52 protein-coding genes and 2 pseudogenes (1 of these 54 running past the window's edge) are annotated in these 55,209 nt (G+C 68.1%); 21 read left to right on the plus strand and 33 right to left on the minus strand.

What is annotated here, in order from left to right; genetic code table 11:
* From ACCD11_RS03045 to ACCD11_RS03055, 3 genes are all read left to right on the plus strand, one after another.
* Positions 1-1,509 (plus strand): CoA-acylating methylmalonate-semialdehyde dehydrogenase, encoded by a 1,509-nt coding sequence (locus ACCD11_RS03045; RefSeq protein ID WP_413312292.1) that lies wholly within the window; start codon positions 1-3, stop codon positions 1,507-1,509.
* Positions 1,510-1,675: 166 nt separating this feature from the next.
* Positions 1,676-3,304 (plus strand): GMC family oxidoreductase, encoded by a 1,629-nt coding sequence (locus ACCD11_RS03050; protein WP_413312293.1) that lies wholly within the window; start codon positions 1,676-1,678, stop codon positions 3,302-3,304.
* 281 nt (positions 3,305-3,585) lie between these two features.
* Positions 3,586-4,416 (plus strand): alpha/beta fold hydrolase, encoded by an 831-nt coding sequence (locus ACCD11_RS03055; RefSeq protein ID WP_007833495.1) that lies wholly within the window; start codon positions 3,586-3,588, stop codon positions 4,414-4,416.
* Between the two features lie 42 nt (positions 4,417-4,458).
* On the opposite strand, the gene ACCD11_RS03060 is transcribed toward ACCD11_RS03055, so the two are convergent.
* From ACCD11_RS03060 to ACCD11_RS03090, 7 genes are all read right to left on the minus strand, one after another.
* Positions 4,459-5,502 (minus strand): ABC transporter substrate-binding protein, encoded by a 1,044-nt coding sequence (locus ACCD11_RS03060; protein WP_413312295.1) that lies wholly within the window; start codon positions 5,500-5,502, stop codon positions 4,459-4,461.
* A gap of 20 nt (positions 5,503-5,522) precedes the next feature.
* Positions 5,523-6,677 carry an NAD(P)/FAD-dependent oxidoreductase gene (locus ACCD11_RS03065; protein WP_413312296.1) on the minus strand — a complete coding sequence of 385 codons (1,155 nt, stop codon included), beginning with the start codon at positions 6,675-6,677 and terminating at the stop codon, positions 5,523-5,525.
* A gap of 61 nt (positions 6,678-6,738) precedes the next feature.
* Entirely contained in the window at positions 6,739-8,142 is a 1,404-nt protein-coding gene (locus tag ACCD11_RS03070) for an FAD-dependent oxidoreductase (protein ID WP_413312297.1), read from the minus strand.
* Positions 8,139-8,444: a (2Fe-2S)-binding protein gene (locus ACCD11_RS03075; protein WP_007833505.1), complete on the minus strand. Its 306-nt coding sequence runs from the start codon at positions 8,442-8,444 to the stop codon at positions 8,139-8,141. Before ACCD11_RS03075 ends, ACCD11_RS03070 begins: the two co-directional genes overlap by 4 nt.
* On the minus strand, positions 8,445-9,239 hold the full coding sequence (locus tag ACCD11_RS03080) for an ABC transporter permease (RefSeq protein ID WP_413312299.1): 795 nt from the start codon (positions 9,237-9,239) through the stop codon (positions 8,445-8,447).
* Complete coding sequence (locus ACCD11_RS03085) at positions 9,236-10,096, minus strand: ABC transporter permease (RefSeq protein ID WP_413312301.1); 861 nt, start codon at positions 10,094-10,096, stop codon at positions 9,236-9,238. The genes ACCD11_RS03080 and ACCD11_RS03085 overlap by 4 nt, the downstream gene beginning before the upstream one ends.
* The gene (locus ACCD11_RS03090) at positions 10,093-11,172 is read right to left on the minus strand and encodes an ABC transporter ATP-binding protein (RefSeq protein WP_007833514.1); all 1,080 of its coding nucleotides are present in this window, start codon (positions 11,170-11,172) and stop codon (positions 10,093-10,095) included. The genes ACCD11_RS03085 and ACCD11_RS03090 overlap by 4 nt, the downstream gene beginning before the upstream one ends.
* 205 nt (positions 11,173-11,377) lie before the next feature.
* Here ACCD11_RS03090 and ACCD11_RS03095 point away from each other — a divergent pair, with 205 nt between their 5' ends.
* Positions 11,378-12,229, plus strand: coding sequence for an IclR family transcriptional regulator (locus ACCD11_RS03095; protein ID WP_007833523.1), 852 nt, complete (start codon positions 11,378-11,380; stop codon positions 12,227-12,229).
* 2 nt (positions 12,230-12,231) lie between these two features.
* Here ACCD11_RS03095 and ACCD11_RS03100 read toward each other — a convergent pair whose 3' ends face one another.
* Both ACCD11_RS03100 and ACCD11_RS03105 read right to left on the minus strand, forming a co-directional pair.
* Entirely contained in the window at positions 12,232-12,543 is a 312-nt protein-coding gene (locus ACCD11_RS03100) for a hypothetical protein (protein ID WP_413312304.1), read from the minus strand.
* A gap of 94 nt (positions 12,544-12,637) precedes the next feature.
* The gene (locus ACCD11_RS03105) at positions 12,638-12,838 is read right to left on the minus strand and encodes a hypothetical protein (protein WP_413312306.1); all 201 of its coding nucleotides are present in this window, start codon (positions 12,836-12,838) and stop codon (positions 12,638-12,640) included.
* A gap of 280 nt (positions 12,839-13,118) precedes the next feature.
* Here ACCD11_RS03105 and ACCD11_RS03110 point away from each other — a divergent pair.
* Positions 13,119-13,277, plus strand: a pseudogene (locus tag ACCD11_RS03110) (MAPEG family protein); the annotation flags it as partial.
* On the opposite strand, the gene ACCD11_RS03115 reads toward ACCD11_RS03110, so the two are convergent.
* Positions 13,259-13,393: a hypothetical protein gene (locus tag ACCD11_RS03115; RefSeq protein WP_413312307.1), complete on the minus strand. Its 135-nt coding sequence runs from the start codon at positions 13,391-13,393 to the stop codon at positions 13,259-13,261. The pseudogene ACCD11_RS03110 and the gene ACCD11_RS03115 overlap by 19 nt on opposite strands.
* An 89-nt stretch (positions 13,394-13,482) precedes the next feature.
* Between ACCD11_RS03115 and ACCD11_RS03120 the strand changes: the two genes are divergently transcribed.
* The 4 genes from ACCD11_RS03120 (at position 13,483) to ACCD11_RS03135 (ending at position 19,095) form a co-directional block, all read left to right on the plus strand.
* Positions 13,483-15,021, plus strand: coding sequence for an aldehyde dehydrogenase family protein (locus tag ACCD11_RS03120; protein ID WP_413312309.1), 1,539 nt, complete (start codon positions 13,483-13,485; stop codon positions 15,019-15,021).
* Between the two features lie 129 nt (positions 15,022-15,150).
* A complete protein-coding gene (locus ACCD11_RS03125) occupies positions 15,151-16,047 on the plus strand; it encodes an amino acid ABC transporter substrate-binding protein (protein WP_007833528.1) in 897 nt (298 codons plus the stop codon).
* Positions 16,044-17,264: a pyridoxal phosphate-dependent aminotransferase gene (locus ACCD11_RS03130; protein WP_413312311.1), complete on the plus strand. Its 1,221-nt coding sequence runs from the start codon at positions 16,044-16,046 to the stop codon at positions 17,262-17,264. The genes ACCD11_RS03125 and ACCD11_RS03130 overlap by 4 nt, the downstream gene beginning before the upstream one ends.
* Before the next feature lie 157 nt (positions 17,265-17,421).
* Entirely contained in the window at positions 17,422-19,095 is a 1,674-nt protein-coding gene (locus ACCD11_RS03135) for a thiamine pyrophosphate-binding protein (RefSeq protein ID WP_413312312.1), read from the plus strand.
* 22 nt (positions 19,096-19,117) lie between these two features.
* On the opposite strand, the gene ACCD11_RS03140 is transcribed toward ACCD11_RS03135, so the two are convergent.
* The gene (locus ACCD11_RS03140) at positions 19,118-19,417 is read right to left on the minus strand and encodes a hypothetical protein (RefSeq protein WP_413312313.1); all 300 of its coding nucleotides are present in this window, start codon (positions 19,415-19,417) and stop codon (positions 19,118-19,120) included.
* A 444-nt stretch (positions 19,418-19,861) separates the two neighbouring features.
* Here ACCD11_RS03140 and ACCD11_RS03145 point away from each other — a divergent pair, with 444 nt between their 5' ends.
* Positions 19,862-20,620 (plus strand): TSUP family transporter, encoded by a 759-nt coding sequence (locus ACCD11_RS03145; RefSeq protein ID WP_056587939.1) that lies wholly within the window; start codon positions 19,862-19,864, stop codon positions 20,618-20,620.
* A gap of 20 nt (positions 20,621-20,640) precedes the next feature.
* Positions 20,641-22,005, plus strand: coding sequence for a chromate efflux transporter (gene chrA, locus ACCD11_RS03150; RefSeq protein ID WP_007833544.1), 1,365 nt, complete (start codon positions 20,641-20,643; stop codon positions 22,003-22,005).
* Positions 22,006-22,111: 106 nt separating this feature from the next.
* On the opposite strand, the gene ACCD11_RS03155 is transcribed toward chrA, so the two are convergent.
* From ACCD11_RS03155 to ACCD11_RS03175, 5 genes and pseudogenes are all read right to left on the minus strand, one after another.
* A complete protein-coding gene (locus tag ACCD11_RS03155; RefSeq protein WP_413312315.1) occupies positions 22,112-23,623 on the minus strand; it encodes a tripartite tricarboxylate transporter permease in 1,512 nt (503 codons plus the stop codon).
* A 13-nt stretch (positions 23,624-23,636) separates the two neighbouring features.
* Positions 23,637-24,125, minus strand: coding sequence for a tripartite tricarboxylate transporter TctB family protein (locus tag ACCD11_RS03160; RefSeq protein ID WP_007835454.1), 489 nt, complete (start codon positions 24,123-24,125; stop codon positions 23,637-23,639).
* Between the two features lie 199 nt (positions 24,126-24,324).
* Positions 24,325-24,639, minus strand: a pseudogene (locus ACCD11_RS03165) (RNA recognition motif domain-containing protein); the annotation flags it as partial.
* Positions 24,640-24,820: 181 nt separating this feature from the next.
* Positions 24,821-25,057, minus strand: a complete 237-nt coding sequence (locus ACCD11_RS03170; RefSeq protein ID WP_007835452.1) for a DUF3820 family protein — start codon at positions 25,055-25,057, stop codon at positions 24,821-24,823.
* Between the two features lie 6 nt (positions 25,058-25,063).
* Positions 25,064-25,438, minus strand: coding sequence for a translation initiation factor Sui1 (locus tag ACCD11_RS03175; RefSeq protein ID WP_413312440.1), 375 nt, complete (start codon positions 25,436-25,438; stop codon positions 25,064-25,066).
* A 44-nt stretch (positions 25,439-25,482) separates the two neighbouring features.
* On the opposite strand from ACCD11_RS03175, the gene ACCD11_RS03180 reads away from it, so the two are divergent.
* Positions 25,483-26,760: a DEAD/DEAH box helicase gene (locus tag ACCD11_RS03180; protein WP_413312317.1), complete on the plus strand. Its 1,278-nt coding sequence runs from the start codon at positions 25,483-25,485 to the stop codon at positions 26,758-26,760.
* A 16-nt stretch (positions 26,761-26,776) separates the two neighbouring features.
* On the opposite strand, the gene ACCD11_RS03185 is transcribed toward ACCD11_RS03180, so the two are convergent.
* From ACCD11_RS03185 to argE, 10 genes are all read right to left on the minus strand, one after another.
* A complete protein-coding gene (locus tag ACCD11_RS03185) occupies positions 26,777-27,535 on the minus strand; it encodes a slipin family protein (RefSeq protein WP_413312318.1) in 759 nt (252 codons plus the stop codon).
* 71 nt (positions 27,536-27,606) lie between these two features.
* On the minus strand, positions 27,607-28,770 hold the full coding sequence (locus ACCD11_RS03190; RefSeq protein WP_413312319.1) for an acyl-CoA dehydrogenase family protein: 1,164 nt from the start codon (positions 28,768-28,770) through the stop codon (positions 27,607-27,609).
* Between the two features lie 7 nt (positions 28,771-28,777).
* The gene (locus tag ACCD11_RS03195; protein ID WP_007835443.1) at positions 28,778-29,938 is read right to left on the minus strand and encodes an acyl-CoA dehydrogenase family protein; all 1,161 of its coding nucleotides are present in this window, start codon (positions 29,936-29,938) and stop codon (positions 28,778-28,780) included.
* 15 nt (positions 29,939-29,953) lie between these two features.
* Positions 29,954-30,868: an SDR family oxidoreductase gene (locus ACCD11_RS03200; RefSeq protein WP_413312321.1), complete on the minus strand. Its 915-nt coding sequence runs from the start codon at positions 30,866-30,868 to the stop codon at positions 29,954-29,956.
* Between the two features lie 37 nt (positions 30,869-30,905).
* Complete coding sequence (locus tag ACCD11_RS03205; protein WP_413312323.1) at positions 30,906-32,855, minus strand: acetyl-CoA carboxylase biotin carboxylase subunit; 1,950 nt, start codon at positions 32,853-32,855, stop codon at positions 30,906-30,908.
* Positions 32,852-34,462 carry an acyl-CoA carboxylase subunit beta gene (locus tag ACCD11_RS03210; RefSeq protein WP_413312325.1) on the minus strand — a complete coding sequence of 537 codons (1,611 nt, stop codon included), beginning with the start codon at positions 34,460-34,462 and terminating at the stop codon, positions 32,852-32,854. The genes ACCD11_RS03205 and ACCD11_RS03210 overlap by 4 nt, the downstream gene beginning before the upstream one ends.
* Positions 34,463-34,556: 94 nt before the next feature.
* Positions 34,557-35,330: an MHYT domain-containing protein gene (locus ACCD11_RS03215; protein WP_007835438.1), complete on the minus strand. Its 774-nt coding sequence runs from the start codon at positions 35,328-35,330 to the stop codon at positions 34,557-34,559.
* A gap of 134 nt (positions 35,331-35,464) precedes the next feature.
* Positions 35,465-37,117: a hypothetical protein gene (locus ACCD11_RS03220; protein WP_413312327.1), complete on the minus strand. Its 1,653-nt coding sequence runs from the start codon at positions 37,115-37,117 to the stop codon at positions 35,465-35,467.
* 118 nt (positions 37,118-37,235) lie between these two features.
* Positions 37,236-38,459: a DUF445 domain-containing protein gene (locus ACCD11_RS03225; protein WP_413312328.1), complete on the minus strand. Its 1,224-nt coding sequence runs from the start codon at positions 38,457-38,459 to the stop codon at positions 37,236-37,238.
* A gap of 167 nt (positions 38,460-38,626) precedes the next feature.
* Positions 38,627-39,793, minus strand: a complete 1,167-nt coding sequence (gene argE, locus ACCD11_RS03230; protein WP_413312330.1) for an acetylornithine deacetylase — start codon at positions 39,791-39,793, stop codon at positions 38,627-38,629.
* Between the two features lie 105 nt (positions 39,794-39,898).
* On the opposite strand from argE, the gene ACCD11_RS03235 reads away from it, so the two are divergent.
* The 4 genes from ACCD11_RS03235 (at position 39,899) to ACCD11_RS03250 (ending at position 43,987) form a co-directional block, all read left to right on the plus strand.
* Entirely contained in the window at positions 39,899-41,089 is a 1,191-nt protein-coding gene (locus ACCD11_RS03235; protein ID WP_413312331.1) for a glycerophosphodiester phosphodiesterase, read from the plus strand.
* A 20-nt stretch (positions 41,090-41,109) separates the two neighbouring features.
* Positions 41,110-41,607, plus strand: a complete 498-nt coding sequence (locus ACCD11_RS03240) for a deaminase (protein ID WP_413312333.1) — start codon at positions 41,110-41,112, stop codon at positions 41,605-41,607.
* Between the two features lie 75 nt (positions 41,608-41,682).
* On the plus strand, positions 41,683-42,885 hold the full coding sequence (locus ACCD11_RS03245) for a M20 aminoacylase family protein (RefSeq protein WP_413312335.1): 1,203 nt from the start codon (positions 41,683-41,685) through the stop codon (positions 42,883-42,885).
* Positions 42,886-42,892: 7 nt separating this feature from the next.
* Complete coding sequence (locus ACCD11_RS03250) at positions 42,893-43,987, plus strand: M14 family metallopeptidase (protein WP_413312336.1); 1,095 nt, start codon at positions 42,893-42,895, stop codon at positions 43,985-43,987.
* 107 nt (positions 43,988-44,094) lie between these two features.
* Here the strand turns inward: ACCD11_RS03250 and ACCD11_RS03255 are convergent, their stop codons facing one another.
* Complete coding sequence (locus ACCD11_RS03255) at positions 44,095-45,222, minus strand: ABC transporter substrate-binding protein (RefSeq protein ID WP_413312337.1); 1,128 nt, start codon at positions 45,220-45,222, stop codon at positions 44,095-44,097.
* Positions 45,223-45,275: 53 nt separating this feature from the next.
* Between ACCD11_RS03255 and ACCD11_RS03260 the strand changes: the two genes are divergently transcribed.
* The 4 genes from ACCD11_RS03260 to ACCD11_RS03275 are packed head-to-tail and all read left to right on the plus strand — an operon-like array spanning position 45,276 to position 50,055.
* A complete protein-coding gene (locus ACCD11_RS03260) occupies positions 45,276-47,339 on the plus strand; it encodes a molybdopterin-dependent oxidoreductase (RefSeq protein ID WP_413312338.1) in 2,064 nt (687 codons plus the stop codon).
* Entirely contained in the window at positions 47,336-48,460 is a 1,125-nt protein-coding gene (locus ACCD11_RS03265) for an aminopeptidase (protein WP_413312339.1), read from the plus strand. The genes ACCD11_RS03260 and ACCD11_RS03265 overlap by 4 nt, the downstream gene beginning before the upstream one ends.
* Positions 48,453-48,767 carry a polyhydroxyalkanoic acid system family protein gene (locus ACCD11_RS03270; protein WP_413312341.1) on the plus strand — a complete coding sequence of 105 codons (315 nt, stop codon included), beginning with the start codon at positions 48,453-48,455 and terminating at the stop codon, positions 48,765-48,767. The genes ACCD11_RS03265 and ACCD11_RS03270 overlap by 8 nt, the downstream gene beginning before the upstream one ends.
* A 46-nt stretch (positions 48,768-48,813) precedes the next feature.
* Positions 48,814-50,055 (plus strand): CaiB/BaiF CoA transferase family protein, encoded by a 1,242-nt coding sequence (locus tag ACCD11_RS03275; protein ID WP_413312343.1) that lies wholly within the window; start codon positions 48,814-48,816, stop codon positions 50,053-50,055.
* Positions 50,056-50,064: 9 nt separating this feature from the next.
* Here ACCD11_RS03275 and ACCD11_RS03280 read toward each other — a convergent pair whose 3' ends face one another.
* From ACCD11_RS03280 to ACCD11_RS03305, 6 genes are all read right to left on the minus strand, one after another.
* Positions 50,065-50,322 carry an acyl-CoA-binding protein gene (locus tag ACCD11_RS03280; protein WP_007835415.1) on the minus strand — a complete coding sequence of 86 codons (258 nt, stop codon included), beginning with the start codon at positions 50,320-50,322 and terminating at the stop codon, positions 50,065-50,067.
* 64 nt (positions 50,323-50,386) lie between these two features.
* Positions 50,387-51,226 (minus strand): hypothetical protein, encoded by an 840-nt coding sequence (locus ACCD11_RS03285; protein WP_413312345.1) that lies wholly within the window; start codon positions 51,224-51,226, stop codon positions 50,387-50,389.
* Positions 51,227-51,232: 6 nt separating this feature from the next.
* On the minus strand, positions 51,233-51,952 hold the full coding sequence (locus ACCD11_RS03290; RefSeq protein ID WP_413312346.1) for a TetR/AcrR family transcriptional regulator: 720 nt from the start codon (positions 51,950-51,952) through the stop codon (positions 51,233-51,235).
* 142 nt (positions 51,953-52,094) lie between these two features.
* Positions 52,095-52,571: a phasin family protein gene (locus ACCD11_RS03295; RefSeq protein WP_413312348.1), complete on the minus strand. Its 477-nt coding sequence runs from the start codon at positions 52,569-52,571 to the stop codon at positions 52,095-52,097.
* 93 nt (positions 52,572-52,664) lie between these two features.
* Positions 52,665-53,114, minus strand: coding sequence for an acyl-CoA thioesterase (locus tag ACCD11_RS03300; protein ID WP_007835409.1), 450 nt, complete (start codon positions 53,112-53,114; stop codon positions 52,665-52,667).
* 99 nt (positions 53,115-53,213) lie between these two features.
* Complete coding sequence (locus ACCD11_RS03305) at positions 53,214-54,110, minus strand: LysR family transcriptional regulator (protein ID WP_007835407.1); 897 nt, start codon at positions 54,108-54,110, stop codon at positions 53,214-53,216.
* 122 nt (positions 54,111-54,232) lie between these two features.
* On the opposite strand from ACCD11_RS03305, the gene gtdA reads away from it, so the two are divergent.
* Positions 54,233-55,209, plus strand: partial view of a gentisate 1,2-dioxygenase gene (gene gtdA, locus ACCD11_RS03310; RefSeq protein WP_413312350.1) — the 5' portion only. Its footprint extends 85 nt past the window's final position; the window shows 977 of its 1,062 coding nt (coding positions 1-977); it begins with the start codon at positions 54,233-54,235; its stop codon lies off the right edge, out of view.

Here is a 55,209-nt window from a genome sequence, read left to right on the forward strand (position 1 = left end):
ATGCCCACCTCCATCGATCATTTCATCGGCGGCAAGCCCGCCGCCAACACCTCCGGCCGCAGCCAGGACGTGACCAACCCCGCCACCGGCGCCGTGACCGGCAAGGTCGGCCTGGCCGACGCCGCGCAGGTCTCGGCTGCCGTGGCCGCCGCGCAGGCCGCCTTCCCGGCCTGGGCCGACACGCCGCCGATCCGCCGCGCGCGCGTCATGTTCAAGTTCCTGCAACTGCTCAACGAGCACAAGGACGAGCTGGCCCACCTCATCACCGCCGAGCACGGCAAGGTGTTTACCGACGCGCAGGGCGAGGTCTCGCGCGGCATCGACATCGTCGAGTTCGCCTGCGGCATTCCGCAGCTGCTCAAGGGCGACTTCACCGACCAGGTGAGCACCGGCATCGACAACTGGACGCTGCGCCAGCCGCTGGGCGTGGTCGCCGGCATCACGCCCTTCAACTTCCCGGTGATGGTGCCGATGTGGATGTTCCCGGTGGCGATTGCCGCCGGCAACACCTTCGTGCTCAAGCCCAGCCCGACCGACCCGAGCGCATCGCTGCGCATGGCCGAGCTGCTGAAGGAAGCCGGCCTGCCCGACGGCGTGTTCAACGTCGTGCAGGGCGACAAGGCGGCGGTGGATGCGCTGCTCGAGCACCCCGACGTCAAGGCCATCAGCTTCGTGGGCTCCACGCCGATTGCCAACTACATCTACGAGACCGGCGCCCGCCACGGCAAGCGCGTGCAGGCCCTGGGCGGCGCGAAGAACCACATGGTGGTCATGCCCGACGCCGACATCGACCAGGCGGTGGACGCGCTGATCGGCGCGGGCTACGGCTCGGCCGGCGAGCGCTGCATGGCCATCTCGGTGGCGGTGCTGGTGGGCGACGTGGCGGACAAGCTGCTGCCCAAGCTGATCGAGCGCACGAAGACGCTGAAGGTGCTCGATGGCGAGAACCTCGCGGCCGAGATGGGCCCGATCGTCACGCGCGCCGCGCATGAGCGCATCACTGGCTACATCGATCTGGGCCAGAAGGAAGGCGCGAAGCTGCTGGTCGACGGCCGCGAGTTCGACGGCAACAAGGCAGGCGCAGGCTGCGGCGATGGCTTCTGGATGGGCGGCACGCTGTTCGACCACGTCACCCCCGAGATGCGCATCTACAAGGAAGAGATCTTCGGCCCGGTGCTCGGCTGCGTGCGCGTGGCCAACTTCAAGGACGCGGTCGACCTGATCAACGCGCACGAGTTCGGCAACGGTGTGAGCTGCTTCACCCGCGACGGCAACGTGGCGCGCGAGTTCGGCCGCCGCATCCAGGTGGGCATGGTGGGCATCAACGTGCCGATCCCGGTGCCGATGGCCTGGCACGGCTTCGGCGGCTGGAAGCGCTCGCTGTTCGGCGACATGCACGCCTATGGCGAAGAGGGCGTGCGCTTCTACACCAAGCAGAAGTCGATCATGCAGCGCTGGCCCGAGAGCATCGGCAAGGGCGCCGAGTTCGTGATGCCGACGGCAAAATAGGCTCACCCCCGACTCTCGCGCACTTCGTGTCGCTCGCATCCCCCCTCAAGGGGGCGCTCCCGGCGGCCCGGCGGAGCCGGTTCCGCGGGAGCACTGGTACTGGCAAATGGCAACGGCGCGGTGGGGCGCCGTGGGCAAATAAGAACGAGCAGAAGGAGACAACCAATTGAGCGACACCACCTTCGACTACATCATCATCGGCGCCGGCACTGCCGGCTCGCTCATGGCGAACCGGCTCAGTGCCGACAAGAGCAAGCGCGTGCTGCTCATCGAGGCCGGCCGCAAGGACGACTACCACTGGATCCACATTCCGGTCGGCTACCTCTACTGCATCGGCAACCCGCGCACCGACTGGCTCTACAGCACCGAGCCCGACGCCGGCCTCAACGGCCGCGTGCTGCGCTACCCGCGTGGCAAGACGCTGGGCGGCTGCTCCAGCATCAACGGCATGATCTACATGCGCGGCCAGTCGCGTGACTACGAGCATTGGGCCGACCTCACCGGCGACGACGGCTGGCGCTGGCAAAACGTGCTGCCGGCCTTCAGGAAGCACGAGGACTTCTACCTCGGCGCCGACGAGATGCACGGCGCGGGCGGCGAATGGCGGGTGGAGAAGCAGCGCCTGCGCTGGGACATCCTCGACGCCTTTGCCGAAGCTGCGGTGCAGGCCGGCGTGCCGCACTCCACCGATTTCAATCGCGGCAGCAACGAGGGCGTGGGCTACTTCCAGGTCAACCAGAAGAACGGCTGGCGCTGGAACACCGCCAAGGCCTTCCTGCGCCCGACCTGCTACGGCCGGCCCAACTTCGAACTCTGGACCGGCGCGCAGGTCTCGCGCCTGCTGTTCGAGACGCTGCCCGACGGCACGCGTCGCTGCACGGGCGCGGAAGTGTGGAACGGCAGCGAGATGACCACCGCGACCGCGTCGCGCGAGGTTGTGTTGAGCGCAGGCTCCATCGGCTCGCCGCAGATCCTGCAGCTCTCGGGCGTCGGCCCGGCCGAGCTGCTGCGCCAGCACGGCATCGACGTGGTGCTCGATGCCCCTGGCGTCGGCGCCAATCTGCAGGATCACCTGCAGATCCGCGCGGTCTACAAGATCGCCGGCGCGCCCACGCTCAACGTGATGGCCTCGTCGATGGTCGGCAAGGCAAAGATCGGCCTCGAATACCTGCTCAAGCGCAGCGGCCCGATGAGCATGGCGCCCTCGCAGCTGGGCGCCTTCACGCGCAGCTCGCCCGAGCACGAATGGCCCAACCTGCAGTACCACGTGCAGCCGCTGTCGCTCGATGCCTTCGGCGATCCGCTGCACAGCTTTCCGGCCTTCACCGCGAGCGTGTGCAACCTCAACCCCACGAGCCGGGGCTCGGTGCGCATCAAGAGCAAGCGCTTTGAAGATGCGCCGGCCATCGCGCCCAACTACCTGAGCACCGACGAAGACCGCAAGGTGGCAGCCGACTCGCTGCGCGTGACGCGCCGCATCGCCGAGCAGCCCGCACTGGCCAAGTACAACCCGCAGGAATGGAAGCCCGGCGTGCAGTACCAGAGCGACGAAGATCTCGCGCGGCTGGCCGGCGACATCGCCACCACCATCTTCCATCCGGTCGGCACCACGAAGATGGGCGCCGAGAGCGACCCGATGGCCGTGCTCGATTCGCGGCTGCGCGTGCGCGGCGTGCAGGGCCTGCGCGTGGTCGATGCCGGCGCGATGCCGACCATCACCAGCGGCAACACCAACAGCCCGACATTGATGATGGCCGAGAAGGCAGCAGGCTGGATCGTCGAAGACAACCGCTGAGGTCGCGCGCAGGGTCACAACGTGAAAGGCGCAGGCATTTTGTTCAAGATTTGCCGCGCCGTTTAGCCGACAGTGCGTTGTCCGGCGAGGCAATTCCGCTTTCGCTGCCCAACAACCCTGCCCTGGAAAGAAGCATGTCCGACATCAAGACGACCCCCGCGACAGGCGCCTCGCGGCGGCGTATTCTGGCCGGCGCGGCCGGCATCGCGACCGTGTCCGCCCTCGGTACTTCGAGCGCGGCTGCCGCGCAAAAGCACGCTGACCACACGAAAGAATCCCCCATGAGCTTTGTCACCACCAAGGACGGCACGAACATCTTCTACAAGGACTGGGGACCGCGCAACGCGCAGCCCATCGTCTTTCATCACGGCTGGCCCCTGAGCGCCGACGACTGGGACACGCAGATGCTGTTCTTCATCGGCAAGGGCTACCGCGTGATCGCGCACGACCGCCGCGGCCACGGCCGCTCCTCGCAGACCGCGGGCGGGCACGAGATGGACACCTACGCGTCGGACGTGGCGGCGCTGACCGACGCGCTGGACCTGAAGGACGCCGTGCACATCGGCCATTCGACGGGCGGCGGCGAGGTGGCGCGCTACGTGGCGCGCGCCAAACCGGGCCGCGTGGCCAAGGCCGTGCTGGTGGGCGCCGTGCCGCCCATCATGCTCAAGACAGCGGCCAACCCCGGCGGCCTGCCGATGGAGGTGTTCGACGGCTTCAGGGCCGCGCTCACGGCCAACCGCACGCAGTTTTTCATCGACATACCCACCGGCCCGTTCTACGGCTTCAACCGGCCGGGCGCGAAGGTCTCGCAGGGCCTCATCGACCGCTGGTGGCTGCAGGGCATGATGGGCGCGGCCAATGCGCACTACGAGTGCATCAAGGCCTTCTCCGAGACCGACTTCACCGAAGACCTGAAGAAGATCGACGTGCCGGTGCTCGTGATGCACGGCACCGACGATCAGGTCGTGCCCTATGCGAATTCGGGGCCGCTCGCGGCCAAGCTGCTCAAGCGCGGCACGCTGAAGAGCTACGAGGGCTACCCCCACGGCATGCTGTCCACGCATGCGGACGTGATCAACCCCGACCTGCTGGCATTCGTGAAGAGCTGAGGCCGGGCGCGCCGCGGTGTACGAACGCCGCGGCGTGTCGCATCAACGCTCGATGGTCTTGTTCCAGCGCGCGTTCCACGCCGGCCGGTTCGCGTTGATGCTTTCCCAGTCGATGGTGACGGCGGTCTTCATCCACTTGTTGATGTCCGCCACCTGCGCCGCGCCTTCGCCCACGGCCGGGGCCTTGGGGTTGGTCGGGATCTGCGCGCCGTACTGCAGCACGTTGGCCTGAGCCACGGGGCTCAGCAAAAACTCGGCGAGCTTCTGCGACAGCTCGGGCTCGCTGTTGTTGGCGATCACGCACTGGCCGACCATGAGCACCACGGCGCCTTCCTTGGGCGGTGCGTACTCGACCGGAATGCCCTTGGTCTTGAGCGCGGCCACGGCCGTGGGCGTGAGCGGGAAGATCGCCGCTTCGCCGGTCTGCACCATCTCCGAGAGCTTGGCCGAACTGGGGATGTACTCCAGCACGTTCGGCCCGATCGTGGTGGGCCAGGCCTTGAAGCCGGGCTCCACGTTCTTGTCGTTGCCGCCCTGGATGCGGTTGAACATCAGGAAGCCGTGCAGCCCGAAGGACGAGGACGACATCGACTGGAACACCACCTTGCCCTTGTACTTCGGGTCGGCCAGGTCCATCCACGAGGTGGGCGGCGCCCAGCCCTTTTCCTTGAACATCTTGGCGTTGTAGGCGAGGCCGGTCATGCCCAGGCTCACGCCGCTGGCCATGTCGTCCTTGAAGCGCGCGGCCGGGTAGATCTCGCTGAGGGACTGGCTGGGCTTCTGCTTCTGGCACAGGCCCATGCCGATGGCGCGCACCATGATGCCGTCGTCCAGGAACATCACGTGCATCTGCGGCTTGTCCTTGTTGGCCTGCGCCTTCGCGAGGATGTCGGAGGAGGTGCCGGGCACCACCACCACCTTCGCGCCGTAGGCCTTCTCGAAGGCGGGGAACACGTACTGCGTGTACGCCTTCTCCATGGTGCCGCCGTTCATGCCGATGTAGATGGTCTTGGTCTGCGCGCTGGCGATGCCCGCGGCTGCGAGCAGCGCGGCGAGGAGGAAGGGGGACTTGGCGGTGCGGGACATGGTGATGCTCTCCAATCAGTTCAGGTGGGGGAAGCGGCGAGGGATGGGGAAACGGGTTCTTCGTCGAAGCGCTCGATGGCGAAGGCGTCGATGGGCGTGTCGCTGCGGCCGTCGCGCGCCAGATCGGCCAGCACTTCGCCGGCGGCCGGGCCGATCTGGAAGCCCGCACCCGCGAAGCCGAAGCCGTGGAACAGCCCCGGTGTGGTGCGGCTCGGTCCGAGCACTGGTTCGCGGTCGGGCAGGTAGCCTTCGGTGCCGCCCCAGGTGCGGATGATGTGCGCGTGGCGCAGCGCGGGCAGCAGCTCGACGGCCTGCCGCGCGAGCACGGCGATGGCGTCGCTTTCGGCGCGAGCGCGTTCGGCATCGAGCGTGATGCCCGTGCCGCCGCCCATCACGAGGTTGCCGCGAGCCACCTGCCGGCAGTAGATGCCGCCGCCTTCCACGCCGAGGCTCCATTGCATGAAGTGCGGCACCGGCTCGGTCACTGCCATCATGGGGCTGCGCGAGAACATCGGCGGCTTCTCGCCGAACTGCGCCGCGATGGCGCCGGCCCATGCGCCCGCGCAGTTGAGCAGCAGGGGCGCCTGCACTTCGAGCGCGTTGCCGCTGCGCACCATGAACGTGGCGCCGTCGTGCGCGACCTCGTCGACCTTGTGCCGCTCGAAGACCAGCGCACCCGCGCGCTGCGCCGCCAGCGCGAAGGCCGGCGACACGAGACGCGGATTGGCCTGCCCGTCTTCCGCGCACAGCGAGCCGCCCACGGCGCGGGTGCCGAGCCAGGGGCATTGCTGCCGCAGGCGCGTGGCGGAGATCAGTTCGAGGCCCAGGTCGAAGTCGCTGCTCATCGCGCGATAGCGCTCCAGCGAGGCCATGTCGGCTTCGCTGCGCGCGATCTTGAAATGGCCCGAGCGGACGTATTCGCCGTCGGTGCCCAGCAGCTCGGGCAGCCGGCCCCAGATGCGGTGCGCGCGCTGCGTCAGCGGCAACTGGCTCAGGGAGCGGCCCTGCCGGCGCACGCCGCCGAAGTTCACGCCGCTGGAGCGCGAGCCGCAGAGGTCGCGCTCGAGAAGCACCACGCTGGCGCCCATGCGGCGCAAGGCCAGCGCGGCGGAGGAGCCGACGATGCCGCCACCGATGATGGCGACGTCGGTTTGCAACTTCTTGATCGAGCTCATTCAATAACCTCCGCGCTTCGCGCTGCGGTGCGCGCTTGCTTGGTGCGGCCCGGCGCGGCGCTCATGCGTCGGCCCCCTCGGCGGGCACGAGCCGGATCGGGATCGGCTTGATCGGCGCCTGCCCGCGCAGGCGGCCGACCTGCTGCAGCGGCTGCTGCGTCGCATGCGCGAGGATCTCGGCCGCGGCCACGCCGCACATGCGGCCCTGGCAGCGGCCCATGCCGACGCGCGACAGGGCCTTGAGCCGGTTCAGCTCGTCGGCACCGGCCGTGGCGACGGTCTGGCGCAAGGTGCCCGCCGTGACGTTTTCGCAGCGGCAGATCACGAGCTCGTCGGGCGCATGCGCGGCCCAGTCCTGCGGTACCGGGAAGGCGCGTTCGAGGCCCCGGCGGAAGCCAGCGAGCTTGTGCAGCCTGCGTTCGAGTTCGGCTGCGCGTGCCGTATCGACCGCCACGCCGTTGTCCGCCAGCAGCGCCAGCGCCGCTCGTTCGCCCGCCCACTCGGCCGCGTCCGCGCCCATGATGCCGGCGCCGTCGCCCGCGAGGTACACGCCCTCGACGCTGGAGCGCCCAGCCGCATCGCGCACCGGCAGGTGCGCGCGGTGCAGCGGCACGTAGTCGAAGCGGCAGCCCAGCAGGTCGGCCAGCTGTGTTTCGGAGCGCAGCGCGTAGCCGAAGCCGACGGCGTCGCAGGCCAGCGTGCGTTCTTCGGCACCGTCCTGCCAGGCCACGCCGGTCACGCGGCTTTGCTGTTCGTCGCCGAGCACGCGCAACGGACGCACGCCGCTGTGCAAGGCCACGCCGTGCGCGCGCAGCCAGCCGACGTAGTACACGCCCTTCGCGAACACCGCGGGCTGGGTCAGCATCGCGGGTGTGGCCGCGAGCTGGTCGGCAAGGCGCGCGGTGTCGAGCACCGCGGCCACCTTCACGCCGGCCTTCGCATATTGATAAGCCACGAGGTACAGCAATGGCCCCGTTCCCATGAACACCACGCGCTGCCCGATGGCGCAGCCCTGGAACTTGAGCGCCACTTGCGCGCCGCCCAGCGTGTAGACGCCGGGCAGCGTCCAGCCCGGCACCGGCAGCACGCGGTCGGTGGCGCCCGTCGCCGCGATCAGGTGGCTGTAGGGCACGCGGCGGTTGCTGCGCGTGGGGTTGTGCATCACGTCGAGCCGATGGTCCTGGGCGTTCCACACCAGGCTGTCGCCCAGATGCTCGATGCGGCCCTGCAGCGCGTCGAAGGCCGCGTGCACGGCATCGGCGCGCGTCGACTCGAAGCCATAGAGCGTTCGCGCCGTGCGCTGCGCGAGGCCGGCGGGCGGGCGGCGGTAGATCTGCCCGCCGGCGCGCGGCGCCTCGTCGATCACCACGGGCCGCAGGCCATGCGCCACCAGTGTCTGCGCGGCGCGCACACCGGCCGGGCCGGCGCCGACGATCACGGGGCGGATTGCGTCTGCCTTCGTCATGCGCCGTTCTTTCCGGTGACCAGCGCCATGCCCGGCGCGATGAAGGTCGAGCAGGCGCGCAGCCGCTCGCCTTCGTCCGTGGCAATCCAGCAGTCCTGGCAGGCGCCCATCATGCAGAAGCCCGCGCGCGGAAGGCCGCTGAATTCGTTGCGCCGCAGCTGGTCGCATTGCGTGAGCACGGCAGTCAGCACGGTGTCGCCGGCCAGCGCGCTCGCGGGCGCGCCATCGAGGGTGAAGGGCACGGCTTCGCGCCCGCTTTTCTCGGCCACGCGGTGAAGCAGGGCGTGTGCAGTCATGGTCATCTATCTGCGCCCCACCAGCACGCGGTCGAGTCCGTAGACACGGTCGAGCAGCACCATTGCGAAGGCCGTGACGGCCACCATCAGCGCTGACACCGCGGCCATCAGCGGATCGATCGACTCGGTCGCGTACATGTACATGCGCACCGGCAGCGTCACCGTGCTCGGTGCGGTCACGAAGATCGACATCGTCACTTCGTCAAAACTGTTGATGAACGACAGCATCCAGCCGCCCGTGACACCCGGCAGGATCATCGGCAGCGTGATGCGGCGGAACACCGTGGCCTGGCTCGCGCCCAGCGACAGCGCGGCCTGCTCGGCGCTGCGGTCGAAGCCCACCAGCGCCGCCACCACCAGCCGCAGCGTGTAGGGCGTGACGATGAGCGCATGCGCCATCACCAGCCAGCCGAAGCTGCCCGTGCCGCCGACCAGCGCGAACAGCCGCAGCAGCGCCACGCCCAGCACCAGGTGCGGCACGATCAGCGGCGAGAGGAACAGGCCGTTGAGGAAGTCGCGCCCCGGAAATGCGTAGCGCGTGATCGCCATGCCGGCCGGCACTGCGAGCAGCGTGGCGATGGTGGCCGAGCTCAGTGCGAGCCACAGGCTGTTCCAGAACGACTGCATGAAGTCGGGGTGCGCGAACACCGCCTTGAACCAGCGCAGCGAGAAGCTGGTGGTCGGAATGGTCAGCGTGTTCTCCGGCGTGAACGCCACGATGCACACGATCACCAGCGGCGCCAGCATGAAGGTGATGACGAGCGCGTTGAACGCGAGGGCGATGGGGCCGTTTCTTTTCATCCCAATGCCTTCTTGTAGCGGCCTTCGACCAGGCGGTTGTAGCTGAGCATGACCACGAGGTTGGCCACCAGCAGCACCAGCGCCACGGCCGCGCCCAGCGGCCAGTTGAGTTCGCTCAGGTATTCGTCGTAGACGATGGTCGCGACCATCTTCAGCCGGCGCCCGCCGAGCAAGCCGGGAATCGCGAACGAACTCGCGGCCAGGCCGAACACGATCAGGCTGCCCGAGAGAATGCCCGGCATCACCTGCGGCAGCACGATGCGCCGCAGCGTGGTGAGGGGCGTGGCATTGAGCGAGAGCGCCGCGTTCTCCACGCCGGGGTCGAGCTTTTGCAGCGAGGTCCACACCGGGATCACCATGAAGGGCAGCATCACGTGCACCAGCGCGATGATCACAGCCGTGTTGGTGTAGAGGATCTTCACGGGCCCGACGCCCAGCAATTGCAGCAGCGCGTTCACCGCGCCCTCGGGCCCGAGCAGCATGCTCCAGCCGAAGGCGCGCACCACCACCGACACGAGCAGCGGTGCGAGCACCACCAGCAGCAGCACCGAGCGCCACGGGTTGCGCATGCGGCTCAGCACGTAGGCCTCGGGCGCGCCGACGAGCACGCAGATCAGCGTGACCAGGCCCGAGATCCAGAAGGTGCGCCAGAAGATGCCGAGGTAGTACGAGTCGGAGAACACCAGCGCGTAGTGCGCCAGCGTGAACTCGCCGGACTTCGGGCCGGTGGCCGGGTCGTACACGTTGAACGACAGCACGGCCGTGAGTGCGAGCGGCACCAGCAGCAGCGCGCTGAACAGCAGTAGCGCGGGGCCGGAGAGCCACCAGGGCGTGGCCTTGTTCTGCAAGGTGCTCATGCCATCACGGCCTTCGCGGTGGCGTCCGCGGGCAGCAGCCGCATGCAGTGCGCCGGCCAGTCGATGCCGGTGCGGGCGCCTTCTTCGAGCGCATCGCGCCCATCGTTGGGGCTCAGCACCGTGAGGTCGCCGATGGGCGTGGCCACGCGGTAGAGCCACTGACTGCCGAGGAAGAAGCGTTCCTGCACCTCGCCGTCGAGCCGGCCCCGGCTCGTCGGCACGAGTTGCAGCTTCTCGGGCCGCACGCTCAGCAGCGCGGCCGTGTCGACGCCGAAGCCCGTGTCGTCCACGTCGAGCGAGAGCGCGCCGACTTCGACGCAGGTGCGCGCGGCGCCGCTGCCGGACACGCGGCAATCGAGCAGGTTGGCCTTGCCGACAAAGGTGGAGATGAAGCGCGTGCTCGGGTGTTCGTACACGCGCTGCGGATGGTCGATCTGCGTGGCGCAGCCGCCTTCCATCACCACCACGCGGTCGCTGATCGACATGGCCTCGCTCTGGTCGTGCGTGACCATCACCGTGGTGGTGCCGACCTTGCGCTGGATCTGCCGCAGCTCGAACTGCATCTCCTCGCGCAGCTTGGCGTCGAGGTTGGACAGCGGCTCGTCGAGCAGCAGCACCGGCGGCTCGATCACCAGCGCGCGCGACAGCGCCACGCGCTGCCGCTGGCCGCCCGAGAGTTCGCGCGGATAGCGCGTGGCATGCGCTTCGAGGTGCACCAGCGCCAGCGCCTGCTTCACGCGTTCGGCGCGCTCGGCCTTGGGCATCTTGCGCATCTCGAGGCCGAAGCTCACGTTGTCGGCCACCGTCATGTGCGGAAACAGGGCATAGGTCTGGAACACGATGCCCAGCCCGCGCGTGTTGGCCTTGGCATGCGTGATGTCCTTGCCCGCGAGCTCGATGCGGCCGCTGCTCACCGCCTCGAAGCCCGCAATCATCTGCAGCGTGGTGGTCTTGCCGCAGCCCGAAGGGCCGAGCAGCGAGACGAACTCGCCCTTTTCTACCGTGAGGTTCATGGCCGACACCGCGCGGGCGGAGCCATAGAACTTGGTCACGTCGGTGAGCCGGAGGAATGACATGGGAAAGCCTTTCTGTCGGTGGCAAAAGGGGCGTGCGACACCTTGGTGCGTGCCATGGACCACTTGCCGATTTCAATTCACTCTATTGCAATGAATGCGCCAGTTCGCTTCGGGTATTCCATTAATCAGAATCTTTATTCAATTTATTCCGTTCAATGGAATATGATTGTCTTAATAGATAGATTGAATTCCACAGGAGCAAGGTATGGAAACCCCATCGGCGGCCAGCGGCGGCGTGCCGCGCGTCTTCTCGGTGATCCGCGCGCTCGGCGCGGTGCAGGGCGAGGGCGGTCGCGTGACCCAGATCGCACGTTCCGTGGGCCTCACGCAGGCCACCACGCACCGTTTGCTGCAGTCGCTCATGGCCGAAGGCATGGTCGAGCAGGACGAGCGCAGCAAGCTCTATCGGTTGAGCATCGATTTCTTCGCGCTCGCAGCGAGCGCGGGCAACCCGGGCGACCTGCGCTCCATCTGCCGGCCCGTGCTGCTGCGCCTGTGCGCGAGCCTGGGCGACAGCATCTTCTTATTGGCGCGCAGCGGCTTCGACGCCATCTGCTTGGACCGCAGCGAAGGGCCGTTCCCGATCCGCTCGTTCACCGGCGACATCGGCGGGCGCATCGCGCTGGGTGTGGGGCAGGGCGCGCTGGCGATCCTGGCCTTCCTGCCCGAGGCCGAGCGCGAGGAAGTGATCCGCTTCAACCTGTCGCGCGTGCGCGAGTACGGCGTGTACGACGAGGTGTACCTGCGCACCGAGATCGAGCGCGTGCGCCAGGCGGGTTATGCCGGGCGCAACACCGGGCTGCTCGAAGGCATGGCGGGCGTGGCGGTGCCGATCCTCGACCGCGAAGGGCGCGCGGTGGCGGCATTGAGCGTGGGCACGATCGCCGACCGTCTCAATGCGGACCGGATGCCGACCGTGGTCGAGTTGCTCAAGCGAGAGGCAGCGGCCATCGGGCCGAAGATCAATCCGTTCGATGCGACGTTGAGGAGGCCGGCGCAGAGCCTGGCAAGCTCGCCAGCTGGGCAGCGCATCAGCCTGCCCGAGGCTCCGGCCTGAAGTCAGAGGCCGAAGAGCAAGACGACGACCATGACGGCCGCGCCCAGTGCGAAGTAGCCCACGACAAGCATCGTCGCCGCAAAAAGCGCAAGGTAGATCGCGCGCCGCAGCACGCTCGGTGTCGAAGGAACGCAGCGCCAATAAATGACGGCCGCCCACAGAACGAGCACCACCTCTATGGCGTGGGCCATGATCACTTCGGCTTCGCCCGAGCGGAACATCGTCTTGCCAAGCACCGAGCCGATGATCCCCAGGATCGGGATCGCCACGGTCCAGGCGGCAACATTCAGCCCGAGACGCCAGCCGGGCTTCATCGGATCGCCTCACCTTTGAAGAAGTGCAGCGGCATGGGCTCTTCCCAGCCGGGCGTCTGGTAGCCCGCGACTCTGAGCTCGGGAACGTAGCCCATCACGCTTTTGAGAAGCGCGGCGAGGGTTGCCCGTCAATGACGGTGATGCCGTTGTATGCGTCGTCAATGATGAGCGAAATGTGCAAGCTTGGATGCGGCTTGCCAACTTTGCCTATGGGTGCTGCGGCGATGCGCCCATAGAGCATGAAGGTCGGTGCCGAATGCTGGATTCGACCGACCGAGATTGCTTCTGTCGTCACTGTTACTCCCTTTTTTAGTTCTTGACGCTGAGGCGTCGCGGGCATCATATCGAGCGGAAATTTCAGCTTTCCTCGTGTCCGCGCGAGGAGTCCCATTCATGAACAACCCCTCGATCCTCTACCCCGTATTCGCCCTCGCCGGCCTCACTGGCCTGGTGCTGCTGCTCATCCCCATCGTGCGCATCGTGCCGTGCGGCGCCGCGAGGTCCGGGGCATCGATTTCAAGCTGGGCGAATCGGCGGCCGTGCCCGACGCCGTGCGCATCCCGAATCGCAACTACATGAACCTGCTGGAGCTGCCGGTGCTGTTCTATGTGGTGTGCCTGCTCTTCTATGTAGCGGTGCTGCCCACGCCCACGGCGATCTGGCTGGCTTGGGCGTACGTCGGCCTGCGCGCGCTGCACAGCGTGGTGCACCTGACCTACAACCACGTGATCCACCGGCTGGTGCTGTTCGCCGCGAGCAACGGCGTGCTGGTGGTGCTGTGGGTGATGGCGGCCGCCCGGTTGGTGCGCCAGCCGCACATGAACCGTGCGAGTTCATTCCTGAAACGCATCAGGTCCTTCCATATTTTCACTAGGCAAGCGCGCGGGATTCGCAGATATTGGCCGGGTCCTCCTTTCTCCTCCTTCCCGGAGCGCGTCCATGTCCGAAGCCAACACCTCCCCCTCCGTCGCCACCGAAGTCGAGCAGCTGCTGCAGCGCCTGGGCGTGCCCCCCGAGGCCCACACCGGGGGCACGCTGACGGTGCGCTCGCCGGTCAGCGGCGAGGTCATCGCACAGGTGCCACAGACCACGCCGGCCGAGGCCACCGCTGCCATCGGCCACGCGCACGAAGCCTTCAAGGCCTGGCGCAGCGTGCCGGCCCCGCGCCGCGGCGAGCTGGTGCGCCTGCTCGGCGAAGAGTTGCGCGCCGCCAAGGCCGACCTCGGCCGCCTCGTCACGCTCGAGGCCGGCAAGATTCCGTCCGAAGGTGCGGGCGAAGTGCAGGAAATGATCGACATCTGCGACTTCGCGGTCGGTCTCTCGCGCCAGCTCTACGGCCTCACGCTGGCCACCGAGCGCGCCGAGCACCGCATGATGGAAACCTGGCATCCGCTGGGCGTGTGCGGCGTGATCTCGGCCTTCAACTTCCCGGTGGCCGTGTGGTCGTGGAACGCGGCGCTGGCGCTGGTGTGCGGCGACTCGGTGGTGTGGAAGCCTTCCGAGAAGACGCCGCTGACCGCACTGGCCGTGCATGCCATCGCGCAGCGCGCCGTCGCGCGCTTCGGCGATGCGCCCGAGGGCCTGCTCGGCCTGCTGCTGGGCCAGCGTGACATCGGCGAGGTGCTGGTCGATGACCATCGCGTGCCGATCCTCTCGGCCACCGGCTCGACGGCAATGGGCCGCCAGGTGGGACCGAAGCTGGCCGCGCGCTTCGCCCGCGCGATTCTCGAACTCGGCGGCAACAACGCGGCCATCGTCACGCCCTCGGCCGACCTCGACCTCACGCTGCGCGGCATCGCGTTCGCTGCCATGGGCACGGCCGGCCAGCGCTGCACCACGCTGCGCCGCCTGTTCGTGCACGACAGCGTGTACGACGCGCTGGTGCCCAAGCTTGCGAAGGTTTATGGCAACGTGCAGGTGGGCGATCCGCGCGAGGCCGGCACGCTGGTCGGCCCGTTGATCGACCGCGCAGCCTTCGACGGCATGCAGAAGGCGCTCGGCGAAAGCCGTGAGGCCGGCGCCACGGTGCACGGCGGCCAGCGCGTCGAAGGCCTCGGCACCAAGGACGCGTACTACGTGCGCCCCGCGCTGGTCGAGCTGAAGACGCACGACGGCCCGGTGCTGCGCGAGACCTTCGCGCCCATCCTCTACGTGGTGCGCTACAGCTCGCTCGATGAGGCCATCGAATGGCACAACGCGGTGGGCGCGGGCCTGTCGTCGTCGATCTTCACGCTGAACGTGCGCGAGGCCGAGCGCTTCATGTCGAGCTCGGGCTCGGACTGCGGCATTGCCAACGTCAACATCGGCCCGAGCGGCGCGGAGATCGGCGGCGCCTTCGGTGGCGAGAAGGAAACCGGCGGCGGCCGCGAAGCCGGCTCCGACAGCTGGAAGGCGTACATGCGCCGTGCGACGAACACCATCAACTACTCGACGGCATTGCCCCTGGCGCAGGGCGTGACCTTCGACATCGGAGAGTAAGACTCACCCCAGGCTTCGCGCACTTCGTGTTGCTGCGCCAACCCCCTTTGGGGGGCGGCATCTGCGGCCCGGCGAAGCTGGTTCCGCGATGTCTCGCGAATCAAGAATAACCACCAGGAGACAGAAGACATGAGGACGAGATTCAAGACCATCGCCGCCGCAGCATCGCTCGCGTTCGCATTGGGCGCCGCCGCGCAAACCGCCGGCGGCACGCTCGACAAGATCAAGGCCAGCGGCAAGGTGGTGCTCGGCGTGCGCGAAGCCTCGCCGCCGATGGCCTACATGCTGGGCGCGGGCGAGAAGTACGTGGGCTACCACGTCGAGCTGTGCGAGCGCGTGCTGAAGGACATCGTGCCGCAGGCGAAGCTCGAATACATGGCCGTGACCGCGCAGAACACCATCCCCCTGGTGCAGAACGGCACGCTCGACATCGGCTGCGGCCCCACCACCAACAACACCGCGCGCCAGCAGCAGGTGGCGTTCGCGCTCACCACGTACGTGAGCGAAGTGCGCATGGCGACCAAGGTCGACTCGGGCATCGCCAACCTCGACCAGCTCGCGGGCCGCAACGTGTCGGCATCGACCGGCACCACCGCCGTGCAGCTGCTGCGCAAGCGCGAGCGCGCGCAGAATGTCTCGTACAACACGATGCTCGGCAAGGACCACCTCGAGAGCTTTCTGCTGATGGAGTCGGGCCGCGCCGACGCCTTCGTACTCGACGACAACCTGCTGGCCGGGATCATCGCGAACTCCAAGAACCCCGCGGCCTACCGCATCGTGGGCGAGCCGCTGGGCTCGGAGCCGATCGCGCTGCTGTTCCGCAAGGACGACCCGGCCTTCAAGGCCGCGGTGGACGATTCGCTGCGCCGCATGATGAAGAGCGGCGACCTGGAGAAGATCTACGCCAAGTGGTTCGTGGCGGCCATCCCGCCGAAGAACACGAGCCTGAACCTGCCGATGAGCACGGCGCTCAAGCAGCTGATGCTCGAACCCAACGACAAGCCACTGGAGGCCTACGCCAAGTGACCACGGACACTGTCGTCTTCTCGCCGGCGCAGCGCGTGCGCGCCATCGGCGTCTCGGAAATCCTGCGCATCACCGACCACGCCAACGCGCTCAAGCGCGCGGGCCGTCCGGTGATCGTGCTGGGCGCGGGCGAGCCCGACTTCGACACGCCGCAGAATGTGCGCGACGCGGCGGTGCGCGCCATCGGGCGGGGCGACACGCGCTACACGGTGCTCGACGGCAGCCCGGCGATGAAGGCGGCAGTGCAGCTGAAGTTCAAGCGCGACAACGCGCTCGACTTTGCACTCGACGAGATCAGCGTGAGCGCAGGCGCCAAGCAGGTGATCTTCAACGCGCTGATGGCCAGCCTGGACCCGGGCGATGAAGTCATCCTGCCCGCGCCGTACTGGACCTCGTACGCCGACATCGTGCAGATCTGCGGCGGTGTGCCGGTGCCGGTGGCGTGCACCGAGGCGAATGGCTTCCGGCTCGATGCCGCGCAGCTCGAGGCGGCGATCACGCCGCGCACGCGCTGGCTGTTCGTCAATTCGCCGTCGAACCCGAGCGGCGCGGCCTACAGCGCGGCGCAGCTGAAGCCGCTGTGCGAGGTGCTGCTGCGGCATCCGCAGGTGTGGGTGCTGGCCGACGACATCTACGAACACATCCTCTACGACGGGCTGGCCTTCGCGACGCCCGTGGCGGTAGAGCCGCGCCTGCGCGAACGCACGCTGACCGTCAACGGCGTATCGAAGGCCTATGCGATGACCGGCTGGCGCGTGGGCTACGGTGCGGGGCCGCGCGCGCTGGTCGCGGCGATGGCCGTGGTGCAGAGCCAGACGACCTCGTGCCCTTCGTCGATCAGCCAGGCCGCGGCCATCGAAGCGCTGACCGGGCCGCAGGAGATCGTGGCCGGGCGCTGCGCCGACTTCCAGGCGCGGCGCGACTTCGTGGTGGCCGCGCTGAACCGCGCGCCGGGGCTGCATTGCCGCGTGCCCGAAGGCGCGTTCTATACCTTCGCCAACTGCGCCGGCGTGCTCGGCAAGCGCACGCGCGGCGGCACGCTGCTGCAGACGGACAGCGACTTCTGCCGCTACCTGCTGCAGGACTTCGAGGTGGCGGTGGTGCCGGGCAGCGTGTTCGGGCTGGCGCCGTATTTCCGCATCTCGTATGCGACGTCGATGGCGCAGCTGGAAGAGGCATGCCAGCGCATCGCTGCTGCATGCGAAGCCCTCGAATGACCCCGCATTTCTCCCTCCCCCGCTGGGGGAGGGCTGGGATGGGGGCAGGCGGCATGTCAATTGCCGTCGGCTCATCCCACGCCGCTTGCCCCCATCCCAGCCTTCCCCCAGAGGGGGAAGGAGCAAGACCCAACACCTTCATTCCATTGGACACAGCATGACTTCCTCCCGCACCGGCGGCCAGATCCTGGTCGACCAGCTCATCACCCACGGCGTCAGGCAGCTGTTCTGCGTGCCCGGCGAAAGCTTTCTGGCCGTGCTCGACGCGCTGCATGACGCTTCGATCGACGTGACCGTGTGCCGCCAGGAAGGCGGCGCGGCGATGATGGCCGAGGCGCAGGGCAAGCTCACGGGCCAGCCCGGCATCTGCTTCGTCACGCGCGGCCCCGGCGCCACCAACGCGGCGGCCGGCGTGCACATCGCGCACCAGGACTCGACGCCGCTGCTGCTGTTCGTGGGCCAGGTCGCGCGCGACGCCATGGGCCGCGAGGCTTTCCAGGAGCTGGACTACGGCGCGGTGTTCGGCACCATGGCCAAGTGGGTGGTGCAGATCGACGATCCGGCGCGTGTGCCCGAGCTCGTGTCGCGTGCCTTCCATGTCGCCACCTCCGGCCGACCCGGGCCGGTGGTGATCGCGCTGCCCGAGGACATGCTGACCGAGGCCGCAGCGGTGGCCGACGCGCAGCCCTACGCGGTGACCGAAACCCATCCCGGCGCGGCGCAGCTCGCCGAGCTGCAGCAGCGGTTGTCGCAGGCGCAGCGCCCGGTGGTCATCCTCGGCGGCAGCCGCTGGTCGGAGCAGGCGGCGCTGCAGTTCGCTGATTTCGCGGCCGCGTTCTCGCTGCCCGTGTACTGCTCGTTCCGCCGCCAGATGCTGATGTCGGCCGAGCACCCCTGCTATGCGGGCGACCTGGGCCTGGGCGCCAACCCGCGCATGCTGGAGCGCATCCGCAATGCCGACCTCGTGCTGCTGGTCGGCGGGCGCCTGTCGGAAGTGCCGTCGCAAGGCTACGAACTGCTGGCGATCCCGCAACCGAAGCAGGCCCTGGTGCATGTGCACGCCGATGCCGACGAGCTCGGCAAGCTCTACCGCCCCGCGCAGGGCATTCACGCCACGCCGCGGGCGTTCGCCGAAGCGGTGTCCACGCTGCGCCCCGCGCAAGCGCCGGCCTGGCAGGCAGAGACAAAGACCGCACGCGAAGACTTCCTGCGCTGGAGCGACCCGGCCCCCATCCGCATTCCCGGCCCGCTGCAGATGGGCGAGGTCATGCGGCACCTGCGCGAAGTGCTGCCGGCCGACACCATCTTCTGCAACGGCGCGGGCAACTTCGCCACGTGGGTGCACCGCTTCTGGCCGTTCCGCGCCTTCGCGAGCCAGCTCGCGCCCACCAGCGGCTCGATGGGCTACGGCCTGCCGGCCGGCGTCGGCGCCAAGAGGCTGTGGCCGCAGCGCGAGGTGGTCGTGTTCGCGGGCGACGGCGACTTCATGATGCACGGCCAGGAGTTCGCCACCGCCGTGCAGTACGGCCTGCCGATCATCGTGGTGCTGCTGGACAACGCCATGTACGGCACGATCCGCATGCACCAGGAAAAACACTATCCCGGCCGCATCAGCGCCACGCAATTGAAGAACCCCGATTTCCGCGGCTATGCCGAAGTGTTCGGCGGCCACGGCGAACGCGTGACCAGCACCGAAGAGTTCGGCCCCGCGCTGGCCCGTGCGCGTGCGAGCGGCAAGCCGGCGATCCTGCACTGCCTGCTCGATCCGGAAGCGATCACGCCGGGCAGCACGCTGCAGTCGATCCGCAAGGCCGCGCTGGCCGCGTCCTGAACAGCGCCGCGGCAGGAAGGCGTCAGCCCAGTCCGTCCGCGTGGCGAGTGGGTGTGGGCAGGGCGCCGTCGGGCTGCCGCGCCGCCAGCCGCTTGGCCCGAGCCAAAGGTTCCATCGCCTGTTCGAGCCGCATCGCGAGCTGGTAGAGCTCCTCGTCCCTGGTGTCCGCGGCATGCGCGCGCGTCATGCGCACGATCTCGGCGGCGTATTCGGCGTTGGTGGCCATCCATTCGGTGTCGGTCACGCGCCCGTGCTTTCGCCGAAGCGCCACATGAAGGCGCGCGGCGAGGGCGATGCGTTCGCTTTCGGACATGGATGGCATGCTTCCTCCGTCGGGTGGGCGACTCCCGGGTTCTTCCTGATGTGCAAGATCGGGGCCTGACCGCGCGTGCATGAATTGTGCCGCGCCGTTAACCATCGGAAACACTTTGGTTTGCGAATCGGGCTTTCCGGGCCGGCAAAGCGGGTAATTCCCAATGCACTGAGGCGGTGCGCCCCCTAAAGTCTGCGCACTCGCGAACGGGCCCTGCTCGTGCTGCCGAGGGTCCGAGGAGACAAATCTCGAGCAACTATAAAAATGCTTCCAAGGCTCCGTACGAGATGCCGTGTTTGACTTTGAAGGGCGCCGCTGGTCGGCGCCTTTTTTATGCCCGCGCGCGCCGTGCCCGAAGGGTTTTTCCTCAGTGCCAAATTGACCTCCCACAAAGGCCACGCGTGCACATGAAGCTATATTTTCGATAGCGCCACGAGTGAGACAATCGCCGCCATGGAAATGCTGGTGGTGACGGGCGCTTCGCTGCTCGCGGGTTTTGTCGATTCGATCGTGGGCGGAGGCGGGTTGATCCTGGTGCCGGCGCTGTTTGCCGTGTTCCCGGGCGCGACGCCGGCAACGCTGCTGGGCACCAACAAGAGTGCGTCCATTTGGGGCACGGCAGCCGCCGCGGCCCAGTTCAGCCAGCGGGTGCAGATGCGCTGGGGCGCGCTTTGGCCTGCCGCGGTGCTCGGTTTCGCCGGCTCGATGCTGGGCGCCTGGGGCGTCACGCTATTCCCGGGCGACTTCCTGCGCCGGGCGCTGCCGGTCATCCTGCTGGGCGTGCTGCTCTATACGCTGGCGCGCAAGGACATGGGGCGGATGCATGCGCCGCGCTTCTCCGGCCGGGCCGAGACGCTGGCGGCCTGCACCATCGGCCTGTCGATCGGGTTCTACGACGGCTTCTTCGGGCCGGGCGCGGGGAGCTTCCTGGTGTTCCTGTTCGTGCGCTGGATGGGCTACGACTTCCTCAACGCCTCGGCCTCGGCCAAGATCATCAACACGCTGACCAACGCCGCGGCGCTGATCCTGCTGGCTGCCAAGGGCCATGTCTGGTGGCACTACGGGCTGGTGATGGCGGTGGCCAACGTGGCGGGCAGCCTGCTCGGCACGCGGGTTGCGCTGAAGCACGGGGCGGGCTTCGTGCGGGTGGTGTTCATCGTGGTGGTGAGCGCGCTGATCCTGAAGACCGCCTACGACGCGTTCCTGAAATAGCGAAACACGAAAGTCAGCCGATGTCCTCCTCCGAAGCGCCTGCCGAGCCGCCCGTCCCCGTCAGCTTCTGGCAGGCCTTCGGCTATTGGCTCAAGCTGGGCTTCATCAGCTTCGGCGGGCCTGCCGGGCAGATCGCGCTGATGCACCAGGAACTGGTGGAGCGCCGCCGCTGGATCTCGGAGAAGCGATTCCTCCATGCGCTGAATTACTGCATGGTGCTGCCCGGCCCCGAGGCGCAGCAGCTTGCGACCTACATCGGCTGGCTCATGCACCGCACCTGGGGCGGCATCGTGGCGGGAGGGCTGTTCGTGCTGCCGTCGCTGTTCATCCTGATCGCGTTGTCGTGGGTCTACATGGCGTATGGACAGGTGCCGGCGGTGGCGGGGCTGCTCTACGGCGTAAAGCCTGCGGTGACGGCCATCGTGCTGTTCGCGGCCTGGCGCATCGGCTCGCGGGTGCTGAAGAACGCCTGGCTCTGGGCGATCGCGGCGGCCGCCTTCGTGGCGATCTTTGCGCTTCGCGTGCCGTTTCCGCTGATCGTGCTCGTGGCGGGGGCCATCGGCTACCTTGGCAGCCGGGTGGCGCCAGAGCGCTTCGCGCCGGGCGGCGCTCACGCCGCGGCGGCCGCCTCGGTCGGTCCCGCACTGATCGACGACGACACGCCGACGCCCGCGCATGCGCGCTTCGGCTGGGGCCGCTTCTTGCGCGTGCTGGGCGTGTTCCTCGCGCTGTGGCTCGTCGCCATCGGCGCCCTCGCGGCACTGTTCGGCTGGCACGGCGCGCTCACGCAGATGGGCTGGTTCTTCACCAAGGCCGCGCTGCTGACCTTCGGCGGCGCCTATGCGGTGCTGCCCTACGTGTTCCAGGGCGCGGTCGACCACTACGGCTGGCTCAGCGCCACGCAGATGATCGACGGGCTCGCGCTGGGCGAAACCACGCCGGGGCCGCTGATCATGGTGGTGTCGTTCGTGGGCTTCGTGGGCGGCTGGAACCAGGCGTTGTTCGGTGGGCAGTCGCTGTTCCTGGCGGGCGCGGTGGCGGCGACGGTGGTGAGCTTCTTCACCTTCCTGCCATCGTTCCTGTTCATCCTGCTGGGCGGGCCGTTCATCGAATCGACGCACGGCAACCTGAAGCTCACCGCGCCGCTGACGGCCATCACGGCGGCCGTGGTGGGCGTGATCGTCAACCTCGCGGTGTTCTTCGCCTGGCACGTGCTGTGGCCGAAGGGCGCGGGCGGTGGCTTCGACGCGGCATCGGCGGCGATCGGGCTGATCGCCGCCGTGGCGCTGTTCCGCTTCAAGGCCGGGGTGATCCCGGTGGTGCTCGGCGCGGCCCTGCTCGGACTGGCCTGGCAACAGGCGCTGCTGCCGCTACTCCAGCGCTGACTATTCCAGGAACACCGCGGAACCGGCTCCGCCGGGCCGCAGGTGTTGCCCCCGGAAGGGGGTTGGCGCAGCGACACGAAGTGCGCGCAGCCTGGGGGCGAGCCAATTACTCCTCGACGAAGGCTTCTTCGCGCTTGGCCTTGATCGCCGGCAGCAGCACGATGCCAAGCAGCAGCGCCGCAGCCACCAGCAGTCCCGCCGACAGCGGCCGCGTGACGAACACGCTCCACGCACCGCGCGACAGCAGCAGCGCGCGCCGCAGGTTCTCTTCCATCATCGGGCCCAGGATGAAGCCCAGCAGCAGCGGGGCGGGCTCGGTGCGCAGCTTCAGGAACAGGTAGCCGATGAAGCCGAAAGCCGCCACCATCCAGATGTCGAAGGTGTTGTTGTTGGTCGAGTACACGCCGATCGCGCAGAACAGCACGATCGCCGGGAACAGGAATTTGTAGGGCACCGTCAGCAGCTTGATCCACATGCCGATCAGCGGCAGGTTCAGCACGATCAGCATCGCGTTGCCGATCCACATCGAGGCGATCAGGCCCCAGAACAGCTCGGGGTTGCTGGTCATCACCTGCGGGCCGGGCTGGATGTTGTGGATCGTCATCGCACCCACCATCAGCGCCATCACCGCGTTGGGCGGAATGCCCAGCGTCAGCAGCGGGATGAAGGAGGTCTGCGCGCCGGCGTTGTTGGCCGACTCGGGCGAAGCCACGCCGCGGATGTTGCCCTTGCCGAAGGGCACTTCGCCGGGGCGCATCTTGATCTTCTTTTCCAGCGCATAGGCCGCGAAGGCTGCCAGCAGCGCGCCGCCGCCGGGCAGGATGCCCAACGCCGAACCCAGTGCCGTGCCGCGCAGCACCGCGGGCGTCATGCGCTTGAAGTCTTCCTTGGTGGGCCACAGGCCCTTCACCTTGTGCGTGAACACCTCGCGCTCGTCGTCGGGCTGCGAGAGGTTGCCGATGATTTCGCCGTAGCCGAACACGCCCATGGCGATCACCACGAAGCCGATGCCGTCGGTGAGCTCCGGAATGTCGAAGCTGTAGCGCGCCACGCCCGAATTCACGTCGGTGCCGACGATGCCCAGCAGCAGGCCCAGCACGATCATCGCCACCGCCTTCAGCAGCGAGCCCGAGGCCAGCACCACCGCGCCGATCAGGCCCAGCACCATCAGCGAGAAATACTCCGCCGGGCCGAACTTGAAGGCCAGCTCGGTCAGCGGCGGTGCGAAGGCGGCCAGGATCAGCGTGCCCACGCAGCCCGCGAAGAACGAACCCAGGCCCGCCGCGGCGAGCGCCGGGCCTGCGCGGCCCTGCCTTGCCATCTGGTAGCCGTCGATACAGGTGACCACCGAGGACGACTCCCCGGGCAGGTTCACCAGGATGGCCGTGGTCGAGCCGCCGTACTGCGCGCCGTAGTAGATGCCGGCCAGCATGATCAGCGCCGACACGGGCGGCAGCGCGTACGTGGCGGGCAGCAGCATCGCGATGGTCGCGACCGGGCCGATGCCCGGGAGCACGCCGATCAGCGTGCCCAGGATGCAGCCGATCAGGCAGTACAGCAGGTTGGTGAAGGTGAACGCGACGCCGAAGCCGGTCGCGAGGTTGTGGAACAGTTCCATGGCGGTGCGCTCCTCAACCCGAAATGAAAGTAGGCCAGACCTGGATCTGGAGCTTCAGCGCCCAGATGAAGGCCACGTAGCTGCCGGCCGCCAGGATGGTGGAGAGGATCAGCACGTCGCGCAGCTTGAAGTGCTCGCCCGCCATGCTCGAGATGATCGTGAGCGCGTAGATCGCGATGATCATCCCCATCGCCGGCAGCCCGATGCTGGGCAGGCCGCCCAGCAGCACGCCGAAGGCGAGGTTGGCGCCGAGCACGAAGGCCAGCGGCTTCCAGGCCCATTTGCCGATCGGGTCGCCGGTGGGGGTTTCGACCACCAGCGCCTGGAACATGATGATGGCGCCGAGGACGGCCAGCAGGATGCCGAGCATCAGCGGGAAGTAACCCGGTCCCATGCGGGCACCGTTGCCGACGGTGTAGGTGGTGGCGCCTATCGCAAAGGCCCCTCCCACGGCAGTGAACATGACTCCTGAAAAGAAGTCCGCCTGACTCTTGATGCGCATGTCTCGCCCCTCTTATATGAAGGGTCGAGGGTCGTTCTGCGCGGCTGACTGTTGGCTGACCGCGGAGGTACGGACTATTGCTTACCGGGTTTTCATTAGGCCGAGCTGACCAAGGCGCTCGAGCCTGGCGCAGAAACGAAAAAAGCTCCCGAAGGAGCTTTTCATTCAGAAGCCCGAAGGCTCTGGAGGGAAGGGCTTAGTAGCCGCCGCGACCACCGCCGCCGCCACCGTAGCCGCCGCCACCACCGGTACGGGGGGGGCGGGCTTCCATCGGACGGGCTTCATTCACCGTCAGGGCGCGGCCCTGCAGCGAGTGGCCGTTCATGGCTTCGATGGCTGCCAGTGCTTCGGCATCCGAACCCATTTCGACAAAGCCGAAGCCCTTCGAACGGCCGGTGTCACGTTCCATCATGACCTTGGCGCTGACGATGGCGCCGAACTCGCCGAAGGCTTGTTCCAGATCGTTGTCACGCACGGAGTAGGCGAGGTTGCCTACGTAGAGTTTCTTGCCCATTGAGGGACTCCTAATTCAAACCAACAAGACAAAGCGATGGAGTCCCAGAATCACAACAAACAAAATGCGCTGTGGCGCGAAACTGACCGATCACCGAATTACGTGCACGGGAGACAAAGCTCACAGACACGTAAACCGGATTATCCGGCCCGATTTACAAAAAGCGTGGGGAAATCGTGTGTTATTGAGAAACATCTCGGCCCGATGGGCGGTTTCGCAACGGTTTCAGCAGGCCGGAGAGCCCGTTGTGGTCTATTTCATGCATCAGCGCGAGCAGCCGGCCAATTTCTCCTGAGGGAAAACCCTCGCGTGCAAACCAGGTCAGGTAATTTCCGGGCAGATCGGCAATCAGCGTGCCCTTGTGCTTGCCGAAAGGCATTTGGAGCGTCACCAGACGCTGCAGGTCTTCGGGTTGCATCGGTGCTCAGCCTCCCGCCCGCTTGACCGTGTGGCCCTGCTTCACGAGTGCGGCGATCACTGTTTCGCGGTGGTCGCCCTGGATCTCGATCACGCCGTCCTTCACCGTGCCGCCCGAGCCGCAGGCCGTTTTCAGCTGCTTGCCGAGCGCCGCCAGCGCCGCCGCATCGAGCGCCACGCCCTTGACGACGGTCACGCCCTTGCCCTTGCGTCCCTTGGTTTCGTGCGATACGCGGACAATGCCGTCCGTGGCCGGCAGGCGCGCCTTGAGCTCCTTGCAGCGGCACCGGGCCATGGGCTCGCCGCAGTCGGGGCACATGCGGCCGCCCGCTTCCGTGGAGTACACCAGGGCGCTGCCGGCCTGATTGCGCTGCTGTTTCATCGTCGACATCCGATCCGTCTTTCTTCTCTTCTGTGTCTGCTTACATGCCATTCGACTCACTGGGCCTGGCCCCCGCGCTCGTGCAGGCCGCCGCCGAAAGCGGCTATGCCGCGCCGACCGCCATCCAGGCCGCGGCCATCCCCGCGATTCTGCAAGGCCGCGACCTGCGGGGCTCGGCGCAGACCGGCTCCGGCAAGACCGCCGCATTTTCCCTGCCCCTGCTGCAGCGCCTGAGCGCCGAGCGCGCACAGGGCTCGCGCCGCGTGCGCGCGCTGGTGCTCGTGCCCACGCGCGAGCTCGCGGCCCAGGTGGGCGAGACCATGCGCAGCCTGGCGCAGCACCTGCCCGAGCGCCTGAAGATCGTCGTCGCCTTCGGCGGCGTGTCGATCAACCCGCAGATGATGAGCCTGCGCGGCGGCGCCGACATCGTCGTCGCCACGCCGGGCCGGCTGCTCGACCTCGTCGACCACAACGCGCTCAAGCTCGATGCCGTGTCGACGCTGGTGCTCGACGAGGCCGACCGCCTGTTCGACCTCGGCTTTGCCGAAGAGCTCGGCCGCATCCTCGCGCTCTTGCCGAAGCAGCGCCAGAACCTGCTGTTCTCCGCCACCTTCCCGAGCGCCATCCAGGCGCTGGCCGACGGCATGCTGCGCGATCCGGCCGTCGTCGACGTGCAGGGCGAGCCCGGCACCGAGCCGAACATCGTGCAGCGCGTGATCGAGGTCGACGCCATCCGCCGCACGCAGTTGCTGCGCCATCTGTTGAAGCAGCACGAAGGCGAATGGGATCGCGTGCTGGTCTTCGTCGCCACGCAGCATGCGGCGCAGACCGTGGCCGAGAAGCTCTACAAGAACGGCATCTACGCCGTGCCCTTCCACGGCGACATCGCGCAGGGCACGCGCACCGACATCCTTTCGCAGTTCAAGCAGAGCCGCTGGGACGTGGTGATCGCCACCGACCTCGCAGCGCGTGGCATCGACATCGCGCAGCTGCCCGTGGTCATCAACTACGACCTGCCGCGCTCGCCGATCGACTACATCCACCGCATCGGCCGCACCGGCCGCGCGGGCGAGAGCGGACTGGCGATCAGCTTCGTGAGCGCGGCCACCGAGGCGCACTTCCGGCTGATCGAGAAGCGACAGGGGCTGAGCCTGCCGCGCGAACGCGTCGAAGGCTTCGAGCCGACGGAGGTGGCAGTGCCCGTGGTCGATGCGTCGGGTACCGGCGGCGTCAAGGGCAAGCGGCCGAGCAAGAAGGACAAGCTGCGCGCGGCGGCCGCGCTTGCGGCTGCACGGGGCGAAACGCCCGAGAAGAACGACTGACCCAGTGCCGCGCAGGCTAGGAACGCTTGCCCAGGAAGCTCGTCAGCAGGTCCACCGGCAGCGGAAACACGATGGTCGTGTTCTTGTCCGCGCCGATCACCGTCAGCGTCTCCAGGTAGCGCAGCTGGATGGCCTGCGGCTCCTGCGCCAGCACGCGCGCGGCCTGGAACAGCTTTTCCGAGGCCTGCAGCTCGCCCTCGGCGTGGATCACCTTGGCGCGCCGTTCGCGTTCGGCCTCCGCCTGCCGCGCGATGGCGCGCACCATCGATTCGGTGAGGTCGATCTGCTTGATCTCCACGTTCGACACCTTGATGCCCCATGACGCCGTCTGCACGTCCAGCGACTCGCGCACGTCGAGGTTGAGCTTCTCGCGCTCGGCCAGCATGTCGTCGAGCTGGTGCTTGCCGAGCACCGAGCGCAGCGTGGTCTGGGCCAGCTGGCTGGTGGCGTTGAAGAAGTCCTTGACCTGGATGATGGCCTTCTCTGCGTCGACGATGCGGAAGTAGACGACCGCGCTGACCTTGACCGACACGTTGTCGCGCGAGATCACGTCCTGCGTCGGCACTTCGAGCACCACGGTGCGCAGGTCGACGCGCACCACCTGCTGGATGGCCGGTATCACGATCACCAGCCCAGGCCCAGAAACCTTGGAGAACCGTCCGAGTGTGAACACGATGCCGCGCTCGTATTCCCGGAAGATCCATATCGCGGAAAAGAGCAGCACCGCCAACAGGACAAGAATGACGGTGCCGATGCCGGAGGTGAGAGAGAGCATGTCGGGCTCCTGCGACCCAGCGAAAGCGCTGGCTCGTTGGACACCCGGCGCGCGGCGGCGTTCCCTGGCGCCTACCAGCCCATCTGCCTGGCCGCCAGTTCCTTCATGATCTCCTCGGCCCCGCCGCCGATCATCATCACCTTCACCTCGCGGTAGATGCGCTCGCTCACCGTGCCGCGCATGAAGCCCATGCCGCCGAGGATCTGCACCGCCTGGTCGGCGCAGAACTGCATGGTCTGCGTCGCATGGTTCTTCAGCATGCAGACCTGCGCGACCCATTCGGGTGCGTTGAAGCGCCCGGCCGCTTCGTGCGCGTCGCCTTCGGCCGAAACCGCCTCGATCCACGCCTCGGTGGAGGCGATGCGCATCTGCATGTCGACCAGCTTGTGGCGCACCGCCTGGTGCTCGATGAGCGCGGCACCGAATGTCCTGCGATCGCGCGCCCAGGCCAGCGCCTCGTCGAGGCAGGCTTGCGAGAAGCCGAGTGCGCCCGCCGCGAGCCCGATGCGCTCGCCGTTGAAGTTGCCCATGACCATGCGGAAGCCCGCGCCTTCGTTGCCGAGCAGGTAGCGCGCCGGCACGCGCACGTTGTCGAAGTGCAGCGTCGCGGTGTCGGAGCACAGCCAGCCCATCTTCGCGAGGCGCGTGCGCGAAAGGCCGGGCGCATCGCCGGGCACGAGGAGCATCGAGATGCCGCTCGCGCCGTGCCCTTCGCCGGTGCGCACGGCCACCGTGATCCAGTCGGCGCGCATGCCTGAGGTGATGAAGGTCTTCTCGCCGTTCACCACATAGTGATCGCCGTCGCGCCTTGCCATGGTGCGCAGCGCGGCCACGTCGGAGCCGCCGCCGGGCTCGGTGATGGCGAGCGCGGCAATCTTCTCGCCGCGCAGCACCGGCGGCACGACCTCGCGGCGCACCGCATCGCTCGCATGCAGCACCACGGGCGGCAATCCGATGTTGTGCGAGAACAGGCTTGCGAGCACACCGCCGCTCTTGCCGTGGCGCGCCAGTGCGATCCATGCGGGCAGCTTGAGCGAATACGAAGCGGGCGTACCGCCCAGGTCTTCGGGGTAGCCCAGTCCGAGCAATCCCAGTTCGGCGGCGCGTGCATAGAGCGCGCGCGGAAACTCGCCCGCGTCATCCCAGGCCTGCACGTTCGGCGCGATCTCGCTTTCGGCAAGGCGCCGCACCGTGTCGGCGAGCGCCGCGCGGTCGGCTTGCAGTTCGGCGTCCATGGGCGCCTCAGCCGCGCGGCGGCCGCTTCGCGATGCCCATCGTCTTTGCGAGGATGCCGAGCATGACCTCGTCCGCGCCACCGCCGATGGAGCCGAGCCGGCCGTCGCGGTACAGGCGCGAGACGCGGTTCTCGAGCGTGAAGCCCATGCCGCCCCAGAACTGCAGGCAGGTGTCGGCCACCTGCCGCGTGAGGCGGCCGGTTTTGAGCTTGGCCATCGACGCGAGCTCGAGCACGTCCTCGCCCTGCACATGCAGGTCGCAGGCACGGTAGGTCAGCGCGCGCAGCGCTTCCACCTCGGTCTTGAGTTCGGCCAGCTTGAACTGCACCCACTGCTGGTCGGCCAGCGTGGCGCCGAACATGTGGCGCTGCTGCGCCCACTCGATGGTCTGCGCGATGCAGTCTTCCATCGGCTCCAGCGAACTCGCGGCGGCCCACAGGCGCTCTTCCTGGAACTGCTGCATCTGGTAGACGAAGCCCTGGCCTTCCTCGCCGATGCGAAAGCGTTGCGGCACACGCACGTTGTCGAAGTAGATGAGCCCGGTGTCGCTCGAGTTCATGCCGATCTTGCGGATCTTCTTCGCCTTCTCGATGCCGGGGCTGTCCATCGGCACCATCACGAGCGACTTGTTGCGGTGAACCGGTCCGTCGCTGGTGTTGACCAGCATGCACATCCAGTCGGCCTGCAGGCTGTTGGTGATCCACATCTTCTGGCCGCTGATGAGGTAATCGTCGCCGTCCTTGCGCGCGTGGCTCTTGAGGCCCGCCACATCGCTGCCCGCGCCGGGCTCGCTCACGCCGATGCAGCCGACCGTGTCGCCGGCGATGGCGGGCACGAGGAATTCGTGGCGCAGTTCGTCGCTGCCGAAGCGCGCGAGCGCGGGCGTGCACATGTCAGTCTGCACGCCGATGGCCATCGGCACGCCGCCGCAACTCACGTGGCCGAGCGCCTCGGCCATCGCCATCGCATACGAGTAGTCGAGCCCCGCGCCGCCGAAGGCCTCGGGCTTGTTCAGCCCCAGCATGCCCAGGTTGCCGAGCTTCTTGAAGACCTCGTGCGCGGGGAAGATCTCTGCCTCTTCCCATTCGTCCACGTGCGGGTTGATCTCTTCGTCGATGAAGCGGCGCAGGGTCTTCTGGATCTCGAGGTGTTCGTGGGTGTACTGCATGTCGCTTGTCTCCAATCAGTCGTTGGGCTCGTCGTTCCGGAACACGCGCGGCGTCTGTGCGAGGTGAAAGCCGTCGAAAGGCCTCACCGCCGCGCGCTGCTGTGTCTGCGCATCGGGAATCTCCATTGGCCAGCCCATGCGCACCTGCGGCCGCGCGCCGTCCACGCGCAGCACGCTGCCGCTGATGAAGCTGGCAGCGGGGCTCAGCAGGAATGCGATGGCGGCGGAGGTCTCGGCCTCGTTGCCGAAACGGCCCGCTGGCACGGTGTTGCGCATGGCGCGCAACATGCCGCCGGCCTCGGGCGGGTAATGGTCCATGCCGCTGGACGCGATGTAGCCCGGCGCCACCGCGTTCACGCGCACGCCGCTCGCGGCCCATTCGAGCGCGGCGGTCTCGGTGAAGCTCACCATGCCGGCGCGCGCCGCGCCGCTGTGGCCCATGTTGGGCATCGAGCCCCAGATATCGGCCACGATGTTGACGATGGCGCCGCCGTTGGCCTGCATGCTTTGCACGTAGCACTCGCGCGCGACCAGGAAGCCGCCCGTGAGGTTGGTGTGGATCACCGCCTCCCAACCCTTGGCCGTGATCGCGGCGAGCGGCGTGATGTACTGGCCGCCCGCGTTGTTCACCAGGCCGTCGATGCGGCCGTGGGTGGAAATGACAGCGGCGATGGCCGCGCACACCGCTTCCTCCTGCCGGATGTCGAAGGCCTGCGTGGTTGCCTTGCCGCCGCTGGCTTCGATCTCGGCCTTCACCTGCTCGAGCTTCTCGGGCTTGCGGCCGACCAGCACCACCTGCGCGCCGAGCGCGGCAAGCTCGTGCGCGGTGCAGCGGCCGATGCCGGAGCCGCCGCCGGTGACAACGATGACCTGTCCGTCGAACAGGCCGGGCGCGAAGACGGAACGGTAGCGGGAGGAGGGGGCGTTCATGCGAATGACCTTCGGAAATTGGTAGGAGCCGTCGCCGTCATGCGTCCGCGACCTGCGCGACCACATGGCGCGCGGCCACCTGCGCGCCCACCGCGACATGCAGGGCGACGCGGCCGGCGCGCGGCGCGCAATGGACGTGCTCCATCTTCATCGCCTCGAGCGTGACCAGCGGCTGGCCCGCAGCGACCGCATCGCCTTCGGCCACGAGCAGCGCGATCACCCGGCCGTTCATGGAGGCGCGCAGCAGGCCGTCGCTGTCGGTGCCGTCGGTGCGCGCCACCGCGACGTGCGTGAGGTTCTCCAATCGGAACGACTGGCCGCGAAAGTGGAAATCCACGCGTTCGGCTTGCCGCGCGACGAACGCCTGCTCGGCCAGCCCGCCGCACGAGAAGCGCAGGCCGCCGTCGCCAGGCAGTGCGAGCAATGCGAGCTGCACGGGGGCTGCGCCGTCCAGTGCGATGTCGAATCGGCCGGCACCACGCGGTGTCACGCGGGCCGCACGCACCACGCCGTCGAGCGAGAAGCGCAGGGAATTGGGAAGCTTGTGCGCCAGCGGCGAGGGCCGGCCGCGCTCGCCCAGTTGCAGCAACAGCGCCGCCAGCAATGCAGCGCGGGTTTCGTTGACGGCATCCGCGGCAAGCAGCGATTCGAGGTGATCGCCGATGAAGGCGGTCGTTGCCGCGCCGCTCGCGAACACATCGTGCGACAGTGCACGCTGCAGCAGTTGCTGGTTGGTCGAGAGGCCGAGCGCCACCGTGTCCTGCAGGCCCGCGGCCAGCCGCTGCCGGGCTTCCTCGCGCGTGCGGCCGTGCGCCACGAGCTTGGCAATCATCGAGTCGTAGAAGGGCGGCACGGCGGCACCGTCGCGCAAGGCGTGTTCGGTGCGCAGCGCGGGCGAAGGCCGCCATGCCGCGAGCGCACCACTTTGCGGCAGGAAGCCCTGCCGTGGGTCTTCGGCGCACAGACGCACCTCGATGGCGTGGCCGGCGATGCGCACGTCCTGCTGCGTCAAGGGCAGGGGCTCACCGGCCGCGACGCGCAATTGCAGCTCGACCAGGTCGAGGCCCGTCACTGCTTCGGTCACCGGGTGCTCCACCTGCAGGCGCGTGTTCATTTCCATGAACCAGTACTGGCCCTCTGCATCGAGCAGAAATTCCAATGTGCCCGCGCCTTCGTAGGCGATGGCTTTCGCCGCCGCGACGGCGGTCGCGCCCATGCGTTCGCGCAGCGCGTCGGACACGGCCGGCGAGGGCGCTTCCTCGATCACCTTCTGGTGCCGCCGCTGCACCGAGCAGTCGCGTTCGCCGAGGTGGATGACGTTGCCGTGCCGGTCGGCGAACACCTGGATCTCGATGTGGCGCGGCGCGATGATGGCGCGCTCCAAGATCACGGTGGCATCGCCGAAGGCATTGAGCGCTTCGGATTGCGCGCTGTGCAACTGCTCGGCGAAGTTGGCCGCCGAGGTGACGAGCCGCATGCCGCGCCCGCCGCCGCCCGCGGTCGCCTTGATCATCACGGGCCAGCCGATGCGCGCCGCCTCGGCCGCGAGCTTTTCCGTGCGCTGGTCTTCGCCCTGGTAGCCCGGAATGCATGGCACGCCCGCCGCCTGCATCAGCCGCTTGGCGCCGGCCTTGTCGCCCATCGCGCGGATGGCTTCGGGCGATGGCCCGATGAAGACCAGCCCCGCATCGCCGCAGGCCTGTGCGAATGCCGCGTTCTCCGCGAGGAAGCCGTAGCCTGGGTGCACCGCATCGGCGCCGCTCGCATGCGCGGCCTCGACGATCGCGGCGATGTTCAGGTAGCTCTGCGCGGGCAGCGACTCGCCGATCCACACCGCCTCGTCGGCCTGCCGCACGTGTTCAGCATCCGCGTCGGCGCTCGAATACACGGCCACCGTGCGGCAGCCCATGGCGCGCGCGGTGCGCATCACGCGCGCCGCGATCTCGCCGCGGTTCGCGATCAGGATCTTGTGGAACGCGCTGCTCATGGCCGTGCCACCGAGAACTGCATGGCCTGCGGCACGCGCGCATCGGCATCGCGGCACACGGAAAGAACTTCGGCCAGCACTGCGCGCGTGTCGCGTGGATCGATCACGCCGTCGTCCAGCAGCAGCGCGCTGGTCGTGAACACGCTCATCTGGCTCTCGAAGCGCTCGACGACCTGCTGCTGCATCGCCTCGATCTTCGCGTGATCGACCGCGCCCTTTCTTGCCATGCCGGCCTCCATCACGATGGCCATGGTCTTCGCCGCCTGCTCTCCGCCCATCACCGCGGTGCGCGCGTTGGGCCACGAGAAGCAGAAGCGCGGCGCGAAGCCGCGGCCGCACATGCCGTAGTTGCCGGCGCCGTACGAGGCGCCGCAATGCAGCGTGATCTGCGGCACCGTCGCGCTGGTCACGGCCTGGATCATCTTCGCGCCATGCTTGATGATGCCGGCCTCCTCGTGCGCGCGGCCCACCATGTAGCCCGTGATGTTCTGCAGGTAGACGATGGGCGTGCGCGACTGGCAGCAGGCCTGGATGAAGTGCGTGGCCTTGGTCGCGCCGTCGGAGTCGATGGGGCCGTTGTTGGTGACGATGCCCACCGCATGCCCTTCGAGCCGGATGTGGCCGCAGACGGTGGCGCTGCCGTAGTGCTCGCTGAACGCCAGGAACTCGGAGCCGTCGGCGATGCGCGCGATGACCTCGCGCATGTCCACCGGCCGGCGGCCGTCGCTCGGCATGATGCCGAGCAGGTCTTCGGCGTCGTAGCGCGGCGGCGCGAACCGGCGCGGCTCTTCGTCGCGCGCCCAGTCGATGCCGCCGAGGATGGCGCGCGCGATGCGGATGGCGTCGCGGTCGTCTTCCGCCAGGTAGTCGCCCAGGCCCGAGATGTGGGTGTGCATCACGGCGCCGCCCAGCTCTTCTTCGCTCGCGATCTCGCCGGTGGCCGCCCTCAGCAGCGGCGGCCCCGCGAGAAAGGCCCGCGTGCGGTCGCGCACCATCACGATGTAGTCGGACAGCCCGGTCTGGTAGGCGCCGCCCGCGGTCGAGGAGCCGTGCGTCACCGTCACCACCGGCAGCCCCGCGGCCGACAGCCGCGCGAGGTTGCGGAAGATGTTGCCGCCGCGCACGAAGTCCTGCACGCGGTATTGCATGAGGTTGGCGCCGGCGCTTTCCACCAGCTGCACGTAGGGCAGCTTGTTCTCGAACGCGATCTCCTGCACGCGCAGCTGCTTGTCCAGGCCCATGGGCTGCAGCGCACCGGCATCGATGCCCGAGTCGGAGGCGCTGACCATGCAGCGCACGCCCGACACCTGGCCGATGCCGGAGATCAGGCCGCCGCCCGGCACGCTCCTGGCCAGATCGGGCTCGTCATGCCCCAGCCCCGCGAGCGAGGCCAGCGGCAGGAAGGGCGCGCCCGTGTCGAGCAGCAGCGCGATGCGTTCGCGCGGCAGCAGCTGCCCGCGCTTGGCAAAGCGCTCGGCCGAGGCGCCGGAGGCTGCGACGGCGCGGGCCTCGTGTGCGCGCACTTGGTCGAGCAGCGCGAGCATGTCGGTGCGGTTGGCCTGGAAGGTGTCGCTGGCCGCTTGCAGCCGGGATTCGATGACTGGCATGTGGAGTCTGTGCAGGTCGCTTGTTTTCGCTCTGCACCGACTCTAGGGGGCGGGCGCCGCCCCCGCTTGCGCTTACTGGCTGGCCGCAGGGAGGTCAGCTTGCGCGGGCGCGCCGCGCGGCCACCGGGGCGTCGAGGCTGCTGCCGGTGACCACCCAGTAGATGAAGATCAGCACCGCGCCGGCCGTGCCGAACACCGTGAGGCCCATGTAGCTGCCGCCGATGGCCAGCGCGTCAGTGGGCGCCGTGGCGATGCACACCATGCTGGCCGCGCTCATGCCCACGTAGTGCATGGTGCAGACCGCCACGCCCATCACCACGGCCGCCGCAACCTTGTGTGTGAACTTGCGCAGGTTGAACGCCAGCCACAGGGCCGCCCCGGCGGCGGTGACGGCGATCAGCACCGACAGCCCGACCCTCGTCAGGTCGAAGTCCATCGAGGCGCGCATGTTCATCGCGAACATGCCCATGTAGTGCATCACGCAGACACCGATGCCGGCCAGCAGGCTGCCGCCGAGCCACCCCGATTTGCTGAACTTGCGCCGTCCGCCGGCCATGTAGAGGGCAATGCCGGAGATCAGGATGGCCGCCACCAGCGACACCACCGTGAGCGGCATGTTGTACGAGATGGCCACCGGCAGGCGGTACGCCAGCATGCCGATGAAGTGCATCGACCAGATGCCGATGCCGCCCAGCGCCACTGCTGCGCAGGCCACGACGGCGAGGTTGGGTTTGCCGTCCGCCCCGACCATGCGGCCGGCGCAGATGAGGGCCACCAGCGAGCCCGCGAAAGAAATGACGAACGAAAGCGCGACCATGCCCAGTGCGTACTCGGGCGACAGAAGTTGGCCTGTGACGAGCGGTGTCATGCGATGTCCCTTTCAAGAAAAGAGCGCCTCGCGGACTCCCGACCACCGGATGCGATCGGGACGCTGCAAGACGTCCCGCGCAGTCTGTAATATTTGTTTTTAAAAGTAAATCAAAATCTAAACTTTTCGTTACGCTACCTTACGGGCCGAATTCGATATATCGCATTGTTGCGATCGGCAGCCATGTAGATCGTGCCGTCGCGGCCCACTGCAACGCCTGTCACCACATAGGGCGGGGGCAGTCCCGGCCCGGGCGCGAGGCCGATCGGCAGGTTCTCGGCGACCGTCCGGCGCGTGCCGTTCACGGGGTCGATTTCCACCAGCCGGCGCGCCGCGCTCTCTGCCACGATGAAGCTGCCCCACGGCGTTTGCGCCAGCCCCTCGGGCAGCGCCAGCCCGTCGGCCACGGTGCGCAGCGGCGCACTGGCGTCCAGCGGAATGCGCAAGAGCTTGCCGGCCGCCTCGGTCACGTAGAGCGCGCCGTCTCGGCCGACGACCATCTGCACCGGGCCGTTCAAGCCGCTAGCAAGCACTGACTTTTCGGAGAACTTCGGCCCACTCGCGCGGGTGATGCTGCCGGTGGCGATCTCGGCGTAGATCACGCTGCCGTCGGGCATGGGGATGGCGTCGAACGGCGCTTTCAGGCCGTGAATGGTTTCGACGGTCTTCAGCGTCTGGCGGTCGACCAGCTGCACCGTGCCCGTGAACCATGAGCTCAGCGCGAAGAGCCTGGCCGAAAGCCCGACCGCGAACGGATAGTCGAGGTCGGGGTCGCGCTGCATGCGGAACACGTCGCGCACCTCGCCGGTGCGCACGTCGACCTGGCGAAAGCCGAAGACGTCGGCCACCCAGAGGTCGTTGCCGTCGATCTTCATGCCGGCCGGCACGGCCAACTTGCCGCTGGTGAGCGTGCGCAGGTCACCGGTGGCGGGGTTGAAGGCCTGCACCTCGTTGTTCGCCATGTTGGAGACGTAGATGGTTCCGTCCGGCGCGATGGCGAGGTTGTCGAGCGAGGGCCGCAGCTGTTTCGCGACGGTCTTGCGGCCGGTGGCGAGGTCCACCCGCACCAGCTCGCCGCTGCGCGCATCGACCACCCAGAGGTTGCCCTTGCCGTCGAGGTTGGCGGCGGCCGGGATCTTGAAGCCATCGGCGATCACGGTCATGGCGCCGTTCGCCGGGTCGATCTTCACGACCTGGCCCTTGAACCAGAGCGGCCCGTAGAGCATGCCGTCGGACCCCACCTCGAAGCCGTTGAAGCCGCCCATGTCCTTCTTGATGAGCCGCGGCGGCTTCTGGCCTTCGCGGTCGATCTCCCACAGCGCGTCGCCCAGGAACACCTGCGAGGCGTAGAGCCTGCCGTTGCGGCGGTCGAAGTCGAGCGAGTTGAGGCCGGGCAGGTCCTTGGCGAGCACGCGCATGGGCGCGGCGTCGCTCTCGCGGTAGCGCAGCATGCCCATGAGGTAGTTGGTCCAGGCCAGCTCGCCCTTCGGGCCGACGGCGATGTCGTCGGCCTGGCCCTCGGGCGCGTCGATCAGCACCTTGGCTGCGCCGGTGCTGCGGTCGACCTCCCACAGCGTGTTGCCGAGCACCGAGCCGGCGAGCAGCCGGCCCTTGGCGTCGATGGCCAGCCCATGCACCCCCGCGAAGGACGACGGGGCGACCAGCGCCTCGGGCGGGCCCCAGGAAGCGGGCCGCGTGGCCGATGGCGGCGCGAGGCTGCCGCAGGCGCCCAGCAGGGCGAGGGTGGCGGTCAGCGCGAGGGCGCCGAGGCTGCTTCGACGGGGCATGGTGCGTGTCTCCTCTGGTTGATCGATGCGCGAAACAGTCTAGGAGGCGGGAGGGGCCGCGGGGTCTCTCCGGAGACAGGATGCGGACTTTCGTCCGCTGTGGATTACCCGGGGCCGCTCAGCCGCGCAGCAGCTGCGTGACCGTGTGGATCAGCAGTCCCACGAGCCCGCCCACCAGCGTGCCGTTGATGCGGATGAACTGCAGGTCGCGCCCGATGTGGCGCTCCAGCTCGAGCGTCATTTCCTGAGCGTTCCACTCGCCCACGCGTTCCTCGATGTAGCGGCGGATGTCTTCTCGGTAGCGCTCGATGGCCAGCGGCGCGGCCGCCTCGATCTGCTCGTTGATCCAGCGGCGGATGGCCTCGTCGCCCTGCAGCCGCGTGCCCAGCGCGGCGGCCATCGAGGCGATGCGCCGGCGGATGGTCGAGTCGCCGCGGCCCAGGTCGTCGTGCAGCCACGCCAGCAGCTCGCCCCACAGGCCATGCAGGTAGTCGCCCAGGGCCGGGTGCGCGACGAGCTCGGCGCGGATCTGCTCGCCGCGCTGCTGGAACTCGGGGTCGAGCTTCAGGCGCACCACGAAGTCGTCGACGAAGTGATCGAAGCGCCTGCGCATCGGATGGTCGGGCTCGGCCGCCAGCTCGCCGATGGTGCGCGCCACGGCTGCGACGATCTTGCGCGTGGCCAGCTTGGCGGCCACCTGGTCGAGGCCGACGTAGCGCAGCGTCTTGATCTCGCGCGCGATGGCCTCGGTGATGTGCGCCTGCACCTCGTCGCCTTCGAGCAGGCCGGCCACCTGCTGCAGCACGTCGTCGAGCAGGGCCTGGTGGCGCCCGCCGGCGGTGAGCGCGTCGAGCGCCTGGCCGGTGAGGCGCGAGAGATCGATCTTCTCGAGGCCCGCCGCGGCGGCGCGCCCCAGGAAGTCGCGCACCCGCTCGTCGTCGAAGGCCGAGAGCCCGTAGCGCGCGGCGGCCACGCCCCATTCGCCGAGCTTCTCGCCGCTCGCGGGCCGGGCCAGCCAGTCGGCGATGCGCCCGGCCGCATCGAATTCCCGCAGCTTGCCGAGCACCTGCCCGGTGCTCAGGAAGTTGTCGCAGATGAAGCCCGCGAGCTTGGCGCCGATGCGGTCCTTGTTGCTCGGGATGATGGCGGTGTGCGGAATCGGCAGGCTCAACGGATGGCGAAACAGCGCCACCACCGCGAACCAGTCGGCAATGGCGCCGACCATCGCGGCTTCGGAGAAGGCGGCGACGTAGCCCCACGCCGGGTGCTGCGCATGCAGTGCACTGGCCACTGCGTAGAGCACGGCGGCGCCGCACAGCAGGCCGAGGGCGACGCGCTTCATGCGCTGCAGTGGGGTGCTGCTTTCGGTCAATTCAAGCCCGTCAGTCTTTCGTCGCACAGCCGCGATGCTCCGGGGTGCGTGCACAGGGCACCGGGTACCCCCCTCCGCGAATGTCCCCCGTCGGCGTGAGCGCGCCCCGAACGACGCCCCGGAAAGCAATGCCCATCTCAGCCGATGGCAGAAGAAGAAGCCAGCCGCTCCATGAACAGCTCGCAGCGCGCCAGCTGCTCGAGGCTCACGTACTCGTCGGGCTGGTGCGCCTGCTCGATGCTGCCCGGACCGCACACCACCGTGGGGATGCCGGCGTTCTTGAACAGGCCCGCTTCGGTGCCGAAGGCCACCAGCGTGGTGCGATCCTCGCTTGCCAGGCGCTGCGCCAGCAGCGTGACGGGGTCGTTGGCAGAGCCCAGGAAGCTCGGGATCTCGCAGATGGTCTCGAAGCTGAAGCCCGCATCGGGCGCCACCTTCTTCATCGCGGGCTCGATGCTGCCCGCGTAGGCCACCACGTCGGCCTGCATGCGCTTCGCATCGGCGGTCGGCAGGTCGCGGAACTCGTAGCGGAACTCGGCGTCGCGCGGCACCACGTTGTCGGCGATGCCGCCGTGGAACTGGCCCACGCTCGCGGTACTGAATGGCACGTCGAAGCCCTCGTAGCGCGGCTCGCTGCGCTCGAAGCCTTCCGCCATGTCGCGCACCTTGCCGATCACGCGCGCCGCCATCTCGATGGCATTGACCGACTTCGGCGTGAGCGACGAATGCGCCTCCTTGCCGCGCACGCAGCACTTGTAGCGGTAGACGCCCTTGTGCGCGATGGCGGGCACCATGCTGGTGGGTTCGCCCACGATGCAGGCCAGCGGCTTGATGTTGGCTTCGCGCATGTCGGCGATGAGTTCCTTCACGCCGAAGCAGCCGATCTCTTCCTCGTAGCTGAATGCGAAGTGCACCGCGAAGGGCGAGTCGCTTCCCAAAAAGCGCTTCGCGTTCGACAGCGCGATGGCGATGAAGCTCTTCATGTCGGCCGAGCCGCGGCCGTACAGCCGCTCGTCGCGCACCACGGCGGAGAGCGGGTCGACGCTCCAGTCCTGCCCGTCCCACGGCACCGTGTCGGTGTGGCCCGAGACGATCACGCCGGCCGGCTTGCCTTCGCCCAGCGTGGCGAACAGGTTCGCCTTGGTGCGCTCGGCGTTGTAGGTGATGCGGCTCTTGACGCCCAGGGCCGCGAGGTGGCTCTGCGCGAAGTCGATCAGTTGGAGGTTGCTGTTGGCACTGACGGTGTTCATGCGCACCAGGGTCTGGGCCAGCAGCAGGCTTTGGGGGGAAAGCGTATGGAGCATGCAACACATTCTCCAGGAAGTCGGCGCCGCGCGAGCGTGGGTGCCGAAGCTGTCACGCGAAGCGGTTACCCTGCGCCTCTTCATTCGGACGGAGAAACCACGACCATGCGCACCCTTCAGATCGCCCTGACCGCCACAGCCGCCCTTTGCGTGGCAGCCTGCAGCAGCACCGGACCCTCCAGCAACAAGCTGCTGACGCTCGACGGCAACCCGCCGCTGGTCATCGCCCACCGCGGCGCATCGGGCTATCTGCCGGAAGAAACGCTCGAAGCCTATGCGCGCGCCATCGAACTCGGCGCCGACGTGATCGAGATGGACCTGGTCTCCACCAAGGACGGCGTGCTCATCGCCCGCCACGACCCCAACCTCGCCATCAGCACCGACGTGGCCAAGCACCCCCGCTTCGCTTCGCGCAAGAAGACCATCAAGGTCGACGGCGAGACCCAGACCGGCTGGTTCAGCAACGACTTCACGCTGGCCGAGATCAAGACCCTGGGGGGCATCTCCACCGATGCCGAGCGCCCGCAGGAGTTCAACGGCAAGTACAAGATCCCGACCTTCCAGGAGATCATCGATTTCGCCAAGGCGAAGTCGAAGGAAACCGGCCGCACCATCGCCATCTACCCCGAGACGAAGAACCCGACCTACTTCCGCGACCTGGGCCTGCCGCTGGAAGACAAGGTCATCGCGGCCATCAACGCCGCCGGCTGGAACAGCAAGACCGCGCCGATCTACGTGCAGTCGTTCGAGCCGGGCAGCCTGAAGTACATGAAGAGCAAGGGCCTGAACACGAAGATCGTTCAGCTGATCGACGGCGACAGCGTCGACCTGAAGACCGGCGCGGTGACCTTCGCCGTGCCCAGCGACCGCCCCTACGACTGGACCAAGGCCGGCGACAAGCGCAACTTCGACGCCATGGTCACGCCCGCGGGCCTGGCCGAGATCAAGACGTATGCCGACGGCATCGGCCCCTGGAAGCGCTACATCGTGAGCATCAAGGGCACCATCGGCGCCGACGGCAAGCCGGTGGACGTCAACAAGGACGGCAAGATCAACGACGCCGACGCCACCTCCACGGCGCCCACCTCGCTGATCGCCGACGCGCACAAGGCGGGCCTGTTCGTGCACCCCTTCACCTTCCGCAACGAGTCGCGCCGCCTGGCCTCCGACTACAACAAGGACGGCAAGAACGAATACGGCGTGTACTACAAGCTCGGCGTGGACGGTGTGTTCACCGACTTCACCGACACTGCGCTGGCCGCGCGCGCCGACTACCTGAAGAGCATCGGCCGCTGAACGCGGGGCGTCGTCCAGACATGAGCGCCGACCTGTCCCCGCGCGACCTCGAACTGCTTCGCATGGCCATCCGGCTGTCGGACGAATCGAAGGCGCGTGGGCGCCATCCCTTTGCCGCGCTGGTGGCGAACGAGCACGGCGAAGTCGTGGCCACCGCGGGCAACAACTCGATGCCGCCCGAGGGCGACCCCACGCAGCATGCCGAGCTGGCGGCAGCGGCGCAGGCCGCGCGCCTGCTTACGCCCGGGCAGCTGGAGCGCTGCACGCTGTACACCAGCGCCGAGCCCTGCTGCATGTGCGCGGGCGCCATCTACTGGACGAACATCGGGCGGGTGGTCTACGCGCTGTCCGAGCACGCGCTGCTCGGCCTGACCGGCGACCATCCCGAGAACCCGACCTTCTCGCTGCCCTGCCGCGAGGTCTTCGCGCGCGGGCAGCGGCGCGTCGAGGTGGTGGGGCCGCTGCTGGAGGAAGAAGCCTCCGCGCCGCACATCGGCTTCTGGACCGCCGGGCACTGAATACCGGATAACGAGGCTTTGCGGGTGCCTCGAAACGCCGGAGTGGATAGACTGGCGTTTTGAGACGACCACGCCATGAAACTCATCGACTCGCTCGTCACGCAGGCCGCCGGCATCGCCGCCGTCCGACGTGACCTCCACGCCCATCCCGAACTCTGCTTCGAAGAAGTCCGCACCGCCGACGTGGTGGCAGGCAAGCTCACCGAATGGGGCATTCCCATCCACCGCGGCCTGGGCACCACCGGGGTGGTGGGCATCGTGAAGAACGGCACCAGCAGCCGCGCCGTGGGCCTGCGCGCCGACATGGACGCGCTGCCCGTCACCGAGCTCAACACCTTCGCCCACGCCAGCAAGCACCACGGCAAGATGCACGCCTGCGGGCACGACGGCCACACCGCCATGCTGCTGGCGGCCGCGCAGCACCTGGCGAAGCACCGCAACTTCGACGGCACCGTGTACCTGATCTTCCAGCCGGCCGAAGAGGGCGGCGGCGGTGCCCGCGAAATGATCAAGGAAGGGCTGTTCGAGCAGTTCCCCATGGACGCCGTCTTCGGCATGCACAACTGGCCCGGCATGAAGGCCGGCCAGTTCGCCGTGAGCCCCGGTCCGGTGATGGCCTCGGGCAACAAGTTCTTCGTCAACGTGATCGGCAAGGGCGGCCACGCCGCGCTGCCGCAGACCGGCATCGACCCGGTGCCGATCGCCTGCGAGATCGTGCAGGCCTTCCAGACCATCCTCACGCGCAAGATGAAGCCGACCGATTCGGCCGTCATCTCCGTCACTACCATCCACGCCGGCGAAGCCAACAACGTGATTCCGGACAACTGCGAGCTGTCGGGCACGGTGCGCACCTTCTCGATCGAGGTGCTCGACATGATCGAGGCGCGCATGAAGCAGATCTGCGACCACATCTGCGCGGCGCACGACGCCACCTGCGACTTCCGTTTCGAGCGCTACTACCCGCCCACCGTCAACACCGAGGCCGAGGCCGACTTCGCGCGCCGCGTGATGGGCGGCATCGTCGGCCCCGAGAACGTGCTGAAGCAGGAGGCCGCCATGACCTCGGAAGACTTCGCCTTCATGCTCCAGGCCAAGCCGGGCGCGTACGCCTTCATCGGCAACGGCGACGGCACGCACCGCGACGTGCACCACGGCGAAGGCCCGTGCACCCTGCACAACGCGAGCTACGACTTCAACGACGATCTCATCCCGCTGGGTGCCACCTGCTGGGTGCAGATCGCCGAGCAGTTCCTCAAGCCCGGCGGCGCAAGCGCCTGATCGCCACATGATCGGAATCGCCGAAGCCTTCTCGCCGCGCTATGCCCAGGCGCGCCAGAAGTTCCTGCAGGGTTGCGTGAGTGCCGGCCTCTCGGTCGAGCCGCATGCGCATCCGCTCAAGGGGCGCGACGGCGAAGACCTGTCGATGGACGTCGCGCTCGACGGCGACGCGAACGCGCAGAACCTGCTGATCGTCACCAGCGCCTGCCACGGCGTCGAGGGCCACTGCGGCAGCGGCGTGCAGGTGTTCGCGCTGCACGACGCCGAATGGCGCGAGAAGGCGAAGGCGCAGGGCGTGGCGGTGCTGTATGTGCACGCGCTCAATCCGCACGGCTTTTCGCACGGCCGTCGCGTGACGCACGAGAACGTCGACCTGAACCGCAATTTCATCGATTTCTCGAAGCCGGTGCCGGTCAACGAGGCCTACGCCAAGCTGCACGAGCTGCTGCTGCCCGCCACCTGGCCGCCCACCCCCGAGAACCAGGCGGCGGTCGCCAAGTGGATCGAGAAGCACGGCGCCACTGCCTTCCAGGCGGCAGTGACCAGCGGGCAGTACCAGTTCGACGACGGCCTGTTCTTCGGCGGCAGGGCGCCGACCTGGAGCAACAAGACGATTCGCAGCGTGCTGAAGCGCCATGCGGGCAATGCTCGGCGCATCGCCTGGATCGACCTGCACACGGGGCTCGGCCCCAACGGGCTGGGCGAACGCATCTTCGCCGGCCGCGACGACAAGGCCGCCTATGCTCGCGCCAATGCATGGTGGGGCACGCCGGCCGCGCCCGTCACCTCGATCTACGACGGTTCTTCGACATCGGCGCTGCTGCGCGGGATGATGTGGGATTCGGCGTACGAGGAATGCCCGCAGGCCGAGTACACCGGCATCGCGCTCGAATACGGCACGCTGCCGATGCTCGAAGTGACCGGCGCCCTGCGCGCCGACCACTGGCTGCACAAGCATCCCGAGGCGCCGGCCGATCTGGCCGACGGCATCCGCGCGCGGATGCTCGAGGCGTTCTATACCGACACCGATGCCTGGCGCGGGCAGATCGTCAGCCAGGCTCGGCAGGCGATGTTCCAGGCTGTGGATGGCCTGACGGCCTGACCCACTCCCCGGGGCTTCGCGCACTTCGTGTCACTACGCCAACCCCCTCAAGGGGGCAATACCTGCGGCCCGGCAAAGCCGGTCCCGCGGTATTCCACGAAAGAAGTTCAGGTCCTGACGCGGCCGTCGCCCGTCAGCATCGACAGCTCGACGAACTTCGAGCCCACGTGGTTCTTGGCCGAGAACGACACCTCGAAGCCGCCGAACTGCTGGCGGTCGATGCTTTCGAGCCCTGCGATCAGGCTCTCGCGCGTGGGCTTGCCCGGCGCCTTGCGCAGGCCCTCGGTCAGCACCTTCGCGGCCAGGTAGCCTTCCATGCTCGAAAAATTGGCGCTCGCGCCGCCGCCGGCCTTGCGCACCGCGTCGGTGAACTCGCGCGCCAGCGCATTGGCCGCGTTGTAGGGCGAGGGCACCACCTGCGTCACCATCACGCCGGCCGCATCCTTGCCCAACTCGTCCGCCAGCGCCTGCGTGCCAACGAAAGACATGTTGAAGAAAGTGCCGCCGTAGCCCGCCTTGCGCGCCTCGCGGATGAAGGCCGCGCAAGCCTTGTACGCGCCAACCTGCACCACCGCGTCGGGCCGGGCCGCCACCAGGGTCTTCACTGCCTGCGCCACGTCGGCCGAGTTGCGCTCCACCGTGGCCAGCGCCACCGGCTTGAGCTGCTGTTCGCCGAGCGCGAGCGTCACGCCGTCGAGCCCGGCCTTGCCGTAGGCGTCGTTCTGGTAGAAGACCGCGATCTTCTTCAGGCCCAGGTGCGTGAGCTGCTTCACCATCAGCGCGGTCTCGTCGTTGTACGAGGCGCGCAGGTGGAACACGTTCTTCTGGAAAGGCTCGCGCAGCGACATCGCGCCGGTGAGCGGTGCGATGAACGGCACCTTGTCCTTCACCGCCAGCGGCAGCGCGGCCAGGCTGGTCGGCGTGCCGACGTAGCCGAAGAGGGCGAACACGTCCTCTTCGATCAGCTTCTGCGTGTTGGCGGCGCAGCGCTCGGGCTCGTAGCCGTCGTCGAGGTTCTTGATCACCACGTCGCGGCGGCCCGGCTGGGCGTTGTAGGCATCCAGGAACAGCTTGGCGCCCTGGTTGAACTGGATGCCCAGCTGCGCCGCCGGCCCGGTGAACGGCGCCGACTGGCCCAGCACCAGCGGCGTGTCGCCCTGCGCCCGCGCAATGCCGAAGCCACCCAGCGTGGCGGCCGCGCCAGCGGCCAGGGAAAAACGTCGTCGATTCATCATGTCCAAAACCCACTCCTGCGCTCTGTCTCGCGCACACAAATTAGACTCGCCCGATGGCCCACGCATCGGATACCTTGCTCGAAGAAGCACCTTCCCAACCCGCATCGACCGCCGTGCTGGGCGCCTGCCCTCACGATTGCCCGGACACATGCGCACTCGTCACCACCGTCAGGGACGGCGTGGCCGTGAAGCTGCAGGGCAACCCCGCCCATTCGCACACGGGCGGGGTGCTGTGCACCAAGGTGTCGCGCTACATCGAGCGCAACGACCATGCGGAACGGCTGATACAGCCCCTGAAGCGTGTCGGCCCCAAGGGAAGCGGCCAGTTCGAGCCGGTGAGCTGGGACGCCGCCCTGGACGACATCGCCGCGAATCTTCGAGCATTACAGGGAAAACCCGAAGCTATTGTCCCCTATAGCTATGCGGGCACCATGGGGCTGGTGCAGGGCGAGTCGATGGACCGGCGCTTCTTCCACAAACTGGGCGCCACCCTGCTGGACCGCACCATCTGCTCGATGGCCGGCGGCGAGGCCATGGTCCACACCCTGGGCGCCAAGGTCGGCATGCGCATCGAGTTCTTCGCCGAGGCGAAGCTGATCCTGATCTGGGGCAGCAACTCCATTGCCAGCAACCTGCATTTCTGGCGCCACGCCCAGGCCGCCAAGCGCGCCGGCGCGCGGCTGGTGTGCATCGACCCGCGCAGCACCGAAACCGCCGACAAGTGCGACGAGCACATCGCGCTGCTGCCCGGCACCGACGCCGCGCTGGCGCTGGCCCTGATGCACGAGCTGATCGTGCACGACTGGCTCGACCACGACTACATCGCCAACCACACGCTGGGTTGGGAGCAGCTGCGCGAGCGCGCGCTGCAATGGCCGCCGTCGCGCGCGGCCCAGGTCTGCGGCATTCCCGAAGAACAGATCGTATCGCTGGCCAGGGCTTACGGCACCACCAAGCCGGCCGCCATCCGCCTGAACTACGGCATGCAGCGCGTGCGCGGCGGCGGCAACGCGGCGCGCGCCGTCGCGTGCCTGCCGGCGCTGGTGGGGGCCTGGCGCGACCGCGCCGGCGGCCTGCTGCTGAGCAGCTCGGGCCACTACCCGGTCGACCGCGCCGCGCTGCAGCGCCCCGACCTGCTGGCCGGGCGCAAGCCGCGCACCATCAACATGAGCACCATCGGCGACGCGCTGCTGGACACCGCCAACCCGGTGAAGGCCATCGTGGTCTACAACAGCAACCCGGTGGCGGTGGCGCCCGAGTCGGCCAAGGTGGCGGCGGGCTTCGCGCGCGAAGACCTGTTCACCGTGGTGCTGGAGCAGTTCCGCACCGACACTGCCGACTATGCCGACTACCTGCTGCCCGCCACCACGCAGCTGGAGCACTGGGACATCCACTGCAGCTACGGCCACACCGACGTGCTGCTGAACCGGCCGGCCGTGGCGCCGCGCGGCGAGGCCCGCAGCAACGCCTGGGTGTTCCGCGAGCTGGCGCGCCGCATGGGTTTCGACGAGCCCTGCTTCTCCGACGACGACGAGACGTTGTGCCGCACCGCCTTCGCCGGGAACACCATCGACTTTCCCGAGCTGCTGGCGCAGGGCTTCACCAGCTTGAAGCTGCCCGAGGCGCCGTTTGCCGATGGCAAATTCCCCACGCCCTCGGGCCGCTGCGAATTCTTCAGCGCGCGACTCGAGGCCATGGGCATCGACGGCCTGCCCGATCACGTGCCCAACTGGGAGCCGGCCGGCAGCTCGACCGAATTCCCGCTGGCCATGATCTCGCCGCCGGCGCGCAACTTCCTCAACTCGACCTTCGTCAACGTGACCAGCCTGCGCGCCATCGAGGTCGAGCCGCTGCTCGAGATCCACGAGGCCGATGCCGCCGCGCGCGGCATCGAGGACGGCGCGATGGTGCGTGTGTTCAACAAGCGCGGCGAACACCGCTGCCGCGCAGAAGTCTCGCGCCGCGCGCGGCAGGGCGTGGTGCATGGCATGGGCATCTGGTGGCGCAAGTTCGGCGTGGACGGCACCAACGTCAACGAACTGACGAGCCAGCGCCTGACCGACATCGGCCGGGGGCCCACCTTCTACGACTGCCTCGTCGAGGTCGAGAAGGCGTGAGGCCCCTGCGCGCTCTCGCGCTGGCCGGCTCGCTGTTCCTGGCCGGCTGTGCCGACCTCGGCTACTACTGGCAGTCCGCCAGTGGCCACATCGGCATCATGCGGGCCGCCAGGCCCGTGCCCGAATGGCTGGCCGATCCGGCCGTGTCCGCGCCGCTGAAGGCCAAGCTCGAACTCGCCCAGCGCATCCGCCGCTTCGCTTCCAGCGAACTCGGCCTGCCCGACAACGCCAGCTACAAGTCGTACGCCGACCTGCACCGCCGCGCCGCCGTGTGGAACGTGGTGGCCGCGCCGCCGTACTCGCTCACGCTCAAGAGCTGGTGCTTCCCGGTCGCGGGCTGCGTGGGTTACCGCGGCTACTACAGCGAGGATGCGGCCAATGCCGAAGCCGAGGCGCAGAAGAAGCAGGAGCTGGAAACGGCCGTGTACCCGGTGCCCGCGTACTCCACGCTGGGCTGGATGAACTGGGCCGGCGGCGATCCGCTGCTGTCCACCTTCATCGGCTACCCCGAGGGCGAGCTTGCGCGCATCGTGTTCCACGAGCTGGCGCACCAGGTGCTCTACGTGTCCGGCGACACGGTGTTCAACGAGTCGTACGCCACCGCGGTCGAGCGCATCGGCGGGGCGCTGTGGCTGCAGCGCGAGGCCGGCGAGCCGGCGCGGCGCGAGTACGCGCAGTTCGACGCGCAGCGCCAGGAATTCCGCGCGCTGGCGCTCGACACGCGCCGCGCGCTGAACCGCATCTACGAATCGCCCGAAGCCAAAGCCGGGGACCGGACCAGGGTCGACGCCATGAAACGGGCCGCCATGGCCGATTTCCACGAACGCTATGCGAAGCTGAAGGCGGGCTGGACCGGTCCGCGCCAGAACGCCTACGACGCCTGGGTGGCGCGCGCCAACAACGCAGCTTTCGGTGCGCAGGCCGCCTACGACGACCTCGTGCCCGGCTTCGAGAAACTCTTCGAGCGCGAAGGCCGCGACTGGCCGCGCTTCTACACTGCGGTCCGGCGCATTGCCGCGCTGCCGACCGACGCGGAACGCCGCAGTGCGCTTCAGTCGGCGACCGGCATCCTGCAGACCCATTCCAGCCCGGAACACAAAAACGGAGACCACGGTGCCTGACATCCATATCGAACGCAACCACACGCTGGGCATTGCCGGGGCGCGCGCCGTCGCGCACAAATGGATCGCACAGGTCGAGCAGGAGTTCGGCCTCGAATGCGTCTACACCCAGGGCGACGGCCGCGACGTGGCGACCTTCACCCGCGCGGGCATCGACGGCACGGTCGAAGTCACGGAGAGCACCTTCACGCTCGACGCGACGCTGGGCTTCCTGTTCAGCAGCTTCAGCGAAATGATCGAGCAGAAAATCACGCGCAGCCTCGACGCAATGCTCCAGTCTCACCGGGGCCGCAGCCGCCTCGCCTGACCGTCTCCGGGATCCGGACGGCGGTGGCACGGCACACTCTGGCGCCATGACGACGACCACAACCTCTTCCCCTCCGGCCGCGGGCCCGCTGGCCGGCCTCAAGGTCATCGAGCTCGGGCAGCTGATCGCCGGGCCTTTCGCGGCGCGCACGCTGGGCGACTTCGGTGCCGAGGTCATCAAGATCGAGCCGCCCGGCGCGGGCGATCCGCTGCGCACCTGGCGGCTGCTGAAGGACGGCACCTCCGTCTGGTGGCAGGTGCAGTCGCGCAACAAGCGCTCGCTGGCGCTGGACCTGCGCGAGCCCGAGGCGCAGGCCATCGTGCGGCAGCTCGCGGCCGAAGCCGACGTGCTGATCGAGAACTTCCGCCCCGGCGCGATGGAAGGCTGGGGCCTCGGCCCCGACGATCTGCTGGCCGCCAACCCCGCGCTCGTCATGCTGCGCATCAGCGGCTACGGCCAGACCGGGCCTTACCGCGACCGCCCCGGCTTCGGCGTGGTGGCCGAGGCCATGGGCGGGCTGCGCCATCTCACGGGCGAGCCAGGCCGCGTGCCGGTGCGCGTGGGCGTGTCGATCGGCGACACGCTGGCCTCGCTGCACGGCGTGATCGGCGTGCTGCTGGCCATGCAGCACCGGCATGCCACGGTGAGCGCCGACTATCCGAAGGGCCGCGGACAGGTGATCGACGTGGCGCTCTACGAGGCGGTCTTCAACTGCATGGAAAGCCTGCTGCCCGAGTACGGCGCGTTCGGCGCGGTGCGCGAGGCGGCCGGCAGCGCCTTGCCCGGCATCGCGCCGACCAATGCGTACCGCTGTTCGGATGGCGGCTATGCCATCGTCGCGGGCAACGGCGACAGCATCTTCCGCCGCCTGATGGAATGCATCGGCCGTCCCGACCTGGCGGCCGATCCGGCGCTGGCCGGCAACACGGGCCGCGTGGCGCAGGTCGAAATGCTGGACGCCGCCATCGGCGACTGGACCGCACAGCGCACCGTGGACGAGGTGCTGGCCGCGCTCGACGCGGCGCATGTGCCGGGCGGGCGCATCTACACCATCGCCGACATCGCGGCCGACCCGCACTATGCGGCGCGCGGCATGCTGCAGCAGGTGGGCATGCCCGACGGCAGCGCGCTCGCGGTGCCCGGCTTCGTGCCCAAGCTGTCGCTCACGCCGGCGAGCCACCGGCACAACGCGCCGGCGCTGGGCGCGGACACCGATGCGGTGCTGAAGGAAATCGGCCTGAGCGCCGAGCAGATCGCCGCGCTGCACGCGCGGGGGATCATCGGCTGAGGGTCGCGGTCAGCCTCGCAGCGATTCGATGAGGTCGATGTATTTCTGCTTGGCTTCATCGGCGCTCGCACCTTTCTGGGCCGTCCAGGCGTCCCACTTGGCGCGCGCGACGATGTCGCTGAAGCTGGGCTTCTTGGCGGTGTTGTCGCCCTCGGTGGCTTGCTTGAAAAGGCCGTAGATCTTCAGCAGCGTCGGATTGTCGGGACGCTCGGCGAGCAGCTTGGAGTTGGCCTGGGCGGCTTCGAATTGGGCGTTGAGGTCGGACATGGGGCTCGAATTGAAAAGCGGAAACCGTGCATCTTAAATTGAGCGGTACCGTTGGGTACCAGGTTCAGTCTTTCAGTCCCGCCCGGGCCAGCTCCACGTCCAGCCGTTCGCGCGCATCGGCCGGCTTCAGCGCCGCTGCCTTTTCATAGAGCCGCGTCGCCTCACCCATGCGCGACTCGCCGTGCAGCATCAGTTGCGCGCGGGCGTATTCCATCATTCCGGCGGCCGAATGCGGGTGTAGCTCCAGGCCCCGCTCGAATAGCGCGAGCGAGGTTTCCGAGCGCACGCCGTAGGTCATGCGGCCGACCAGCGCGCCGACCTTGTCGATCACCTCGGCATGGAACGAGGCCAGCGCGAGGTGGGCGTCCGCGTGCCGCGGCTGCAGTTCGATCACCCGTTCCAGCGCGCCCTTGAGCTTGCTGCCCAGGCCTTGGGCCAGTGCGCGCGCCACGCTGATGCCCTGGCTGTAGCGGCCCAGCGCATAGGCCTGCCAGTAGAGTGCCTGGCAGTTCTCGGGCTCGGTGGCGGCCTGCGCGCCGGCACGCTCGATGACCTGGCGCAGCATCGCGAGCCGCACGGCCTCGCGCGGCTCCAGGTAGTTGGCGTAGATCGCGGTCGCCTGGTTGGCCAGCGCCATTCCCTCGCCGCCCAATTGCAGGCCGATGGCGGCGGCGCGTTCGAATTCGCCGCTGTGGTACAGCGCCCAGCCTTCGGCGAGCGGCGAGCCTTCGGCCGGCAGCGGCAGCTCGTGGCCGGCATGCAGGCGCGGCCAGTGGTCCAGCACGCTGCGCACGTCGAAGCGGGGCAGGTCCGCCCAGGGCAGGGGCGTCCAGGGGCCCGGGCTGGCGGCGGCAACCGGGCTGGCGGACATCAGCGAGAGCGGTTTGAAATCGGGGTGGGGCATGGTTGTCTAGGCCGCCATATCGACAGGAGATGCCGCGGCGCCGGCGCCCAGACTGCCGCTGCTGGCGGCATCTTCACCGTTGTAGGCGTTGCTCAGTGTCAGCAAATGCCGCCGCTGCTCGTGCTCAAGGTAGGGTGCGAGCAGGTGCAGGGTGTGATGGCCGCCACGCATCAGCGCGCCCTGTGCGTGCGCGGGTTCCAGCGCTTCCCGCGGATTGCGCACGTACTCGTAGCTGAGCCAGTAGGTCAGCACGACGACCATGCTCTGCGCCAGCGTGTCGACCTCGTGCACGTCGATCTCGAGATGGCCGGCGCGGCTCAGGCCGGCGATCAGCTGGCGGATGGCGCGGGCCTTGTTCTTCAGCACCAGCTGGAACCGGGTTTCCAGCAGCCGGTTCTTGCTGAGCAGGTCATTCAGGTCTCGGTAGAGAAAGCGGTAGCGCCAGATCAGCTCGAACAGGCTGTGCATGAAGAACCACGCGTCCTCCACGTCGTGCACGCCCTCGCTCGCGTGCAGCAGCTCGTTGAGCTCGGTTTCGTAGGCTTCGTAGAGCTTGTTGATCAGCTCTTCCTTGGCCGGGTAGTGGTAGTACAGGTTGCCCGGACTGATGTTGAGTTCGCCCGCCACCAGCGTCGTCGAGACGTTCGGCTCCCCGAAGCGGTTGAACAGATCCAGTGCGGCTTCGAGGATTCGTTGCGCCGTGCGGCGTGGCGCCTTCTTTGCCATGTCGGTGCCCCCGTGTGCTCGTGTTCTTGGGGACACTCTAGCCTATGTGCACCGCACCATGGACGGTGCGGGACATGTTTTGCAGCGCCGGGTTCTTGTGCGGTGCCGCAATACCGGCCGGCCGCTCGGGGCCGGCGCGGTGTCAGCCCGGCTTGCTGCGGCGCAAGGTGGTTTTCTTGGTGGCGGGGGCGGCTGTCTTGCGCGCCGTGGGCTTGCGGGGGGCCGCACCCGCTTGCTTCTTCAGCTGGGCTTCGAGCGCCTCGACGCGCGCCTGCAGCGCGGCCATGTCGGCTGCGGTGGGTGCGCCCAGTTTTTCGAGGGCGCGCGCCACGCGGTCTTCGAAGATGTTCTCCAGCTTGCCCCACTGGCCTGCGGCCTTGGTGCCGAACTCGCTGGCGAAGCCGGCCATGCGCTGCTGGGCCTGGGCCAGGGTTTCCTCGGCGGCCTGCTGGGTCTTCTTCTGCATGCCGGCGCCGTCCTTCACCAGCGCCTCGAAGGCCTTGCTGCCTTCCTGCTGCATCTTGGCGAAGGCGCCGAGCCCTGCGAGCCAGATCTGCTGGGCGGAATCCTTGATGCGGTCGGCGGCCTTGCCGTTGCTGTCGTCGTCCTGGGTAGCCATGCGAATGTTCCTTTTTGCAAACGATCGCCTGACTCTAGCCGCTCGGCGTGCTCCCCATTAGAGCTTCACGTCTACATGCGAAGCCGGGAGGGTCTACGGTGTCGCGCCGGCTGCGCGGCTCGCATCGAGGTGCGTCTTGGCGCGCTCGGCCAGTGCCATTTCGCCGGGGGTGCCGGGCACGAAGCTTTCCACCGGAAGTGGCCGGCCGTGCGAGTCGACCGAGACGAACACGATCAGGCATTCGGTGGTCTTTTCCATCGCGCCGCCCTTCATGTCGCCGCTGCGCACCTCGACCGAGATGTTCATGCTGGTGTTGCCCGTGTAGGCCAGGCGGGCCTCCACCTCGACGAGGTCGCCGATCATGATCGGGCGGTGGAAGCGGATGCTGCCGATGAAGGCGGTGACGCAGTAGCGCTTGGACCAGCTGGTCGCACAGGCGTAGCCGGCCTCGTCGATCCACTTCATGACCGTGCCGCCGTGGACCTTGCCGCCGAAGTTGACGGTGCTGGGTTCGGCGAGAAAGCGCAGGGTGATCGAAGACATGGGGCCGCCTTTTGTGGATATGGCTGTGGGAGGAGCCGCGATTATGCGAGCGGGGCCACGCCTGCGGACGCCGCCCGTCGCTCGGGCATGCACGCCCGGTCAGCTGCCGCTGAACAGCTGGGCCAGCGTGCGCCGCAGCCAGGCATTGCCCGGGTCGGCGTGGAAGCGCTCGTGCCAGTGCTGCTTCACCGCGTAGTCGGGCAGCACGAAAGGCGGCTCCAGCAGCTTCACCGGCTCCTGCGTGGCCAGCACGTTGCCGAGGATGCGCGGCACCACCACGATCAGTTCGGTGTGCGCCACGATGCGCGCCACGCTCAGGAAGCTCGACAGCCGCACCACCACGTTGCGCTTCAGGCCCAGCCGCGCGAGGGTCGTGTCGACGATGGCATGCCCGGTGCCCGAGGTGGACACCACCGCATGCGCCTCCGCCTCGAAGCGCTTGCGCGTGAGCTTCGCGCCGATGCGCGGGTGGTTCTGTGCTGCCAGGCAGACGAAGTTCTGCATGAACAGCGTCTGCTGGTAGAAGCCCGCGTCCAGCTGCGGCATGAAGCCCACGGCGAGGTCGACCTCGCCGTCCTGCAGGCGGCGGCCGCTGAGGGTGGAGATGATCTCGGTCTCGATGTGCACGCCCGGCGCCGCGCGCCGCAGGTGGTCGAGCAGGCCGGGCAGCAGCACCACCTCGCTGATGTCGGTCATGCAGATGCGAAAGCGCCGCTGCGCCTGCGCGGGCTCGAAACTGCTGCGGTTGCCCTGGGCCTGAGCCAGCTGGGCCAGCGCCTCGCGCAGGTTCGGGTAGATGCGCTCGGCGTGCGGCGTGGGCTGCATGCCCTGCGCGGTGCGGGTGAACAGGCGGTCGTCGAAGTGCGCGCGCAGCTTGTTCAGCGCGGTGCTGGCCGCCGCCTGCGCCATGCCCAGCCGCTCCGCGGCCTTCGAGACGTTGCCGGTCTTGTAGACCTCGTCGAACACGGCGAGCCATTCGAGATCGAGCTTGGACATGGGCGATTTACGCTGCGGTGAAAGTCACCATTATCGAAATTTCGAATTCCGTGTATTGGCAGGCGGTCTTGAGGAAATAGTGGTGCGGACCAACAATGCCGCCACGGAGACACCCAAGCCCAATGAAACCCGCGCCTTCCAATGCGGCCGAACGCCGCGACTACTACGCCCGCATCAGCCCCCTGCACCTCACGCCGCTGTGGGAATCGCTGCACGCGCTGGTGCCGCGCGAACCGCAGACGCCCTGCGTGCCCGCGCTGTGGCGCTACGACGAGATCCGCCCGCTGCTGATGGAGTCGGCCGACCTCATCACCGCCGAGGAGGCCGTGCGCCGCGTGCTGGTGCTGGAGAACCCGGCGCTGCCCGGCAATTCGTCGATCACCCAGTCGCTCTACGCCGGACTGCAGCTCATCATGCCGGGCGAGGTGGCGCCTTCGCACCGCCACGTGCAGTCGGCGCTGCGCTTCATCGTCGACGGCAAGGGCGCCTACACCACGGTCGGCGGCGAGCGCACCACCATGCATCCGGGCGACTTCATCATCACGCCTTCCTGGGCCTGGCACGACCACGGCAACGAAGGCATCGGCGGATCGGTCGAACCGGTGGTGTGGCTCGACGGCCTCGACATCCCGATGCTGCGCTTCTTCGACGCCGGCTTCGCCGAGAACGACGATGCCAAGGTGCAGCACGTGGCGCGCCCCGAGGGCCACAGCCTCGCTCGCTTCGGCCACAACATGGTGCCGGTGCGCCACGACCACGCCTCGGCCACCTCGCCGATCTTCAACTACCCCTATGCCCGCAGCCGCGAGGCGCTGGCCCAGCTGCAGAAGCAGGAGGCGCCGGACGCTTGGCTGGGCCACAAGCTGCGCTACATCAATCCGCTGACGGGCGGCTCGCCGATGCCGACCATCTCGACCAACCTGCAGCTGCTGCCCAAGGGCTTCGCGGGCAGGACGCATCGGGCGACCGACGGCGCGGTGTACAGCGTGGTCGAAGGCCACGGCACGGCCGAGATTGGCGGCCAGCGCTTCGCGTTCGGTCCGCGCGACACCTTCGTGGTGCCTTCGTGGGCGCCGCTGCGCCTGTCTTCGCCCGACGA

It is taken from the genome of Variovorax sp. Varisp36, assembly GCF_047304235.1.
Taxonomy (GTDB): domain Bacteria; phylum Pseudomonadota; class Gammaproteobacteria; order Burkholderiales; family Burkholderiaceae_C; genus Variovorax.

What these genes read in the sequence shown, in the direction of transcription:
- ACCD11_RS03160 (WP_007835454.1), bottom strand. Translation starts at nt 24,125, where the DNA reads ATGCGCATCAAGAGTCAGGCGGACTTCTTTTCAGGAGTCATGTTCACT.
- ACCD11_RS03240 (WP_413312333.1), top strand. Translation starts at nt 41,110, where the DNA reads ATGAGCGCCGACCTGTCCCCGCGCGACCTCGAACTGCTTCGCATGGCC.
- ACCD11_RS03215 (WP_007835438.1), bottom strand. Translation starts at nt 35,330, where the DNA reads ATGACACCGCTCGTCACAGGCCAACTTCTGTCGCCCGAGTACGCACTG.
- ACCD11_RS03170 (WP_007835452.1), bottom strand. Translation starts at nt 25,057, where the DNA reads ATGCAACCCGAAGACCTGCAGCGTCTGGTGACGCTCCAAATGCCTTTC.
- ACCD11_RS03180 (WP_413312317.1), top strand. Translation starts at nt 25,483, where the DNA reads ATGCCATTCGACTCACTGGGCCTGGCCCCCGCGCTCGTGCAGGCCGCC.
- ACCD11_RS03140 (WP_413312313.1), bottom strand. Translation starts at nt 19,417, where the DNA reads ATGCCATCCATGTCCGAAAGCGAACGCATCGCCCTCGCCGCGCGCCTT.
- ACCD11_RS03220 (WP_413312327.1), bottom strand. Translation starts at nt 37,117, where the DNA reads ATGCCCCGTCGAAGCAGCCTCGGCGCCCTCGCGCTGACCGCCACCCTC.
- ACCD11_RS03305 (WP_007835407.1), bottom strand. Translation starts at nt 54,110, where the DNA reads ATGTCCAAGCTCGATCTCGAATGGCTCGCCGTGTTCGACGAGGTCTAC.
- ACCD11_RS03200 (WP_413312321.1), bottom strand. Translation starts at nt 30,868, where the DNA reads ATGAACGCCCCCTCCTCCCGCTACCGTTCCGTCTTCGCGCCCGGCCTG.
- ACCD11_RS03075 (WP_007833505.1), bottom strand. Translation starts at nt 8,444, where the DNA reads ATGACCATGACTGCACACGCCCTGCTTCACCGCGTGGCCGAGAAAAGC.
- ACCD11_RS03235 (WP_413312331.1), top strand. Translation starts at nt 39,899, where the DNA reads ATGCGCACCCTTCAGATCGCCCTGACCGCCACAGCCGCCCTTTGCGTG.
- ACCD11_RS03245 (WP_413312335.1), top strand. Translation starts at nt 41,683, where the DNA reads ATGAAACTCATCGACTCGCTCGTCACGCAGGCCGCCGGCATCGCCGCC.
- ACCD11_RS03275 (WP_413312343.1), top strand. Translation starts at nt 48,814, where the DNA reads ATGACGACGACCACAACCTCTTCCCCTCCGGCCGCGGGCCCGCTGGCC.
- ACCD11_RS03225 (WP_413312328.1), bottom strand. Translation starts at nt 38,459, where the DNA reads ATGAAGCGCGTCGCCCTCGGCCTGCTGTGCGGCGCCGCCGTGCTCTAC.
- ACCD11_RS03260 (WP_413312338.1), top strand. Translation starts at nt 45,276, where the DNA reads ATGGCCCACGCATCGGATACCTTGCTCGAAGAAGCACCTTCCCAACCC.
- ACCD11_RS03205 (WP_413312323.1), bottom strand. Translation starts at nt 32,855, where the DNA reads ATGAGCAGCGCGTTCCACAAGATCCTGATCGCGAACCGCGGCGAGATC.
- ACCD11_RS03185 (WP_413312318.1), bottom strand. Translation starts at nt 27,535, where the DNA reads ATGCTCTCTCTCACCTCCGGCATCGGCACCGTCATTCTTGTCCTGTTG.
- ACCD11_RS03285 (WP_413312345.1), bottom strand. Translation starts at nt 51,226, where the DNA reads ATGCCCCACCCCGATTTCAAACCGCTCTCGCTGATGTCCGCCAGCCCG.
- ACCD11_RS03300 (WP_007835409.1), bottom strand. Translation starts at nt 53,114, where the DNA reads ATGTCTTCGATCACCCTGCGCTTTCTCGCCGAACCCAGCACCGTCAAC.
- ACCD11_RS03145 (WP_056587939.1), top strand. Translation starts at nt 19,862, where the DNA reads ATGGAAATGCTGGTGGTGACGGGCGCTTCGCTGCTCGCGGGTTTTGTC.
- ACCD11_RS03100 (WP_413312304.1), bottom strand. Translation starts at nt 12,543, where the DNA reads ATGAAGCCCGGCTGGCGTCTCGGGCTGAATGTTGCCGCCTGGACCGTG.
- ACCD11_RS03120 (WP_413312309.1), top strand. Translation starts at nt 13,483, where the DNA reads ATGTCCGAAGCCAACACCTCCCCCTCCGTCGCCACCGAAGTCGAGCAG.
- ACCD11_RS03085 (WP_413312301.1), bottom strand. Translation starts at nt 10,096, where the DNA reads ATGAGCACCTTGCAGAACAAGGCCACGCCCTGGTGGCTCTCCGGCCCC.
- chrA (WP_007833544.1), top strand. Translation starts at nt 20,641, where the DNA reads ATGTCCTCCTCCGAAGCGCCTGCCGAGCCGCCCGTCCCCGTCAGCTTC.
- ACCD11_RS03255 (WP_413312337.1), bottom strand. Translation starts at nt 45,222, where the DNA reads ATGATGAATCGACGACGTTTTTCCCTGGCCGCTGGCGCGGCCGCCACG.
- ACCD11_RS03065 (WP_413312296.1), bottom strand. Translation starts at nt 6,677, where the DNA reads ATGAGCTCGATCAAGAAGTTGCAAACCGACGTCGCCATCATCGGTGGC.
- ACCD11_RS03210 (WP_413312325.1), bottom strand. Translation starts at nt 34,462, where the DNA reads ATGCCAGTCATCGAATCCCGGCTGCAAGCGGCCAGCGACACCTTCCAG.
- ACCD11_RS03080 (WP_413312299.1), bottom strand. Translation starts at nt 9,239, where the DNA reads ATGAAAAGAAACGGCCCCATCGCCCTCGCGTTCAACGCGCTCGTCATC.
- ACCD11_RS03045 (WP_413312292.1), top strand. Translation starts at nt 1, where the DNA reads ATGCCCACCTCCATCGATCATTTCATCGGCGGCAAGCCCGCCGCCAAC.
- ACCD11_RS03290 (WP_413312346.1), bottom strand. Translation starts at nt 51,952, where the DNA reads ATGGCAAAGAAGGCGCCACGCCGCACGGCGCAACGAATCCTCGAAGCC.
- ACCD11_RS03280 (WP_007835415.1), bottom strand. Translation starts at nt 50,322, where the DNA reads ATGTCCGACCTCAACGCCCAATTCGAAGCCGCCCAGGCCAACTCCAAG.
- ACCD11_RS03295 (WP_413312348.1), bottom strand. Translation starts at nt 52,571, where the DNA reads ATGGCTACCCAGGACGACGACAGCAACGGCAAGGCCGCCGACCGCATC.
- argE (WP_413312330.1), bottom strand. Translation starts at nt 39,793, where the DNA reads ATGCTCCATACGCTTTCCCCCCAAAGCCTGCTGCTGGCCCAGACCCTG.
- ACCD11_RS03175 (WP_413312440.1), bottom strand. Translation starts at nt 25,438, where the DNA reads ATGAAACAGCAGCGCAATCAGGCCGGCAGCGCCCTGGTGTACTCCACG.
- ACCD11_RS03155 (WP_413312315.1), bottom strand. Translation starts at nt 23,623, where the DNA reads ATGGAACTGTTCCACAACCTCGCGACCGGCTTCGGCGTCGCGTTCACC.
- ACCD11_RS03060 (WP_413312295.1), bottom strand. Translation starts at nt 5,502, where the DNA reads ATGTCCCGCACCGCCAAGTCCCCCTTCCTCCTCGCCGCGCTGCTCGCA.
- ACCD11_RS03190 (WP_413312319.1), bottom strand. Translation starts at nt 28,770, where the DNA reads ATGGACGCCGAACTGCAAGCCGACCGCGCGGCGCTCGCCGACACGGTG.
- ACCD11_RS03090 (WP_007833514.1), bottom strand. Translation starts at nt 11,172, where the DNA reads ATGTCATTCCTCCGGCTCACCGACGTGACCAAGTTCTATGGCTCCGCC.
- ACCD11_RS03125 (WP_007833528.1), top strand. Translation starts at nt 15,151, where the DNA reads ATGAGGACGAGATTCAAGACCATCGCCGCCGCAGCATCGCTCGCGTTC.
- ACCD11_RS03070 (WP_413312297.1), bottom strand. Translation starts at nt 8,142, where the DNA reads ATGACGAAGGCAGACGCAATCCGCCCCGTGATCGTCGGCGCCGGCCCG.
- ACCD11_RS03095 (WP_007833523.1), top strand. Translation starts at nt 11,378, where the DNA reads ATGGAAACCCCATCGGCGGCCAGCGGCGGCGTGCCGCGCGTCTTCTCG.
- ACCD11_RS03195 (WP_007835443.1), bottom strand. Translation starts at nt 29,938, where the DNA reads ATGCAGTACACCCACGAACACCTCGAGATCCAGAAGACCCTGCGCCGC.
- ACCD11_RS03135 (WP_413312312.1), top strand. Translation starts at nt 17,422, where the DNA reads ATGACTTCCTCCCGCACCGGCGGCCAGATCCTGGTCGACCAGCTCATC.
- ACCD11_RS03250 (WP_413312336.1), top strand. Translation starts at nt 42,893, where the DNA reads ATGATCGGAATCGCCGAAGCCTTCTCGCCGCGCTATGCCCAGGCGCGC.
- ACCD11_RS03055 (WP_007833495.1), top strand. Translation starts at nt 3,586, where the DNA reads ATGAGCTTTGTCACCACCAAGGACGGCACGAACATCTTCTACAAGGAC.
- ACCD11_RS03115 (WP_413312307.1), bottom strand. Translation starts at nt 13,393, where the DNA reads ATGCGTTTCAGGAATGAACTCGCACGGTTCATGTGCGGCTGGCGCACC.